Annotated in this window: 50 protein-coding genes (2 of these 50 running past the window's edge); 33 read left to right on the top strand and 17 right to left on the bottom strand. The window is 60.0% G+C overall.

Annotated elements, in window-relative coordinates:
- The 5 genes from ACR0DO_RS01155 to pyrH form a co-directional block, all read right to left on the bottom strand.
- On the bottom strand, positions 1 to 417 hold the 5' end (the start) of the coding sequence (locus ACR0DO_RS01155; protein WP_480556236.1) for a class I SAM-dependent methyltransferase. 792 nt of this gene lie to the left of the window's left edge; only the first 417 of its 1,209 coding nucleotides appear in the window; the start codon lies at positions 415 to 417; its stop codon lies beyond the left edge, outside the window.
- Positions 418 to 486: 69 nt separating this feature from the next.
- Positions 487 to 1,911, bottom strand: coding sequence for a cryptochrome/photolyase family protein (locus ACR0DO_RS01160; RefSeq protein WP_480556237.1), 1,425 nt, complete (start codon positions 1,909 to 1,911; stop codon positions 487 to 489).
- A 48-nt stretch (positions 1,912 to 1,959) separates the two neighbouring features.
- Entirely contained in the window at positions 1,960 to 3,186 is a 1,227-nt protein-coding gene (locus tag ACR0DO_RS01165) for an aminotransferase class V-fold PLP-dependent enzyme (protein WP_480556238.1), read from the bottom strand.
- Between the two features lie 253 nt (positions 3,187 to 3,439).
- Entirely contained in the window at positions 3,440 to 5,026 is a 1,587-nt protein-coding gene (locus ACR0DO_RS01170) for a BCCT family transporter (RefSeq protein WP_170442212.1), read from the bottom strand.
- A 209-nt stretch (positions 5,027 to 5,235) separates the two neighbouring features.
- A complete protein-coding gene (gene pyrH, locus ACR0DO_RS01175) occupies positions 5,236 to 5,988 on the bottom strand; it encodes a UMP kinase (RefSeq protein WP_170442208.1) in 753 nt (250 codons plus the stop codon).
- A gap of 97 nt (positions 5,989 to 6,085) precedes the next feature.
- Between pyrH and miaA the strand changes: the two genes are divergently transcribed.
- The 5 genes from miaA to ACR0DO_RS01200 all read left to right on the top strand — a co-directional run bounded on the left by miaA (position 6,086) and on the right by ACR0DO_RS01200 (position 13,813).
- Positions 6,086 to 6,979 (top strand): tRNA (adenosine(37)-N6)-dimethylallyltransferase MiaA, encoded by an 894-nt coding sequence (gene miaA / locus ACR0DO_RS01180; protein ID WP_480556239.1) that lies wholly within the window; start codon positions 6,086 to 6,088, stop codon positions 6,977 to 6,979.
- 330 nt (positions 6,980 to 7,309) lie between these two features.
- A complete protein-coding gene (locus tag ACR0DO_RS01185) occupies positions 7,310 to 8,980 on the top strand; it encodes an ABC transporter substrate-binding protein (protein WP_480556240.1) in 1,671 nt (556 codons plus the stop codon).
- Between the two features lie 128 nt (positions 8,981 to 9,108).
- Positions 9,109 to 10,155 (top strand): ABC transporter permease, encoded by a 1,047-nt coding sequence (locus ACR0DO_RS01190; RefSeq protein WP_480556241.1) that lies wholly within the window; start codon positions 9,109 to 9,111, stop codon positions 10,153 to 10,155.
- A 13-nt stretch (positions 10,156 to 10,168) separates the two neighbouring features.
- Positions 10,169 to 11,632 carry an ABC transporter permease gene (locus ACR0DO_RS01195; protein WP_480556242.1) on the top strand — a complete coding sequence of 488 codons (1,464 nt, stop codon included), beginning with the start codon at positions 10,169 to 10,171 and terminating at the stop codon, positions 11,630 to 11,632.
- A 93-nt stretch (positions 11,633 to 11,725) separates the two neighbouring features.
- On the top strand, positions 11,726 to 13,813 hold the full coding sequence (locus ACR0DO_RS01200; protein WP_480556243.1) for a dipeptide ABC transporter ATP-binding protein: 2,088 nt from the start codon (positions 11,726 to 11,728) through the stop codon (positions 13,811 to 13,813).
- 446 nt (positions 13,814 to 14,259) lie between these two features.
- Here the strand turns inward: ACR0DO_RS01200 and ACR0DO_RS01205 are convergent, their stop codons facing one another.
- Positions 14,260 to 14,844: a lytic transglycosylase domain-containing protein gene (locus tag ACR0DO_RS01205; RefSeq protein WP_170442190.1), complete on the bottom strand. Its 585-nt coding sequence runs from the start codon at positions 14,842 to 14,844 to the stop codon at positions 14,260 to 14,262.
- A gap of 207 nt (positions 14,845 to 15,051) precedes the next feature.
- Between ACR0DO_RS01205 and ssb the strand changes: the two genes are divergently transcribed.
- Together ssb and ACR0DO_RS01215 are read left to right on the top strand one after the other, a co-directional pair.
- Positions 15,052 to 15,552, top strand: a complete 501-nt coding sequence (gene ssb, locus ACR0DO_RS01210; RefSeq protein WP_480556244.1) for a single-stranded DNA-binding protein — start codon at positions 15,052 to 15,054, stop codon at positions 15,550 to 15,552.
- Between the two features lie 18 nt (positions 15,553 to 15,570).
- A complete protein-coding gene (locus tag ACR0DO_RS01215; protein WP_480556245.1) occupies positions 15,571 to 16,641 on the top strand; it encodes a site-2 protease family protein in 1,071 nt (356 codons plus the stop codon).
- Here ACR0DO_RS01215 and aroB read toward each other — a convergent pair whose 3' ends face one another.
- Both aroB and ACR0DO_RS01225 read right to left on the bottom strand, forming a co-directional pair.
- Positions 16,642 to 17,754 (bottom strand): 3-dehydroquinate synthase, encoded by a 1,113-nt coding sequence (gene aroB, locus ACR0DO_RS01220; protein WP_480556246.1) that lies wholly within the window; start codon positions 17,752 to 17,754, stop codon positions 16,642 to 16,644.
- A complete protein-coding gene (locus ACR0DO_RS01225; protein WP_480556247.1) occupies positions 17,754 to 18,341 on the bottom strand; it encodes a shikimate kinase in 588 nt (195 codons plus the stop codon). Before ACR0DO_RS01225 ends, aroB begins: the two co-directional genes overlap by 1 nt.
- A gap of 79 nt (positions 18,342 to 18,420) precedes the next feature.
- On the opposite strand from ACR0DO_RS01225, the gene ACR0DO_RS01230 reads away from it, so the two are divergent.
- From ACR0DO_RS01230 to ACR0DO_RS01270, 9 genes are all read left to right on the top strand, one after another.
- Positions 18,421 to 18,570: a hypothetical protein gene (locus tag ACR0DO_RS01230; protein WP_170348465.1), complete on the top strand. Its 150-nt coding sequence runs from the start codon at positions 18,421 to 18,423 to the stop codon at positions 18,568 to 18,570.
- Positions 18,560 to 20,083 (top strand): hypothetical protein, encoded by a 1,524-nt coding sequence (locus ACR0DO_RS01235; protein ID WP_480556248.1) that lies wholly within the window; start codon positions 18,560 to 18,562, stop codon positions 20,081 to 20,083. Before ACR0DO_RS01230 ends, ACR0DO_RS01235 begins: the two co-directional genes overlap by 11 nt.
- Before the next feature lie 2 nt (positions 20,084 to 20,085).
- Positions 20,086 to 21,039 carry a tyrosine recombinase gene (locus ACR0DO_RS01240; RefSeq protein ID WP_480556249.1) on the top strand — a complete coding sequence of 318 codons (954 nt, stop codon included), beginning with the start codon at positions 20,086 to 20,088 and terminating at the stop codon, positions 21,037 to 21,039.
- A gap of 63 nt (positions 21,040 to 21,102) precedes the next feature.
- A complete protein-coding gene (locus tag ACR0DO_RS01245; RefSeq protein ID WP_170442168.1) occupies positions 21,103 to 22,410 on the top strand; it encodes an HlyC/CorC family transporter in 1,308 nt (435 codons plus the stop codon).
- An 85-nt stretch (positions 22,411 to 22,495) separates the two neighbouring features.
- Entirely contained in the window at positions 22,496 to 24,913 is a 2,418-nt protein-coding gene (locus ACR0DO_RS01250) for a GcvT family protein (protein ID WP_480556250.1), read from the top strand.
- 31 nt (positions 24,914 to 24,944) lie between these two features.
- Positions 24,945 to 25,544, top strand: a complete 600-nt coding sequence (locus ACR0DO_RS01255) for a nucleotidyltransferase family protein (protein WP_480556251.1) — start codon at positions 24,945 to 24,947, stop codon at positions 25,542 to 25,544.
- Positions 25,545 to 26,297: 753 nt separating this feature from the next.
- On the top strand, positions 26,298 to 27,734 hold the full coding sequence (locus ACR0DO_RS01260; protein WP_480556252.1) for a Do family serine endopeptidase: 1,437 nt from the start codon (positions 26,298 to 26,300) through the stop codon (positions 27,732 to 27,734).
- Between the two features lie 181 nt (positions 27,735 to 27,915).
- Positions 27,916 to 28,596 (top strand): response regulator transcription factor, encoded by a 681-nt coding sequence (locus tag ACR0DO_RS01265; RefSeq protein ID WP_170442156.1) that lies wholly within the window; start codon positions 27,916 to 27,918, stop codon positions 28,594 to 28,596.
- On the top strand, positions 28,589 to 29,959 hold the full coding sequence (locus tag ACR0DO_RS01270; RefSeq protein WP_480556253.1) for an ATP-binding protein: 1,371 nt from the start codon (positions 28,589 to 28,591) through the stop codon (positions 29,957 to 29,959). The genes ACR0DO_RS01265 and ACR0DO_RS01270 overlap by 8 nt, the downstream gene beginning before the upstream one ends.
- Here the strand turns inward: ACR0DO_RS01270 and ACR0DO_RS01275 are convergent.
- Genes ACR0DO_RS01275 through ACR0DO_RS01290 form a run of 4 tightly spaced genes read right to left on the bottom strand, consistent with a single transcriptional unit; the run spans position 29,956 to position 32,875 of the window.
- Entirely contained in the window at positions 29,956 to 30,423 is a 468-nt protein-coding gene (locus tag ACR0DO_RS01275) for a CYTH domain-containing protein (RefSeq protein ID WP_480556254.1), read from the bottom strand. The two genes, ACR0DO_RS01270 and ACR0DO_RS01275, sit on opposite strands and share 4 nt — an antisense overlap.
- Entirely contained in the window at positions 30,420 to 31,175 is a 756-nt protein-coding gene (locus tag ACR0DO_RS01280) for a ParA family protein (protein ID WP_480556255.1), read from the bottom strand. Before ACR0DO_RS01280 ends, ACR0DO_RS01275 begins: the two co-directional genes overlap by 4 nt.
- A gap of 3 nt (positions 31,176 to 31,178) precedes the next feature.
- Entirely contained in the window at positions 31,179 to 32,690 is a 1,512-nt protein-coding gene (locus ACR0DO_RS01285) for a CHAD domain-containing protein (RefSeq protein WP_480556256.1), read from the bottom strand.
- Positions 32,690 to 32,875 carry a hypothetical protein gene (locus tag ACR0DO_RS01290; protein WP_480556257.1) on the bottom strand — a complete coding sequence of 62 codons (186 nt, stop codon included), beginning with the start codon at positions 32,873 to 32,875 and terminating at the stop codon, positions 32,690 to 32,692. The genes ACR0DO_RS01285 and ACR0DO_RS01290 overlap by 1 nt, the downstream gene beginning before the upstream one ends.
- 120 nt (positions 32,876 to 32,995) lie before the next feature.
- Between ACR0DO_RS01290 and ACR0DO_RS01295 the strand changes: the two genes are divergently transcribed.
- Positions 32,996 to 33,343: a TfoX/Sxy family protein gene (locus ACR0DO_RS01295; RefSeq protein ID WP_480556258.1), complete on the top strand. Its 348-nt coding sequence runs from the start codon at positions 32,996 to 32,998 to the stop codon at positions 33,341 to 33,343.
- 52 nt (positions 33,344 to 33,395) lie between these two features.
- On the opposite strand, the gene ndk is transcribed toward ACR0DO_RS01295, so the two are convergent.
- Both ndk and ACR0DO_RS01305 read right to left on the bottom strand, forming a co-directional pair.
- Positions 33,396 to 33,818, bottom strand: coding sequence for a nucleoside-diphosphate kinase (ndk, locus tag ACR0DO_RS01300; protein ID WP_170442135.1), 423 nt, complete (start codon positions 33,816 to 33,818; stop codon positions 33,396 to 33,398).
- Positions 33,819 to 33,920: 102 nt separating this feature from the next.
- Complete coding sequence (locus ACR0DO_RS01305) at positions 33,921 to 35,123, bottom strand: multidrug effflux MFS transporter (RefSeq protein WP_480556259.1); 1,203 nt, start codon at positions 35,121 to 35,123, stop codon at positions 33,921 to 33,923.
- Between the two features lie 105 nt (positions 35,124 to 35,228).
- Between ACR0DO_RS01305 and ACR0DO_RS01310 the strand changes: the two genes are divergently transcribed.
- From ACR0DO_RS01310 to ACR0DO_RS01340, 7 genes are all read left to right on the top strand, one after another.
- Complete coding sequence (locus ACR0DO_RS01310; RefSeq protein ID WP_480556260.1) at positions 35,229 to 37,082, top strand: ABC-F family ATP-binding cassette domain-containing protein; 1,854 nt, start codon at positions 35,229 to 35,231, stop codon at positions 37,080 to 37,082.
- Entirely contained in the window at positions 37,079 to 37,702 is a 624-nt protein-coding gene (locus tag ACR0DO_RS01315) for a MarC family protein (protein ID WP_480556261.1), read from the top strand. Before ACR0DO_RS01310 ends, ACR0DO_RS01315 begins: the two co-directional genes overlap by 4 nt.
- Before the next feature lie 41 nt (positions 37,703 to 37,743).
- Complete coding sequence (locus ACR0DO_RS01320; RefSeq protein WP_480556262.1) at positions 37,744 to 38,325, top strand: retropepsin-like aspartic protease family protein; 582 nt, start codon at positions 37,744 to 37,746, stop codon at positions 38,323 to 38,325.
- 59 nt (positions 38,326 to 38,384) lie between these two features.
- The gene (locus tag ACR0DO_RS01325) at positions 38,385 to 39,005 is read left to right on the top strand and encodes an ImuA family protein (protein ID WP_480556263.1); all 621 of its coding nucleotides are present in this window, start codon (positions 38,385 to 38,387) and stop codon (positions 39,003 to 39,005) included.
- Positions 39,006 to 39,069: 64 nt separating this feature from the next.
- A complete protein-coding gene (locus tag ACR0DO_RS01330; protein ID WP_170442117.1) occupies positions 39,070 to 40,284 on the top strand; it encodes an MFS transporter in 1,215 nt (404 codons plus the stop codon).
- Entirely contained in the window at positions 40,281 to 40,877 is a 597-nt protein-coding gene (locus ACR0DO_RS01335; RefSeq protein ID WP_480556264.1) for a YceI family protein, read from the top strand. Before ACR0DO_RS01330 ends, ACR0DO_RS01335 begins: the two co-directional genes overlap by 4 nt.
- A gap of 70 nt (positions 40,878 to 40,947) precedes the next feature.
- Positions 40,948 to 42,168 (top strand): MFS transporter, encoded by a 1,221-nt coding sequence (locus tag ACR0DO_RS01340; RefSeq protein ID WP_170442112.1) that lies wholly within the window; start codon positions 40,948 to 40,950, stop codon positions 42,166 to 42,168.
- A gap of 11 nt (positions 42,169 to 42,179) precedes the next feature.
- On the opposite strand, the gene ACR0DO_RS01345 is transcribed toward ACR0DO_RS01340, so the two are convergent.
- Complete coding sequence (locus ACR0DO_RS01345; protein ID WP_480556265.1) at positions 42,180 to 43,115, bottom strand: hypothetical protein; 936 nt, start codon at positions 43,113 to 43,115, stop codon at positions 42,180 to 42,182.
- Between the two features lie 177 nt (positions 43,116 to 43,292).
- Between ACR0DO_RS01345 and metG the strand changes: the two genes are divergently transcribed.
- The 3 genes from metG (at position 43,293) to ACR0DO_RS01360 (ending at position 49,582) form a co-directional block, all read left to right on the top strand.
- A complete protein-coding gene (gene metG / locus ACR0DO_RS01350; protein ID WP_480556266.1) occupies positions 43,293 to 45,011 on the top strand; it encodes a methionine--tRNA ligase in 1,719 nt (572 codons plus the stop codon).
- 269 nt (positions 45,012 to 45,280) lie between these two features.
- Entirely contained in the window at positions 45,281 to 46,441 is a 1,161-nt protein-coding gene (locus ACR0DO_RS01355; RefSeq protein WP_170442103.1) for an efflux RND transporter periplasmic adaptor subunit, read from the top strand.
- Between the two features lie 3 nt (positions 46,442 to 46,444).
- Positions 46,445 to 49,582 carry an efflux RND transporter permease subunit gene (locus ACR0DO_RS01360; RefSeq protein ID WP_170442100.1) on the top strand — a complete coding sequence of 1,046 codons (3,138 nt, stop codon included), beginning with the start codon at positions 46,445 to 46,447 and terminating at the stop codon, positions 49,580 to 49,582.
- Positions 49,583 to 49,621: 39 nt separating this feature from the next.
- On the opposite strand, the gene glpD is transcribed toward ACR0DO_RS01360, so the two are convergent.
- Positions 49,622 to 51,208 carry a glycerol-3-phosphate dehydrogenase gene (gene glpD / locus ACR0DO_RS01365; protein ID WP_480556267.1) on the bottom strand — a complete coding sequence of 529 codons (1,587 nt, stop codon included), beginning with the start codon at positions 51,206 to 51,208 and terminating at the stop codon, positions 49,622 to 49,624.
- Between the two features lie 189 nt (positions 51,209 to 51,397).
- On the opposite strand from glpD, the gene ACR0DO_RS01370 reads away from it, so the two are divergent.
- The 6 genes from ACR0DO_RS01370 to ACR0DO_RS01395 all read left to right on the top strand — a co-directional run bounded on the left by ACR0DO_RS01370 (position 51,398) and on the right by ACR0DO_RS01395 (position 56,141).
- Positions 51,398 to 52,159, top strand: a complete 762-nt coding sequence (locus tag ACR0DO_RS01370) for a DeoR/GlpR family DNA-binding transcription regulator (RefSeq protein ID WP_480556268.1) — start codon at positions 51,398 to 51,400, stop codon at positions 52,157 to 52,159.
- Between the two features lie 114 nt (positions 52,160 to 52,273).
- Positions 52,274 to 52,429: a DUF5993 family protein gene (locus ACR0DO_RS01375; protein WP_480556269.1), complete on the top strand. Its 156-nt coding sequence runs from the start codon at positions 52,274 to 52,276 to the stop codon at positions 52,427 to 52,429.
- 10 nt (positions 52,430 to 52,439) lie between these two features.
- On the top strand, positions 52,440 to 53,003 hold the full coding sequence (locus ACR0DO_RS01380; protein WP_480556270.1) for a disulfide bond formation protein B: 564 nt from the start codon (positions 52,440 to 52,442) through the stop codon (positions 53,001 to 53,003).
- Positions 53,004 to 53,037: 34 nt separating this feature from the next.
- Entirely contained in the window at positions 53,038 to 53,400 is a 363-nt protein-coding gene (locus ACR0DO_RS01385) for a DUF3302 domain-containing protein (RefSeq protein ID WP_170324649.1), read from the top strand.
- A 21-nt stretch (positions 53,401 to 53,421) separates the two neighbouring features.
- Positions 53,422 to 54,567 carry an HlyD family secretion protein gene (locus ACR0DO_RS01390; protein ID WP_421599683.1) on the top strand — a complete coding sequence of 382 codons (1,146 nt, stop codon included), beginning with the start codon at positions 53,422 to 53,424 and terminating at the stop codon, positions 54,565 to 54,567.
- Positions 54,568 to 54,578: 11 nt separating this feature from the next.
- Entirely contained in the window at positions 54,579 to 56,141 is a 1,563-nt protein-coding gene (locus tag ACR0DO_RS01395) for an efflux transporter outer membrane subunit (RefSeq protein ID WP_480556271.1), read from the top strand.
- 1 nt (position 56,142) lies between these two features.
- Here the strand turns inward: ACR0DO_RS01395 and mprF are convergent, their stop codons facing one another.
- Positions 56,143 to 57,671, bottom strand: the 3' portion of a protein-coding gene (gene mprF, locus ACR0DO_RS01400) for a bifunctional lysylphosphatidylglycerol flippase/synthetase MprF (protein WP_480556272.1). 1,081 nt of this gene lie beyond the right edge of the window; only the last 1,529 of its 2,610 coding nucleotides appear in the window; the start codon falls outside the window, past its right edge; the stop codon is at positions 56,143 to 56,145.

Here is a 57,671-nt window from a genome sequence, read left to right on the forward strand (position 1 = left end):
CAGGTCGTAGTGGTACGAGATGTTCTTCTTGGCCTGCCGCCGATGGTTCCGGTGCAACCAAAACCGCAAGCGTTCATAGGCCTGCACCAGGAACATGCCGGTGAAATCGTCATAAACAGTCTCGGTACCCAGATGCACCAGATCCATAAAGGACCGCAGGTCGGGCGTGCTCCAATCGCCCTCCAGATACGCATCAGAGAAGCCCAGCTCGCCCTCGCGGATCAGACGCGCAAAGACGTCCGGGTCATGGATATCAACCCGAGCGACCGGTCCGGGCTTGCCACCTTCGGACCGAAAAATCCGACCATCGGGCAAGGCGATGTCCATCCGACCGGACTCCATCCGGTTCAGCATCTTGAAGACTTGAACAAAATACCTGGGCAGTTCTTTCTGCCCTTCTGTTGTCGTTAAGATCATCCGCTCTCCCCTTTGCGGCCTTAGTTAAAAGCTAGGCCGAGTTTGTGTTTGTGGCAAGTTTTCAGTTCCTTACCCGGTTTTCCGGCCTTCATAAGCCACCAAGGCCCGCGCCCGGCCAGAGGCAAGATCGACCACCGATTCCGGATAGGCAGAAGCAGAATCCAACGCCCACGAGCGCGGCACCGCATCAAAGTACGACAACGCGCTGGCCGAAGGTGCGGCCTGCATTTCGGCGATCCACCGTTTCAGATAGGTCCCTTGCGGATCGAATTTTTCCTGCTGTGTCTGCGGGTTAAATATCCGGAAGAATGGCGAGGCGTCCGGTCCCGAGCCTGCAACCCATTGCCAACCCATCGCATTTGCCGCCGGGTCCCAGTCGATCAGGCACTCGGCAAACCAGTCCATGCCGATTTTCCAGTGTGTCATCAGATGCTTGGTCAGATAACTGGCCACGATCATGCGGGCCCGGTTGTGCATACGGCCGGTTACGTACATCTGACGCAAACCGGCATCCACCGCCGGAATACCGGTGCGGCCCTGCTGCCACGCGACAACGTCGGGATGGCTGGCATCGGTGTTCCACGGGAACGCTTCCCATTCCGGCTTCCAGTTTTCGGTCAGCAAGTGCGGCGTATGGAACATGAGATGATAGGCAAACTCGCGCCAGACCAGTTGGCGCAAATACGCCTCGATGCCCTGCGCGCCCGTCATTGCGGCGCGCTGAACCGCGTGCCATACGGTGCGCGGCCCGATCTCGCCCAACGATAGGTATTCGGCCAAATTCGATGTGCCATCCCGATCCAGACGATCCCGGTCCGTCGAATAGTCTGAGATTCCGTCCAAAAACCCGTGCAGAGCCTCGAATGCCGCGTTTTCACCGGGCCGCACATATGGCGCAACAATTGCCGCCCCGCGATTCATTGCCCGGCCCAGTTTCCACTCCGCCAAATCATCGGTGCCCGGCCAATTCCGGGGCGCTGGAAACACCAAAGGCGCGGCCTCGGGCGCAGGAACATCCCTCCCCTGAACGGCGCGCCACATCGGAGTGAAAACGCGGAACGGCTGACCGGCCTTTGTGGTCACGGTCCACGGCTCGAACAATAAGTGCCCTTCGAAAGAGATGGCCTCGACCCCCTGCCCGGTCAGCGCTGACTTGATACGGGTGTCTCTTGCAATTGCGTTCGGATCATAGGCGCGAGACCAATAGACCGCGGTGGCACCGGTTTCTGCGATCAGCTTCTGCAAAACAGTTAAGGCGTCCCCGCGCCGCAGGATCAAACGGCTACCGAGCTTTTCAAGGGACTGCGCAAAGACCTTCAGCCCAAGACCAAGTCGCCATTTTGGTGCCGCCCCCAACGCCTGGCCAAGGTCGTCCAGAATAAAGACCGGGATGATGGGCCGCCCGGACCGGGCCGCCGCGCTTAGCGCGGGATGGTCCGACAGGCGCAAGTCCCGCCGGAACCACAAGATGATCGGAGATTGAGAGTTTTCCATGTCCGCCCGGTTGTTTTCTTCGCATTACGAAGCCGAACGGAAAATGGATCACAAAACAGCGTCAAGTGCGTTCAATAACTGATCAATTTCCTGTTGCGAGGTATAGTGCGTGAAGCTGACCCGCAACACGCCCTGCGCCAGATCCACTCCCATCGCCTGCAGCGGACGCACGGCATAAAAATCACCGCCACCCGCCATGATCCCCTGATTTGCAAGATCGGCTGCGACGGCCTCTGCGTTCTGGTTCAGGGCCAGCGCAACGGTCGGCGCGCGGCGCGTCGCATCAGATGTGCCGATCAGGCGCACGGCATTGCGGTCCTTGACCGCATCCAGCACCGGCTGCAGCAAGGCCACTTCTTGCCTGCGCATAAGGTCATGCACGAAAGCTCCGCGGTGGGTCGCATCGCCTTCGGGGCCGTTGTGGTGATCGCACAGCAGGTCGACATAATCCGCCATGCCCGCACTGGCCGCGATCTGCGCATGATCGGGCCCGGCGGGCGTAAACCGCTGGTACAGCACGTCACCGTTGAAGAAATGCGCCTGATTGGGCAGCAACTCTCCCAATGCGCGCCGGACCACCATGCACCCTTGATGCGGGCCATAGGTTTTGTAGGCCGAGAACAGATAGATATCCGGCCCCAGATGGCCAACATTCGGAAACCCGTGCGGCGCGTATGAAACACCGTCAACACAGACGAACGCACCGGCCGCATGGGCGATCGAGGTGATTTCGGTCACCGGGTTGATCTCGCCGATCACGTTGGAGCAGTGGGGAAAGCACACCAGACGGACCTTTTCGTCCAGCAAGTTTTCCAGATCCTGCGGGTTCAGCGACCCGGTTTCCGGATCGATCTGCCATTCGCGGATTTCGATGCCATCCTCGGCCAGGCGCCGCCACGGGCCGGAATTGGCCTCGTGATCCTGATTGGTCACCACGATGGCCTCGCCCGATTTCATCCATCGGCGAAACGCCTGCGCAAGGACATAGGTGTTTTGCGTGGTCGAAGGCCCAAAGCTGAGTTCGTCGGTGTCCACGCCCAGCATCGCGGCCATGCGTGCGCGGGCTTCGTCCATCTCTTCGCCCGCCAGACGGCTGGCGTCATAGGGGCCATAGGGCTGCACCTTGCGTTGCGTGTAATAGCGCGTCAGCCGGTCCAGCACCGGCTTGCAAGTGTATGACCCGCCCGCGTTCTCAAAGAACGCCTGTCCTTGCAGGCTTGGCTCGGAAAAAGCCGGGAACTGAGCCCGAACGAAATTGATATCCAGAGTGCTCATGGCACGCCTCTCCTCATTCATGCAGCTTGTTCCGATACGATGCCCGCGCATGATTTCGGACAACTCGGAAATCACGGCAGGTCTTCCAGCCCAACCACAGCCCCTTTTAGACAGAGGCATGGGCAGTCTTTCTGGGCGGAACATGCCACCCGAAGGACGCGGATAGTTAGACAAGGGCAAGGACATCGGTCAACCCGGCCCAAAAGAAAAAAGCCCCGACGCATGGTCGGGGCTTTTCTTGATAAGGCCGAACTCAGCGGCGGCGTTTTTCGTTCGCCAGACCGATGAAGACCGATACGCACATCAGCACAAGCACGATCGCAAACGGAAAGCCGGTTGCAATCGCGGCGGCCTGCAAGGCGCCAAGCCCGCCACCCAGCAACAGCACGACAGCAATCGCACCTTCCAGAACGCACCAGAATACGCGCTGCGCCGTGGGGGCATCGGTTTTGCCGCCAGCCGTGATCGTATCGATCACCAGCGAGCCCGAGTCCGAGCTGGTCACGAAGAACACGACAACCAGGACGATGCCGACAAAGGACAGCAGGCCGGTCATCGGGAAGGCTTCGAACATCTTGAACATCTTCAGCTCAAGCGCTGCGTCCGACAGGGCCTGCCCCGAACCGGACATGACCTGATCCAGCGCCGCGCCACCGAAAACGCTCATCCACAGCGCGCCGACAACCGTCGGGATCAGGATCACGCAGGTCACGAATTCACGCACGGTGCGACCGCGCGAAATGCGGGCGATGAACATGCCGACGAAGGGTGACCAGGAAATCCACCAGGCCCAGTAAAAGGCAGTCCAACCCTGCATGAAGTTGGTGTCTTCACGACCAACCCAGTTCGACAGCGCGGGCAGCGCAATGAAGTACTCGATCATGCTGTCGAAAAAGCCGGTCAGAATAGCGGCGGTCGGACCAACGATCAGCACCAGCAACAGCAGAGCCGCAGCCAGGATCATGTTGGCCTCGGACAGACGCTTTACCCCTTTGTCGAGGCCGGCAACAACCGAGATCAACGCAAACACCGTGATCAAACCGATCAGCAGCACTTTCATGCCATCCGTGATCGGAACATCGAACAGGTAGTTCAGACCGGCCAGCGCCTGCGTCGCGCCCAGACCCAGCGATGTCGCCAGACCAAAGATGGTGGCAAACACGGCCAGAACGTCGATGATGTGTCCCAGAGGGCCCCATGTCGCCTCGCCAAACAGCGGATAGAATACCGACCGCATGGTCAGCGGCAGACCCCGGTTAAAGCTGAAAAAGGCCAGTGCCAGTGCCACGACCGCATAGACGGCCCAAGGGTGCATACCCCAATGGAAAATGGTCGCCGCCATCGCCAGTTTTCTCGAAGCTTCCGGGTCTTCCAGCCCTGCGCCCAGCGGCGCCCAGTCGGTGCGGATACCATCTTCTCCGACGGCAACGCCGCCCAGAGACGATCCATAGTGCGAAATCGGCTCGGCCACGCCCCAGAACACCAGACCGATGCCCATGCCTGCGGCAAACAGCATCGCGAACCAACCGGCATAGCTGTAATCCGGTTTGGCGTCATCACCACCCAACCGGATCGAACCATAGGGCGTGACGATCAGCAGCAGCGAAAACACCACAAAGATGTTGGCCGCGATCATGAACACCCAGTCGAACTGGCTGGTCAGTGCCGGACGAAGCCAACCAAAGAATTCGGCCGCCTGCTCGCGAAACACGAGCGAGAAAAACACGAATGCAATAATGGTAAGCCCCGAAACGGCAAAAACCGGATTGTGAACGTCCAGCCCCAAGATCTGAACGTTGTCCTGACCGACTTCATAGTCGGTATCCGTATTTTCGGACATAGATTCTCTTCCTTCCCTTATTCGGTGCCCAGAACTTTCAATATCCCGCACCGAAAAGGCTTGGCTGAGAAGACCACATATAACAAGAAAACGACATAACCTGCAAAAAACGACATGAGTAATGAGCAGGTTGCGCGCCGGTGGAAATCGTATCCCCGGGCAAAAAAGGCCGGGGTGTGACCCCGGCCCGTGGATTCGGTTTGTTCAAATTAGCCCTGAACTTTGGTATAGGTGCCCTCACCCGCCAAAATGCCGCGGAAGCCGCCGGGCTCGTCAAGGCCAAAGACAATCAGCGGCAAGTTGTTGTCCCGCGCCAGCGCAATGGCCGAGGCATCCATGACACGCAGCCGCTTGGCCAGAACGTCATCATAGGTGACCGTGTCATAGCGAACCGCGTCGGCGTGAACCTTCGGGTCCTTGTCATAGACACCATCAACGCCGTTCTTGCCCATGAAGATCGCCTCGCACGCCATTTCGTTGGCGCGCAGGGTCGCAGCGGTATCCGTGGTGAAATACGGGTTGCCCGTTCCGGCGGCAAAGATGCAGACCCGTTTCTTTTCCAGGTGCCGGACAGCGCGGCGGCGGATGTAGGGCTCGCAGACCTCATCCATCCGAATGGCCGAGATGACACGGGTGAAAACGCCGATCTCTTCCAGTGCCGACTGCATCCCCAGCGCGTTCATGACCGTTGCCAGCATACCCATGTAATCGGCCGTTGTACGCTCCATCCCCTGCGCCGAGCCGCTGAGACCGCGGAAAATGTTGCCGCCGCCAATCACCATGCAGATCTCGACACCCAGATCGTGCACCGACTTGACCTCTTGCGCGATGCGTTGAACGGTCGGCGGGTGCAGGCCGAACCCCTGATCCCCCATCAGCGCCTCGCCGGATATCTTCAGCATCACGCGGCTGTACTTTGTTTTGGCGTTCTCGGCGGTTTCGACTGATTGGGAAAGGCTCATGTTGCGCTCCGGGCTGGCACGGGGTTAATTTCCGGCGCAAAATGAAGCAAAAACTCCGCAGGTTCAATGCGGATGGTGAGGATTGGGGCACACCCGGATGGCCAACAACGTCAGATCGCAGATTTGGGACCGCCTGCCCCCGATTGACGACGGCAAGCCCGTGCTTATCGCGGGGCCGACGGCCTCGGGGAAATCTGCGCTGGCCTTGCAGATCGCCGAAACCTTTGGCGGCGTGATCGTGAATGCGGATGCCAGTCAGGTTTACGATTGCTGGCGGGTGATTTCGGCGCGTCCGTCAGCAGAAGAAGAGGCCCGCGCGCCGCATCTGCTGTATGGTCACATCGCCTATGATCAGGACTATTCCACCGGCCACTGGCTGCGCGAGGTGACGCCGCTTCTGTCCAGGGGCCAGCGCCCGATCATTGTTGGTGGCACCGGCCTGTATTTCTCGGCCCTGACCGAAGGTATGGCCGACATCCCCCCCACGCCGATCGAGGTACGGGCTGAGGCCGACCAGATGAATCTGCCCTCACTGATTGCCGGCGTCGATGCGGGCACGCTGAACCGGATCGACACCCGGAACCGCGCCCGCGTTCAGCGCGCCTGGGAGGTTCAGCAAGCCACCGGGCGCAGCCTGAGCGACTGGCAGGCCGATACGCCCCCTCCGGTTCTGGACCTGTCTGACACGGTGCCGATCGTCTTTGACGTGGACAAGGAATGGCTGCTGGAACGCATCACCCGGCGGTTCGATCAGATGCTGGATACGGGCGCGCTGCAAGAGGTCGAGACGATGCGCGACCTCTATGATCCGTCCCTGCCCGCCTTCAAGGCCATCGGCGTGCCCGAGTTGATCGCGTATCTGGACGGCAAGATGACCCTGGATGCCGCCCGCGAGCGTGCGACGATCGCTACCCGTCAGTTTGCCAAGCGTCAGCGCACCTGGTTCAGGGCGCGGATGGGTGTCTGGCACCGCATCGACGCAGCACTGTAGGACTGCCGCACCCGCATCCCCGAAATGAGCAAAACAACGACGGCCTGACGTACGAAGGTCGGCACCCAAACGCAGCACTTTTTGCGCCATATGCCTAGTTTCAAATTGAAACGTCCGACATCTGACTTTCTACAGATATGTCGCTTTTGAGCATTTCATGGCGATTTCGAACATTGACGTTGATCCAAAACTGGTGCGGAATGCGGACATGGGGATGTTTGGAACTCAGAAAATCAAGCCCACGGCCCTGCGGCCCGACATGGATCGGCCACGGCAGCGCCAAGCCTAATCAAAAAGAAATACGATATTCAGTGTCACAGGGAGACACCTATGGAAAACCAAGTAAGCACCGAAGCACTGACTCATTGGGCGGCAGAAATGTACGCGCAGGAATATCGGGACGGCAAGCTGAGCCGTCGCGAATTTCTGACACGCGCGACCGGCCTCGGCGTCGCGACGGCAACCGCCTATAGCATGATCGGGCTGTCAGCGCCTGCCCGGGCCGACGGCGAAGATGCCAAGAAAGAAGGCGGCACTCTCCGGGTTCAGATGAGCGTCCGCGCCCTCAAGGATCCGCGCACCTACGACTGGTCGGAAATGGGCAACGAAAGCCGCGGCACCCTCGAATATCTTGTCGAGTATAACTCGGACGGAAGTTTCCGTGGTATGCTGCTGGAAGGTTGGGAGGTCAACGACGACGCAACCGTCTACAAACTGAAAGTCCGTCAGGGAGTCAAGTGGAACAACGGAGATGACTTTACAGCCGAAGACGTCGTCCGCAACATCGCCCGCTGGTGCGACAAGTCCGCCGAGGCCAACTCGATGGCATCACGGTTCGCAACTTTGATCGATCAGGCTACCGGTCAAGCCATCGACGGCGCGATCGAGATCGTCGATCCGCAGACGGTCAGGCTGAACCTGCCTGCCCCGGATGTTACCCTAATCGCAGGCATGGCAGATTACCCCGCTGCAATCGTTCACAGCTCATTCGATGAAAACGATCAGACCGGCAATGTCGGAACCGGCCCCTATCTGATCGACGAACTGGAAGTTGGCGTGAAATGCGTTTTGGTCCGCAATGAAAACCATCAATGGTGGGGAGAGCCGATCTTTGGCCGACCAGCGCTCGACCGGATCGAATATACTGACTACGGCACGGACCCCTCGGCCTGGCTGGCAGCGCTGGAGTCCGACGAGGTCGATATGCTGCACGAGTCAGTGGGTGAATTCATCGACGTGCTGGACAGCCTCGGATACGAAAAGTCCGAGGTCGCCTCGACCGCCACGTTGGTTGTGCGGCCCCGCCAGTTAGCAGAGGTGGATGGCCAGCTTATCTTTGAAGATGTGCGCGTCCGCAAGGCGCTGCAGATGTGCGTCGACAACGCGATCTGCCTTGAGCTTGGCTATGGCAACCGCGGCGTTCCCGCAGAGAACCATCACGTATCACCCAAACACCCGGAATATGCCGAGATTGGAGGCACACCCGTGGACCCCGCAGGCGCAAAGGCGTTGATCGAAGAGGCCGGGTTCGGAGACTACGAATTTGAACTTCAGTCCGTAGACGACGATTGGTTGCGCAATACGGCCGACGCAGTCGCCGCCCAGATTCGAGACGCGGGTATCAACATCAAGCGAACCATTGTTCCGGGAACGACATATTGGAACAACTGGAGCAAGGTTCCGTTCGGCGTGACCAACTGGAATGGCCGCCCCCTGGGCGTGCAAATCTGGGCGGTGGCCTACAAATCCGGCGAGGCCTGGAACGAATTCGGCTGGGAGAACCCGGAATTCGACGCGCTGTTGACGCAAGCCCTGTCAATCGCCGATGCAGACAAACGGCGCGCCATCATGGCCGAAGGCGAAGCCATGATTCAAAATGAGGGCGTGACGGTTCAGCCCTATTGGCGTGCCTTGTACCGCCATATGAAGGAAGGGCTTGTCGGAACCGACATGCATATCACCTTTGAGCACCACCACTATAAGTGGGGCTGGGCAGCCTGACGCCGACCTTTTTCCGGGGCACCAAAGCAGGTGCCCCGTTCCAGCCGCAGACCAGCCGAATTATGGTCAGAAGTCCAAGGCCGCAGCGGTCCAGTGATCTGTGGAAGACCTGAACAACAGGGGCCGAAATGGGACTGTTTTTCCTCAAGCGGTTTGGTGTCATGCTGTTAACAGCGCTATGCCTGACCTTCGTAGTCTTTTACCTGACCAACCTTTATCCGAACCTTGAAAAGCTGGCAAAAACGCAGGGCAGCCAGCGGATGTCCGACGAACAGGTTGTGTCGTGGCTGGAAAATCGCGGCTATCTGCAACCGACGCTTCTGAAATACAGTCAATGGCTGGGCGTCATGCCGGGGTTTGTCCACGAGCAAGACGATGGTTCCGTTCTTGGAACCTGCGCACGTCCGGGTACGACGAAGGACACCCTTCCCCGATACTGCGGGGTTCTTCAAGGCGACTGGGGTTATTCGACGGTATTCAAGGACGAAGTCAGTGGAATTGTCGGCAAACGTCTGGGCAACACCGGATATCTCATGCTGTGGGTTCTGCTGCTGATGGTTCCGTCGGCGCTACTGATCGGTGTGTTGGCCGGAATGCGTGAAGGGTCCGCTCTTGACCGGTCGCTCTCGACGTTTTCAATCATCACGACGGCAACACCGGAATATGTGTCCGGTGTCATATTCATCGCGGTTTTTACCTCGTCCACTGTTGGCCTGAAATGGTTCAAGGGCACCGCGACCCAGGCGATGGAGAACCCAACCTTCGAGAACTTCTTCTTACCGGTGCTGACGATTGCACTTTACGGGATGGGCTATATCGCACGGATGACCCGCGCCTCGATGACCGAGGTGATGACGGCGCAGTACATTCGGACCGCGCGTCTGAAAGGCGTGTCCTTCTCGAACATCGTGATGAAACACGCGCTGCGCAACGCGCTGATCGCGCCCTTTACCGTGATCATGCTGCAATTCCCGTGGTTGCTGAACGGCGTCGTGATCGTCGAGACCCTGTTCAACTACAAGGGCTTTGGCTGGGCACTGGTTCAGGCGGCGGGCAACAACGACATTCAGCTGCTGCTGGCGATTTCGGTCGTGTCGGTCTTTGTGGTGCTGGTGACGCAGCTGATCTCGGATATCGGCTATGTCTACCTCAACCCGCGCATCCGTATTTCGTAAGGAGGGATAGATCATGGAACCACTTACCTGGACCGGCTCTATCGCCCTCCTGAACCCGTTGCTGATGATCGCGATAGCAGCCCTTCTGGTGTCGATCGTCGTCTGGATCCTTGGCAGTATCGTGCTGCCTGAAACCCCGGTCAGCGTGAATATCGATGGTACGATCAGTTCAGGCTCGGGCCTGAGAGGGTTGACGCAGAAAGCACTGCGATACAGCTTTGCGGCCTGTGTTGCGCTGGTACTGGCCTATATCGTGCTGGGCATCCTCATGGGCACCAGCGCGGGCATTGTCGGCGCAATCTCACGGCAGTTCCTGCCGGTTTGGCTGTCGCTGGTCATTCTGTTTGCCATGTCGATTGCATTCAAACGCAAGCTGGGCCTCTACGGCAAACTGTTCGACAGCCCTATCGGCATGATTGGATTTGGCCTTGTGATGTTCTGGGTGTTCACCGGCATCTTCGGCGCCATGGACCTGATCATAACCCACGATCCGCTGGATCAGGTGTCGGGCATGAAGAACAAGGTCCCCGGAACGCCGCTGCCCTCAACGGAAGAAGGCGCGTACGCCTGGTACCTGTTGGGCGGCGACAATCTGGCCCGCGATGTGTTTAGCCGCATGGTCAAGGGCGCATGGATCGTGGTGCAGATTGCTCCGCTTGCGACCATGTTTGCCTTTATGGTCGGGATCACTCTGGGCTTGCCTGCCGGGTTCTATGGCGGTCGTCTGGACACCTTCCTGTCGTTCCTCGCCAACCTGATCCTCGCCTTCCCGGTGATCTTGCTGTTCTATCTGCTGGTCACGCCGGAAATCGTGGCGACCGGAGTGCCGAACTACATGGCGGCGGTGTTGTTTGTGTTCCCGATCCTGTTCCTTGCGGTCCTGCTGAACTCGCGCTTTTACACAAGGCCGAGCTTCCGCACGCCGCTGTTGATCGGAGTATTGGGCATCGCGTTGTGGCTCTATCTGTCGCTGATCTCGACCGGTGGCTACATCATCAATACCGACACTTACGGAATCTGGGGTCTGCCGACCTATCTGGATCTGTTCGACATCCCCGGAGGCATCCTTGTGGTGTTCGTCTCGGTGGTATTCGTGAACTCGCCTACTGTGTTCCGTATCGTTCGTGGCCTGGCGTTGGACATCAAAACGCGCGACTACGTGGCTGCGGCGCAGACCCGTGGCGAGGGTCCTTGGTACATCATGCTGTGGGAGATTCTGCCCAACGCCCGCGGTCCGCTGATCGTCGATTTCTGTCTGCGGATTGGCTACACCACCATCCTTCTAGGAACCTTGGGCTTCTTTGGCCTTGGACTGCCGCCGGAAAGCCCGGATTGGGGTTCGACGATCAACGAGGGGCGCAAGCTGCTGTCGATCTACCTGCACCCGGCCCTGCCGCCCGCGCTGGCCCTATTGTCGCTGGTTCTTGGTCTGAACCTACTGGCGGACGGTCTGCGCGAAGAAAGTCTGAAGGACTGATGTGATCGAGGCCGGGGGCTCTGCCCCCGGACCCCCGAGATATTTTAAGCCAGATGACGGGGACGCCCCTGACTCTCGCGAGGAGAAACACAGATGAACAAACTGGCGGATTATGACGGGCCTATTCTAGAGATCGACAAGCTGTCGATTTCGTTTTTTACCCGTCTGAGGGAAATCCCTGCGGTGATGGATTTCTCGGTCAGTGTGCAACCCGGCGAAGCCGTCGGGTTGGTGGGCGAGTCCGGTTGCGGCAAGTCCACCGTGGCACTGGGCGTCATGCAGGACCTTGGCAAGAACGGGCGGATCGTTGGTGGCTCGATCAAGTTCAAGGGCCGCGACCTTTCTGAGATGACCACCGAAGAGTTGCGCGACATTCGTGGCAACGAAATCGCGATGATCTATCAGGAGCCGATGGCCTCGCTGAACCCAGCGATGAAGATAGGCAAGCAGCTGATGGAAGTGCCGATGATCCACGAGGGGGTCAGTAAGGACGAGGCCTATGCCCGTGCGCTGGAAGTGGTCACCGACGTCCGCCTGCCCGACCCCGAGCGGATGCTGAATTCGTTCCCGCACCAGTTGTCAGGTGGCCAGCAGCAGCGGATCGTCATCGCCATGGCGCTCATGTCGAAACCGGCGCTGTTGATCCTGGACGAACCAACCACCGCTCTGGATGTAACGGTCGAGGCCGCCGTGGTGGAACTGGTCAGGGATCTGGGCAAGAAATACGGCACCTCGATGCTGTTTATCTCGCACAACCTCGGGCTGGTTCTGGAAACCTGCGACCGCCTGTGCGTGATGTATTCAGGTGAGGCGGTCGAGCGCGGCTCGATCCACGATGTGTTCGACGAGATGCAGCACCCCTATACGCAGGCGCTGTTCCGCTCGATCCCGTTGCCGGGGGCCGACAAGAATGCGCGCCCGCTGGTCGCCATTCCGGGCAACTTCCCCCTGCCCCACGAACGCCCGCCGGGCTGTAACTTTGGCCCGCGCTGCGACTATTTCGTGGAAGGCCGCTGTGACGCGCAGAACATTCTGATGGAGCCGGTGCCGGGCAATGATCGCCACCACACGCGCTGCCTGAAGTTCAAAGAGATCGACTGGAACGCACCGATCACCGTGGGCGAACAGAAGGAAAAGGCCGAGATCGGCCGGACCGTCCTCAAGATGGACAACCTCAAGAAATACTATGAGGTGGCTGCGAATGCCCTGTTCGGAGGTGGCGAGACCAAGGTTGTGAAAGCCAACGAAACGCTCAGCTTCGAAGCACATGAATCCGAGACGCTGGCCATCGTCGGCGAATCCGGCTGCGGCAAATCGACCTTCGCCAAAGTCCTGATGGGGCTGGAGACGGCCACGGATGGCCAGATTCTGCTGGACAATCGCAATATCGAGGCCGTCCCGATCGAGGAACGTGACGCCAAGACCGTAGGCGAAGTGCAGATGGTGTTCCAGAACCCGTTCGATACTCTGAACCCATCGATGACCGTGGGCCGTCAGATCATCCGCGCGCTGGAAATCTTCGGCGTAGGCAACTCGGAAGCCGAGCGTAAGAAGCGGATGCTGGAGCTATTGGATCTGGTGAAACTGCCCCGCGCCTTTGCGGAACGGATGCCGCGGCAATTGTCGGGCGGGCAGAAACAGCGCGTCGGGATCGCCCGCGCCTTTGCCGGGGATGCCCGGATCGTGGTTGCAGACGAGCCGGTTTCGGCGTTGGACGTGTCGGTACAGGCGGCGGTAACTGACCTGCTGATGGAGATTCAGCGCGAACACAAAACGACTCTGCTGTTCATCAGCCACGATCTGTCCATCGTTCGCTATCTCAGTGACCGGGTGATGGTGATGTATCTGGGCCATGTGGTCGAGTTAGGCACCACGGATCAGGTCTTTGCCCCACCCTATCACCCCTACACCGAAGCGTTGCTGAGCGCTGTTCCAATTGCCGATACGTCAATCGAAAAGCAACATATCGTATTGGAGGGGGATATCCCGTCTGCGATGAACCCACCTCCGGGATGCCCGTTCCAGACCCGGTGCCGCTGGAAATCCGAAGTGCCGGGCGGGATGTGCGAACGCGACGTGCCACCGGTGAAAACTCTGGCCGAAGGCCATCAGGTCAAATGCCACCTGTCCGAAGAGATTCTGGCCCGCATGGAGCCGGTCATCAAGGTCGCGGCTGAATAAATCCGGCCACAAAAGATCAGGGGCGCGGGAGTCATACCGGTGCCCCTTGTCGACGATGTCCAGCTTGGGCAGCATCAGCGCCGGGGGTTACGGGTTCGACATACCCTCATTCAACGCAAGCCTGGGCGCGATGGCGTCATGGGTTGAATGATGGGTCCGGTGCTGGCGCTTTTTGTCGCCGGAAAATAGGGCGTGGATGGGAAATTCATGTTTGCGCTAGGTGTGACCGCGATCTGGGCGGCTTTGTATGAGCAAAAGATGCCGCGCATTGTCGCTGGCGGTGACCGCTTGCCTGTTCTTTTCGGCGGCGCATGTACCGTGCAGCAGCGCCTATGTTTTATGTGCGTGAGGCCAGCATGCTCATGTTCTGTGCGCGACGTTGCTGCCGATCACGACCGGACTCTGCAAGCGTGCCGAAGTCGGTGCCATATGACCGAAGCGACCGCTTAGCCGCCCCAGATCACTTTCACGTAGTTCTGGGTTTCATTGTAAGGTGGAACGCCGCCGTGTTTTTCAACAGCCTGCGGCCCGGCGTTATAGGCCGCAAGCGCCAGACGCCAGGATTTGAACTTGCGGTATTGCCAGGACAGATACCGCGCCCCGCCTTCCAAGTTCTGTTTCGGGTCATGCGGGTTAACGCCCAAAAGCCGCGCCGTACCGGGCATCAACTGCGCCAGCCCCAAAGCACCCTTGTGCGATTTCGCATGCGGGTTCCAGCCGCTTTCCTGCTGCACCAGACGCAAGAACAGCTCTTCCGGGACGTTGTGCTTGCGCGCGGCTTGCCGGGCCAGAGTCATATACTCCCCCCGGTACTTGCCCGTGTAGCGTTTGTTGAAACTGTCACTGGGCTTTGCCCTTTTCGGCTTAAGCCGCTCGGAATCGCGGTACTGGGTTGCCGCACGCGAGTCCAACACCTTGGATTGCTTGAGAAAAATATCCTTCCGGCTTTTTGTAGACAACGTCTGCGCGGTCACCGGGGCCGAGACCAGAGCAAAGCACGCAACCAAAAAACAACTAACCAGAAATCGCATTAACGCCAATCTCGCTCGTTCAGGAACTCTGAGGAGTATAAATATTTCAGTTAATAATGAAAGCTTGGTAAACCGAGCCCTGGTATTTTCTTGCGGAGTGTTACCTGCATCAACCGTGTTTCAACCACGACGCAGGCCGTATAGGGTCGCTTTGAAACTCTGCGCCAGATTCGGGCGCGCAAACGTCAATTCAGAACGGGGAAATACATGGCGGGTTCAGTCAACAAGGTCATTCTTATCGGCAATCTCGGTGCGGATCCTGAGGTACGGTCGTTTCAGAATGGTGGCAAGGTATGCAACCTGCGCATCGCGACATCCGAGACCTGGAAAGACCGCAATACCGGAGAGCGCAAGGATCGGACGCAATGGCACTCGGTCGCTATCTTCTCGGAGCCCCTTGTGCGGGTTGCCGAGCAATATCTGCGCAAAGGCAGCAAGGTCTATATCGAAGGGCAACTGGAAACCCGTAAGTGGCAGGACCAATCGGGTCAGGACAGATACACGACCGAAGTGGTCCTGCGGCCCTATCGCAGCGAACTGACAATGCTGGACGCCCGCGGTGAAGGCGGCGGCGGTGGCTATGGCGGCCAATCGGGCAGCTACGGCGGCGGACAGGCCGGTGGCGGCTATGGCGACCCCTATGGCGGCCCACCCAGCGCCCCTGCCCCGGCATCCGGCGGCATCGACGACGACGAGATCCCGTTCTAAGCGAAACGGAGATATATCATGACATGGTCCTTCTCACTCGGCCGGATATTGGGGTCGGAACTGAGGGTCCATGTCACCTTTTTCCTGCTGCTGGCCTGGGTCGGTTTTGCCGCCTACTCCAGCGGAGGGTTACCGGCCGCCGTCGAAAATCTGATCTTCGTGCTGGCGCTGTTTGCCTGCGTCGTCGCGCACGAATTCGGCCACGCGCTGATGGCACGGCGGTACGGGATCAAGACCCCCGACATTACTCTGCTGCCCATTGGCGGGCTGGCCCGGCTGGAACGGATGCCGGAAAAACCGATGCAAGAGGTCTGGGTCGCCCTTGCTGGCCCTGCCGTGAACATCGTGATCTGGGTCATACTCGTCGTGCTGGGCGCTGGAATGCCGCTTGAGACCATGGCGCAGATCGACTCGACCGGCCCCGGGCTGATGAACCGGCTGGCCTATGTGAATCTGTTACTGGCCGCGTTCAACATGATCCCGGCCTTTCCAATGGATGGCGGGCGCGTATTCCGCGCCCTGCTGTGCCTGAAAATGGACCGGGTCAAAGCCACCAGGGTCGCCGCCCTGGCCGGGCAGATCGTCGCCGTGGCTTTCGGTTTCTGGGGGCTGAGCGCGGGCAACCCGATCCTGGTTCTGATCGCGGTGTTCGTCTTTGTCGCCGCCAATTCCGAGAGCCACGATGTCGCCATGCGCTCAGTCGTGCGGCGGGTTCTGGCACGTGATGCGATGATCACCGAATTCCACGCCCTGTCCCCCACCGACACGCTGGCCACAGCGGCACAGGCCGTCATTCACACCACCCAGCATGAATTCCCGGTGCTGGATTCAGCGGGTGCCCTGCTGGGGTTCGTCACCCGAGATCGGCTGTTCACCGCCTTGACCGGAGACACCCCGCGTTCGGACCCGGCGACCTCGGTCATGGTGACGGATATCCCGCAGGTTCAGCTGACCAGCGGGCTCGAAACGGTTCTGGACGGGCTGCACAAAGGCGCCCCGGCCATAGCGGTTTGTACGCAGGCCGGGACCATGGTCGGCTACATCACCCGCGAAAATATCGGCGAGTTGATGGTGATCCAAGGGCGGTGATCAGACCGTCGCCAGAGCATCTTCCAGCACGGAAATCACCGCCTCAGGCGGGACGTCCGAGGTAACAAAGGCCTCGCCGATTCCGCGCGCCAGAATGAACCGAAGCTGACCGTCGATAACCTTCTTGTCCTGCGCCATCAGATCGACCAGCGCTTCGGCGCTTGGCAGATCGCCGGGGATGTCAGCCAGATCGGTTTTCATCCCCATCGCCCGCAAATGGGCGCGAACGCGACTTGGATCTTCTTGCGAGCACAGACCCAGACGCGAGGACAGTTCGAACGCCAGTGCGCAACCGATGGCCACGCCTTCGCCATGCAGCAGGCGGTCGGAATAGCCGGTTGCAGCTTCAAGCGCATGACAGAACGTGTGACCAAGGTTCAGCAGCGCGCGGTCGCCCTGCTCGGTCTCATCCCGCGCCACGATATCAGCCTTCATCTGGACCGAGCGTGTCACGGCCCGCACCCGCGCGGCCATGTCGCCGCCCGAAACATCCCTGCCGTTCCCCTCAAGCCATTCGAAAAAAGCCGCATCGCCCAACAGGCCGTATTTCACCACCTCGCCATAGCCCGACAGGAAATCGCGCGGGGTCATTGTGCCCAGAACCGAGGTATCAGCCAGCACCAGTGACGGCTGATGGAACGCCCCGATCAGGTTCTTGCCCTGCGGCGCGTTGATCCCGGTCTTGCCGCCCACCGAACTGTCGACCTGCGCCAGCAGCGACGTCGGTATCTGCACGAACCGCGCGCCACGCCGCAGGACCGCAGCAGCAAAGCCGACCAGATCGCCGATGACACCACCACCAAAGGCAACAACCACGTCCCGGCGCTCGACCTTTTCAGCAAGCAGCCATTCCACGGTACGTTCGAAATGCGGCCAGCTTTTGGTGGCCTCGCCTGCAGGCAAGGTCAGGGACGCCATCTCGATCCCGGCAGATGCCAACCCATCCCGCAGAGCGTCCAGATGCAGCGCGCCCACGTTCTCATCGGTGACAACGGCCACCTTGGGCCGGGGCAGCAATGGGGCGATCCGCGTGCCGGCCTGTGCCAGCAGGTCCGGACCAATTTCCACATCATACGAGCGTTCGCCCAGCTCTACATGTACGGTTTGGTGCATCACTTCCGTTCCAAAACATCGGGGCGTGTGGCCAGCGCATCCACCACCCGGTTCACCATATTCTCGATCGAGGTATGGCCATCCGATTCAGCTATCAGGTCGGCCTGCGCATAAACCGGCACTCGGTCCTCGTACAAGGCGCGCAAGGTCGCATACGGGTCGGCGGTGCGCAGCAAGGGGCGCGTGTCCTTGTGTTTGACCCGGTTCCATAGAACCTCAAGGTCCGCCCGCAACCAGACGGACACACCGCGCTCGGTGATCATGGTGCGGTTCTGTTCGGCCAGAAAGGCACCGCCGCCGGTGGACAAGATGCCTTTTTCCTCATCCAGAAGACGCCCGATGACCTGGCTTTCCTTGGCACGAAAAAACGGCTCTCCGTCGCGCGCAAAAATCTCGGGGATGGTCATGTTGGCTGCCGATTCGATCTCGGCATCACTGTCGAGGAAGGGAACGCCCAGCCGGGCAGCCAATGCACGGCCCACAGCCGTCTTTCCCGCCCCCATCATGCCGACAAGAACCACCGTTTTGTGCAGTTCAAAGCCCGTATCCGGGTTCACGCCCGAAGAGTTATGCTTAATTTCGCTCATTTCACCGTGAATGACGTGATCTTAGGAAAAATGCTAGCTATAACTATGACAAAAGAGAAAATTGGGGCAGCGTTGAGCAATGGGCCGTCTGATCAAGTTCCTGTTATATCTGATTTGCCTGGGTTTCATCGGGCTGGTGGCATATGCCTACCTGGGTCCGTTCTTCGGCGCCGACTTTTCGGCGCCGCAGGATGAGATACGAGAGCCGGTAATCCTGAATGTCGAATAAGGCCGCACTGTTTGCACTGATATTGGCCGGATCGGCCCAGGCGCAACAGGAACCTCTTTCCGTCATCGAATGGCTAAACGACCCGCCGGAAAACCTGCCGGGGACCGTGTTGCTGGAACCTTCTGTGACCAAGACCGGTGTTCAGCCGGATGTCGAGGTCACACCGCTTGAGGCGCTGTCACCGCCGCTTGGGCTGGTGTCATCCTCGGTGACCGGGCTGCCCGTGGATCTGTGGCAGAACAGCGATCCTGCCCGTCTGGCACAGCTGATCGCCCGCGTGCCGGTCAAGTACAACCCGGCGATGCAACGCCTGTTGTTCACGCTGCTGCTGACCGAGGCCCGCGCGCCTGCGGGGCCGAACACGCAGGAACCTCTGCTGCTGGCGCGGTTGGACCGTCTGATGCAATTGGGTGCGGCTGATCCGGTACAATCGCTGGTGCAACTGGCCGGCCCTACCGACAACCGCGAGCGGTTCCAACGCTGGTTCGATGCGACGCTGTTGACCGGGGATGAGGATCGCAGCTGCACCGCGCTGATCGCGCAGCCGCATCTGTCTCAGGACTATGCGGCGCAAATCTTCTGCAAGGCCCGCCGGGGCGACTGGGGGTCCGCCGCGCTGACGCTTGAGGCCGCCCATGCGCTGCAGGTTCTGCCGCCCGAGGATCTGGACGTACTGGACCGGTTCCTCAGCCCCGAGCTCTACGAAGATGCCGAGTATCTGCCGCAACCCGACGACCCCGACCCGCTGAGCTTTCGGCTGTTCGAAGCCATTGGCGAGCGTTTGCCCTCAACCCCGCTGCCGCGCGCATTCGCAAATGCCGACCTGCGAGATGTGGCCGGATGGAAGGCGCAGATCGAGGCCGCCGAGCGCCTGACACGGATCGGAGCACTGACCCCCAACCAATTGCTGGGCCTGTATACCGAGCGGTCCCCTGCCGCCTCTGGCGCGGTCTGGGACCGGGTCGCGGCGGTGCAAAAATTCGAAAGCGCGTTGGAAACAGGCAAGCCGGGCGCGGTTGCCAAGACACTGCCCAAAGTCTGGGAACAAATGCGCAGCGTCGGGCTGGAGGTTCCCTTTGCCGAGTTGTTCGCAGGCCGACTGTCGCAGATGGCCCTGCCCGATCCGGCCGCGGAAAACCTGCGGTGGCGGATTCTGCTCTTGTCCGAACTTTATGAAACCGCCGCCCTGTCGCCTCCGGACGAGTCGGTGGAAACGCAGTTTCTGGCCGCGCTGGCGCAGGGTGATCCGGGGCGGGCCAAATCGCCTTCCCCGTGGGCCGATGCTGTGGCTGAAGGGTTTGCCTGGGCCGCGCCTATCCCATCGGACATTGATGCCATGTTGGCCAACGGGCAGCTGGGTGAGGCCATTTTGGAAACGATGGAGGTTTTCGCCCATGGCGCACGCGGCAATCTTGTCGATCTGACCGCCGCCGTCGCAACCCTGCGCCGTGTGGGTCTTGAGGACACCGCACGCCGCGCCGCCCTGAACCTTCTGATCCTGCAGGACACCTGAGCATGGTGGCCCCGGCAACCTCGGATCTGTGGATCTCTACCTTCCTGCAGGCGCAAGCGGCTGAGCTTGGGGCGGCCAACAACACTCTGCTGGCCTATGGCCGTGACCTGAAGGATTTTGCCGCCTGGCTGCAGCGCCGGAAAATCGGGTTCGCCGAGGCCGAACGCGATCGGATCGAGGCCTATCTGATCGACTGTGACGCCCAGGGGCTGGCGCAATCCACCCGCGCGCGACGGCTGTCGGCGATCAAGCAAATCTATCGTTTCGCTTTCGAGGAGGGCTGGCGCGACACCAACCCCGCCATCCAGATCAAAGGCCCCGGACGGCAAAAACGCCTGCCCAAAACGCTGGACGTGCGCGAGGTTGATCGGCTGTTGCAGGCCGCCCGCCAGACCGGACGCACCAAGGGCGACCGGGTGCGCAACACCTGCCTGATGGAGGTGCTTTATGCCACCGGTATGCGCGTGACCGAGCTGGTTTCGCTGCCGGTCTCTTCCGCGCGGGGCGATCCGCGGATGCTGCTGGTTCTGGGCAAAGGCGGCAAGGAACGGATGGTGCCTCTCTCTCCCCCTGCCCGAGAGGCGCTGGCCGCGTGGCTCATGGTCCGGGACGAGGCCGAGGATCAACTGGTCGCCGATGGCGGCCAACGGTCTAGATTCCTGTTTCCGTCGCGCGGGAAATCGGGACACCTGACACGTCACATGTTCTTTCTGCTGGTCAAGGAACTGGCGGTTCAGGGTGGTGTTTCGCCGGAAAAGGTCACACCGCACACGCTGCGCCATGCTTTTGCCACCCATCTTCTGGCCAACGGGGCCGACCTGCGGTCGATCCAAACACTGCTGGGCCATGCCGATGTGGCAACCACCGAAATCTATACTCATGTTCTGGACGAACGTCTGGCCGAACTGGTGCTGGAGCATCACCCGCTGGCCAAAGACCCCGAAGACAAGGGCTAACCCCTTGATCCGCAGGGGTCGCGCCCCCATAACGGATGCAGCAACACCAATAACCAAGGACCGATGGAACCCTCTTCTTCTCTGATCGACGGCGCATTCTGGTTTACCACAGGCGCCATTCTGCTTTTGCTTGTCCTGTCGGGCTTTTTCTCGGGTTCTGAAACGGCATTGACCGCCTCGTCGCGTGGCAAGTTGCGGGCGCAGGCCGACAAGGGCTCGCGCGGGGCGCAAAAGGCGCTGGATATCACCGATGACAATGAACGGCTGATCGGCTCGGTCCTGCTCGGCAACAACCTTGTGAACATCCTTGCGGCCTCGCTGGCGACGGCGCTGTTCACGCGGCTGTTCGGCGAAAGCGGCGTGGCGCTGGCGACGCTGGTGATGACCTTGCTGGTTCTGATCTTTGCCGAGGTCCTACCCAAAACCTACGCCATCACCAACGCGGAAAAGGCAGCCGCCCTTGTGGCGCCGATCATCAGCGTGGTTGTCACCGTGTTCTCGCCCATGGTTGCGGCAGTGCGCTTGCTGGTACGCGGCGTGTTGCGCCTGTTCGGCGTGCAGATCGACCCCGACAGCAACATCCTTGCCGTACGCGAGGAAATCGCCGGTGCGCTGCATCTGGGTCACTCGGAAGGTGTGGTCGAAAAGGAAGACCGCGACCGTATTCTGGGTGCGCTTGATCTGGGCGACCGCACGGTCGAAGAGATCATGCTGCACCGCTCGAACATTGAGATGATCGATGCCGACGACGCACCCGAGGCCATTCTTCAGCAATGCCTGAAAAGCCCGCACACTCGCCTGCCCGTGTTCCGGGATGAGCCCGAGAACATCGTGGGTGTGGTGCACGCCAAGGACCTGTTCCGCGCCATGTATGCCCATGCAGGCGCCAGCGAGGATGACAGCGACCGGCTGAAATCCTTCGACATCTCGAAGGTGGCGAACGACCCCTACTTTGTACCCGAAACCACCACGCTGGACGATCAGATGCGAGAGTTCCTGCGGATGCACAGCCACTTTGCGCTGGTGGTGGACGAATATGGCTCTCTCCGCGGCCTGATCACGCTGGAGGATATCCTTGAGGAAATCGTCGGCGAAATCGCTGACGAGTTCGACATCGAGGAGGACGTCCCCGTGACCCGAACTGACGATGGCCAATTCCTTGTCGAGGGCGCGATGACCATCCGAGACGCAAACCGGGCGATGGACTGGTCTCTGCCTGATGACGAGGCCAACACAATCGCCGGGTTGGTCATACACGAGGCACAGATGATCCCTGTGACCGGTCAGGTATTCTCGTTCCACGGGTTCCGTTTCGAAGTCACTGCACGCGAAGGCAACCGGATTACCGAGCTGAAGATCCGTCCGCTCTGATCCGCGACAAGCGATGTCGTGAACGGAACAGCCTGCCCTGCCGCGCGCCTGCAGTCTTTGACCAAAACGCATGGGAGGCCACGACATGAAGACCACAACTCAGGTAGCCGTCATCGGGGGCGGCGTTGTCGGGTGTTCGGTACTCTATCACCTGACCAAGCTGGGTTGGTCCGATGTCATGCTGCTGGAACGGTCGGAACTGACCAGCGGGTCTACATGGCACGCAGCCGGAGGGTTCCACACCCTGAACGGCGACACCAACATGGCCGCACTGCAGGGCTATACCATCCGCCTGTATAAAGAGCTGGAAGAGATCACCGGCATGTCCTGCGGCCTGCATCATGTGGGCGGGGTGACTCTGGCCGACAATCAGGACCGGTTCGACATGCTGCTGGCCGAGCGCGCCAAGCACCGGTTCATGGGGTTAGAGACCGAGATCGTCGGCCCGGACGAGATCAAGACCATCGCCCCGATTACCAATACCGACGGCATCATCGGCGCGCTTTACGATCCGCTGGACGGTCACCTTGATCCCTCGGGCACCACCCATGCCTATGCCAAGGCGGCCCGGATGGGTGGTGCAACCATCGAAACCCATTGCATGGTGCGCGAAACCAACCAACGCCCCGATGGCACCTGGGACGTGGTCACCGACAAGGGCACCATTCACGCCGAGCATGTGGTCAACGCGGGGGGCCTCTGGGCGAGAGAGGTCGGGGCGATGGCAGGCGTCTATTTCCCACTGCATCCAATGGAGCATCAATATCTGGTCACGGACTCGATCCCGCAGATCGAGGCGATCATCGACGCCGGTGGCGAGCACCCGCATGTGATGGACCCTGCCGGGGAAAGCTATCTGCGGCAGGAAGGGCGCGGTCTGTGTATCGGGTTTTACGAACAGCCCTGCAAGCCTTGGGCGGTGGATGGGACCCCGTGGGAGTTCGGTCACGAGCTGCTGCCCGACGATTACGACAAGATCACCGACAGCATCGAATTCGCCTATAAGCGCTTTCCCGTTCTGGCTGAGGCCGGAGTGAAATCGGTGATCCACGGGCCATTCACCTTTGCGCCAGACGGGAACCCTCTGGTCGGACCGGTGCCGGGGATGCGTAACTATTGGTCGGCCTGCGGTGTGATGGCCGGGTTCAGCCAAGGTGGCGGGGTCGGCCTGACGCTGGCGCAATGGATGATCGAAGGCGAACCCGAGCGCGACGTCTTTGCTATGGACGTGGCCCGGTTCGGTAACTGGATCAGCCCCGGCTACACCCGCCCCAAGGTGATCGAGAACTATCAGAAACGGTTCAGCGTCGCCTACCCGAATGAGGAACTGCCCGCCGCACGACCCAATCGCACGACCCCGATGTACGATATTTTCAGCGATCTGGGTGCAGTCTGGGGCCAACAATACGGGCTGGAAGTACCGAACTATTTCGCGCAAGGCGGCGAGCCGGATTACGAAACACCATCGTTCCGCCGCTCGGACGCGTTCGACGCGACGGGCCGCGAGGTGCGCACGGTTCGCAGCGGTGTCGGCATTAACGAGGTCCACAACTTCGGCAAATACCGCATTACCGGCCCCACGGCCCGTGCATGGCTGGACCGAATCATGGCCGGACGCATCCCACAACCGGGGCGTCTGTCCCTGACACCGATGCTGTCGCCAAAGGGCAAGCTGATCGGAGACTTCACCGTCTCCTGCCTGAGTGAGACCGAATTCCAGCTGACAGCCTCATACGGCAGCCAGGCTTTCCACATGCGTTGGTTCCTGCAACATCAGCAAGACGGCGTGACCATCGAAAACGTCAGCGACCGGCTGAACGGGTTTCAGATCGCCGGGCCAAAGGCGGCTGACGTGCTGGCGGCTTGTGCCCGCGACGACCTCTCGGACCTGCGGTTCCTCAACGTGCGGCGCATGACGGTTGGCATGACCGACTGCATCGTGCAGCGCGTCAGCTATACCGGCGATCTGGGGTATGAGATTTACTGCGATCCGATGGCGCAGAGACAGCTCTGGTGGACGCTGTGGCAAGCCGGGCAGCCACACGGCATGGTGCCCTTTGGAATGCGCGCGATGATGAGCCTGCGTCTGGACAAGTTCTTTGGCTCGTGGATGCGGGAATTTTCACCCGATTACACCGCCGCCGAAACCGGGCTGGACCGGTTTATTGCATTTTCGAAACCCGCCGATTTCATTGGCCGGTCTGCCGCCGAACAGGAGCGCACCCAAGGACCGACACGCAAACTTGTGGCCTTCGAGGTCGAAGCGGAGGACGCCGATGTCAACGCGTATGAGCCGATCTGGCTGGGCGGCAGGGTCGTTGGCTTCTGCACATCGGGCGGGTATTCGCATTATGGCGGCAAGTCCGTAGCACTCGGGTTCCTGCCAACGGAACGGGCAACGGACGGCTTGGAGGTTGAGATCGAAATCCTGGGCCAACTGCGCAAAGCCAAGATGATCTCGAAGCCCCTGTTTGACGCGGACGGGGCGCGTATGCGGGGATGACACCGCAGGGATACGGCGGCATGGTGGCAGCATGACGGACATACCTATTCTATTGCTGGCCGCCGGGCAATCCAGCCGTATGGGCGGCAAGGATAAGCTGCTGCAGGTCGTGGACGGCGTGCCATTGCTGCGGCGCGCAGCAATGATTGCACGGCGCGCGGCCCCTGTGATCGTTGCGTTGCCCCCGGCCCCGCACGCGCGGCATGACGTGTTGGACGGGTTGGACCTGCAACGGATCGATGTCCGGGATGCGCACGAAGGCATGAATGCCAGCCTGCGCGGAGCCCTTGCGCATGTACCAGCCCTGGCACACGCTGCGATGGTCTTGCTGGCGGATTTGCCCGACATCACCTCCGAGGATCTGGCGGCTGTGCTTGGTTCGGTGCAATCCCACCCGGACAAATTGATCTGGCGTGGCGCGACCGCTGACGGCAAACCGGGCCACCCGGTCGTGTTTGATCGTAGATTGTTTGACCATCTCCGCCAACTGTCGGGCGATGAAGGCGCGCAGTCCGTCGTCTGCGCCAATGCAGACAAAGTGCATCTGCGCAGCCTACCCGGTCAAAACGCTCTGCTGGATCTGGATACGCCTCAGGATTGGGCGAAGTGGCACGCAAAACGCGGCTCCTGAAAGTAACGCGGCCCGGTCGATATCGACCGGGCCGGTACCCAAAACAGGACTACCACTTTTCATCAATCCCGGAAACGCGGCCAACAATGCCTAATGACATCCTGGCTATTCCGCCGCCGAACCTAAACAAGACCCCCTCGTTAACATGCCGCTCAGCGTTTCCAGTGACTGTGACAAGCCTGAGGCACCCCCTAGTGCCATCGGCTCCCCCTCGCTTGGGCTCTTTCATCGTCACCGATCCGATGCGATCAAACAACGTAAAATTGGAAAGAACGGTTAATTTTGCGTCTCTCAGAATGGTTTTTACGCAACATTTCCTTGGCGACAATCAACCTAGGGAAGAGTCACATATTTGATTAACGTCGCGTCATTCAGTATTAAGCGCAAACCTAATAAGGTATCTGATGATTTTGCCATCAATTGCTTCCGTTATCTTCAGCCAAGCTCGAACATGACCACAACTCAGAGAAGATTGCTGAAAATCGAGAAAATTTGTCGGCTGCTTTGTTAACAAATTTGATTCAATTCAACTCTTTTTGCAACTTGGCGTCCGAACCGGCAACAATCCACCGATTCGCCCCGGATGATTCGCACAAATCCTCCGATTCCATCCATCGGCATGCCGGCATAGAACCGTCCGTTTGTGGCAAAATTAAGATTTCTTAACATTTCGCTCAGGAAACACTCAGACTGGACGCGCATCTCCTGTTTCAACGCGCGGCCGCAACCGCGTGACATAAACAGGAGACAAAAATGAGCATCCGCAAATCCTCTCTTCTTTTGCCCGGGACAGCCAGTTGGATTGGCGCTGGCGCACTGAGCGCCGCCATGCTGACAACCACTGCCCTGCCCTCGATGGCCGACGAAGCTCTGGCCGATCTGGTGGAAAACGTTTCGCCTTCGGTCGTCACCATTATCGCGGAACAAGGCGCAGCGCCCGTCCCGGCGCAGGGTCAGAACTTCGACTTTGACCAGCACCCGTTTGGGGAGTTCTTTAAACGCTTCGGCACGCCAGATGGGTTCAACGCCCCTCAGCGCGGGCCGGCACAGGGGCTGGGCTCTGGGTTTGTTCTGGATGAGGCCGGATACATCGTCACCAATCATCATGTCGTCGACAATGCCGAGTCTGTCACGGTGCGCATGTCCGACGACCGTAGCTATGACGCCGAAATCATCGGCACTGACCCTCTGACCGATATCGCGGTTCTTAAGATCGAAGCGGACGAGGCGCTGCAGGCCGTCAACCTGGGCGACAGCGACGTGATCCGCGTGGGCGAAGACGTCGTGGCCATCGGCAACCCGTTCGGGCTGCATTCCACCGTGACCACCGGGATCGTCTCGGCCAAGGGCCGCAATATCTCGGCTGGGCCCTACGCTGAATTCATTCAGACCGATGCAGCCATCAACAAGGGTAACTCGGGCGGTCCGCTGTTCAACATGGCAGGCGAAGTGGTTGGCGTGAACTCGGCCATCTACTCCCCTACCGGCGGATCCGTGGGTCTGGGCTTTGCTGTGACCTCGAATATCGTGGAACATATTGCCGCCGATCTGCGCGATGACGGTCAGGTCAGCCGCGGCTGGCTGGGTGTATCGATCCAGAATGTCAGCCCCGAGATCGCCGCGGCCATGGGCATCGATGCCTCGCACGGCGCACTTGTTGCGGACGTCGTTGATGGCAGCCCTGCGGATGGTGTGCTGAAACAGGGTGACGTCATCCTGACCTTCAACGATGAGGTCGTCGACTCCAGCAGCGACCTGCCGATCCTTGTTGGTACAACCAAGGTGGGCACGGACAGCGTTCTGACCGTTCTGCGCGATGGCACGGAACAGCAGATCGAATTGACTATCGGCCAGCATCAAAGCGCCTCGGCCGAGATCGACAAGTCCATGGACGAAACCGTCTCGGGCACCGCATTGGGCGTGACCGTTGCCCCGCTGACCGATAGCAACCGCGCCGATATGGGTGTGGGTGAAAATGTCGACGGCGTGATCGTCACTGACCTGAAGCCCGACAGCCCGGCGGCCAAGGCCGGACTGCAGCGCGGTGATGTGATCGTGAAGCTGGGCGGTCAGGAAACTGCGACTCCAGACGCGTTGAAAGCCGCGCTGGACAGCGAAAAGACCGATCCCGCGCTTGTGCTGATCAATCGCGGCGGAAACCAGATCTTCGTGGCGGTGGAAATCGCCTGATCTGACACCAGCGCGCGCCACGTGATGGGGAATCTGGCGGGCGCCTCCCTGGCGGGTTTGAATTGTCCGCAAACCCCCGGGACTGCCGGGTGCGTATCTCCGCACCCGGCAGATTATTTAGCAAAACCATGTGCTTTGCCCGAAAACTGTGTTTAAATCCTGGTAGAAAGGAACTCGGATCATGAGCCGTCGCCTGCTGATCGTCGAAGATGACGAAGACACCCGGGACTTTATCGCCAAGGGATTTGGCGAGGAAGGGTATGTTGTCGAAGCAGCCGAAGACGGCCGCGAGGGCCTGTACCATGCCACCGACGGGGGGTTTGACGCCGTGGTTCTGGATCGGATGCTGCCGGGGCTGGACGGGCTGTCTCTGATCAAGTCGATGCGTGCAGCGGGCGTGAAAACCCCGGTTCTGATGCTGACCGCGATGAGCGCCGTGGACGAGCGTGTCAAAGGGCTGCGTGCCGGAGCGGATGACTATCTGGTCAAACCGTTTTCGTTCCAGGAACTGCACGCCCGGATCGAGGCCCTTCTGCGTCGCCCGCAAGAGGCCGAGGAAAGCCCGACCCTGGCCTGCCGTGACCTTGAGATGGACCTGCTGACCCGCAAGGTCACCCGCAACGGGCGTGAGATCACCCTGACCCCGCGCGAGTTCCAGATCCTTGAATTCTTCCTGCGCCGCAAGAACCGCGTGGTGTCGCGCACCATGCTGCTGGAAGGGGTTTGGGATTATCATTTCGACCCGAACACCAATGTGGTCGATGTCCATATTTCCAAGCTGCGGCGGCAATTGGACGAAGGTGGTGAACCGCCGATGATCGAAACCGTCCGGGGCGCGGGCTACATGATCTCTGATGGATAACCTGCGACTTTCCTTCAACAATTCGCGCACACGCCTTGTATTGGCCAGCATGGTTCTCAGCACCTTGCTGACGGCCACCGTGTTGGCTTTGGTCTATGTCACCGCCAACCGCAGCATCGAGGGCGAGACCCGCTCGGTCGTGTCGGCGGAACTGACCGGGCTGGCGGACGAATATGAACGCCGCGGCCTGATCGGGCTGCTGACTGCAATTGAACGGCGTATTCCCACCGCCTCGGAACGGGACGCGCTGTATCTGCTGACGGACCGGTTCGGCGCCAAACTGGCGGGCAACCTCAAACAATGGCCCGAAGGGATCACCGCAGGCAGCGGCTGGGTCGATCTTGAGCTGCGCCGCGCCGACAATGACCAATTGGTGCCCATCTCAGCCGCCTCGATCCGCCTGCCCGGTGGCGAACGGCTGCTGGTCGGCCGCGATGCGTTGGCACGGCAGCAGTTCGACCGGGTGCTGCTGCGGTCGGTCGGCATCGCGCTGGCGATTGCACTGGCGCTGAGCGTGCTGACTGGCTGGCTATTCACCCGTCTGGTCTTTTCCCGCCTGTCCGACATCGCCAGCACCGCCGAAAACATCGTCTCGGGTGATTTGTCCCGCCGAATGCCTCTGCGCGGCACGGGCGATGAGTTCGATCAGGTGGCCGGTACGCTTAACACGATGTTGGACAGGATCGAAGAGTTGGTCAGCAACCTGCGCACCACTTCGAATTCCATCGCGCATGACCTGCGCTCCCCCCTGTCGCGGCTGAAACAGCGGGTCGAGGCTCTGTCTGATCCCGGCAAAACGGATCAGGAACGAGAGATCGACGTTGCGCGGGCCAGCGCCGAGATCGACCACGTGCTGCGCGTGCTGGGGCAGTTGACCGAAATCTCACGCGCCGAGGCCGGTGTAGGCCGGGAACAGTTCGAACCGGTGGACCTGCAGCAACTGGTGGCGGATGTGGCCGAGCTATACGACCCCGTCGCCGACGATCAGGGCATCCGGCTTGAGGTCACCGGCAGCGCAGGCTCTATTCCCGGGCACCGGCCGTTGTTGTCGCAGGCGCTGTCCAACCTGCTGGAAAACGCAATGCGGTATGCCCCGCAAGATACAACGGTCACGATCAACCTGTCCGAGGATGGCCCCTTTACCAACCTCAGCGTCCGCGACCGAGGCCCCGGCGTGCCACAAGAGGACCTGCCGCGTCTGCAGATGCCGTTTGTCACGCTCGACCCAGCCCGGACCGAGCGCAACGCCGGGCTGGGGCTGGCCTTGGTTGCCGCAATATCCCGAATGCACGGCGGCGCGTTTGAGGCGCATAACTGCGATCCGGGGCTTGAGGTGGTGATCAAGCTGGCACACAAGCCCTAAGCCGGGATACCTTTGGTCGCCATCATCTTGTTTTTATAGCGTTTATCTGCTGTCACGTCGGCGCCGAACCATTCGGGCGGGGCATAGGCTTCGGCCTCGGCTTCGGTCTGAAACTCGACCTCAACCAGACGCAACGGTGCCAGATCGCCTTGAAACACGTCCAGTTCGAACACCCGACCGTCCGCCAACTGTCCAGTGTATCGTTCCTTTTCCACCCGGCGGCCATCTGTCTCGGGCCAGAAGATGTCGAATTGTTCGGCCGAGATTTCAGCCTCGCGCTCAACCCGCACCAAGACGCCGCTACCTTTCAGGGTCAGGAAGTACCTGTCGTTTTTCTGACGCAGACGCAGTTCGGTAGAGTCGTCAGGCGCAGTCAGATAGCCCTGACGCACAACGGCCTTTTCCGTGCCGCTCAGGTCCGGCAGGTCCGCGACCAGAAACTTGCGTTCAATCTCGGTACTCATTTGCTTGAAATCACTCCGTTTTCCAGTTCATCAAACAGCGCCTGATAGGCAGCATTTGCGGCGCTGCGTCCGGCATAGATGCTGACCGGAGCGCGGTTCTGGCCCATGCGCTCGATATCCGCAGCAAAGGGGATCTCGGACTGCAGGAACCGCTTTTTATACGCCTTGCGCATCTTCTCCATCGTTTCCAGATGCAGGATTTTGCGCCGCTGCACCATCGAAAAGAACGCCTTGAGCTTTTTCTTGGGTAAGTTGTGATCGTCAAAAAAACGCACCAATTGCTCAAGCGTCCGCTCCGACAAGGTCGTCGGGATAACAGGCACCAGAATCTGGTCGGCGGCTTTGAAGATATTCTCGGACAGAGTCGAAAAGTTCGGCGGGCAATCCAAAATGATCACGTCATAATCACTGCCTGCCGTGGCCAAGGCCTTTTTCAACCGCGACCGCTTGTTCCGCATCCGCGAGAGGAACACGTCGAAATCGCGAAAGGTCAGGTTAGCGGGCAGCACGTCCAGCCCGTCAAAATCACTGGCCCGGATCGACTTGGTAAACCGCGCAACGTCCTCGAAGAACCGCGCATCCGTCAGTTTTTTTGACGGTTTCACCCGGAAATAGAACCCCGACGCCCCCTGCGGATCGAGATCGCACAGCAACACCGTGTACCCCGCTTGTGCATAGGCATAGGCCAGGTTCACCGAGGTCGCGGTTTTCCCCACTCCGCCCTTGTTGCTGTAGCAGGCAATGATCTTCACTCCTCAATCCTCCTTGTGGTGAAACAGGGTTCGGAACAGGTTCTGGATGTCCGGGCTGTCGAAATGTTGGAAATTGGCGATCACGCGGTCTCGTTCGGCCTTTTGGCGCTGGTCAAGCACGGCGATCAGCCCGCCGACAGACATGGCAAGCTGGGCGTTTGCCCGGCCTTGCGCGTTGCTTTGGGTCGCCACAAAGTCCAGCAGCGCCTCTTGCTGGACCGAGTAGTCGTTGAACAAGCCCAGACTATCCTGAAGCTTTTTCAATGGCTTGATGAGCGTCTTGAAATCACCCTTGTCGAACAGAGGGCCGAAAAACTCCATCAGATAGCGCAGCTTCTTGCAGTCGATCCGCAGGTCATGCACGACCTCATCCGGCGTTTCCGAGGTGATGCCACGCGCCAGTTTGCAGACTTTGCGGTACCGCTTCCAGATCAGCGCGCAGGCATAGCTGTAGGCGCCGCGATCCCCATTTGGACCGGGTTCCAACCCTTTCGCATCAGCGAACAAAGCCGCCAATTCATCCATCTTCTTGCCGTAAGCCGCGCTGTGAAAACGCCGGGACAACGCGGTCAGCGCGCGGGTGCGTTCCTTGGCAAATTGGGCGAACATCACCTCAGCGCCTTGATGAAGGTTTGGCGGTACCAGATTGAAGTAAATGTCTTTTTCCAGAAGATAAACATCCAGGTCCCGCATCTGCCCCGTAGGGGCCATCAGGTCCGAGAATTCGCGTTTCAGCACCTTGGTCTGTTCCGGGGAAAACACGCCTTTGAACAGGCTCAGCACTGACCGGACCCTGCGCAGCGAGACGCGGTAGTCGTGCAGGAACTCGGTATCGATATCGGCGATCACGCCTGCCTCGTTCTGGCGCGCGACGGCCAGATACGTGCGGATGATATCCGCCGCCACTTGGATCGAAGGTTCTTGCTTGCCCAGAATGACCTCGGGCTTGGCGTCATAGGGGATGGCACCGGGAAACAGGTTGGAAAACACCGCCTCAAATCCGGAACCCGCCAGGCCGCCTAGCGCTGCGCAAACGGCGTGATAGGCGCGGTCATAGCCACGCATCGATTGAACGGTCAAAAGGGTCGCCTGCCCCTCATCGGTAGACAACGTCATAACGCCACCGCGAACCTGCGTCTTTTGCAGGTCATCCAGCACCGCAAAACTGCCGGTTTCGATCAGGCCCGAGCCGACGCTCATCAAAGCGCGCAGTTTGGGAAACCCCTTCACCGCCGCTTTCACAGGGCCGGCCGGCAGATCCTGAACAAATTTCCCTTTACCGGTGCAGGCCTGAGCCAAAGCTTCGCCATCGCCCTGAAGCAGCTGCAACCCACCATTGACCTCAATCAGCAGCCGTTCTTCTGCCCGCAGAGACTGATCATGACAGTCCAAAAGGTCGAAAGGCAGCGCTGCGGTCAGCGTCGCGAACTCGGGCGTCAGTCCGTTGAGCGCGCCAGAAAGTTCAACCCGATCCAACCTGCCCGGAATGATGAAATACCCGCTTGCCTGCCCCATCACAAACGCCCCTTTTTCGGCGCTTCATGGCAGTCCGTCACCAGCGGTATAAGGATATTCCGGACGCTGGCCCCTTTTACGATTGCCCGGATATAGAGGGCCTTCAACGTCTTGCCGTCCAGCCTTTCCGAGGTGTTCTTTTCGCTCGTGTCGGGCTTTCCCCCGGTTTCCTTGTGTTTGGACATGGGCAACCTCATGACGGGCATGACGTCATGAAATCGCAGGGCAACTCATCTGGCAAGCCCGATGTTGCACGAACCCCGCATCAGGTCGACATCACTACAGCCCAGGGCTAGAAGTTGAGCATGTCCGATCCCGTCTCATCGATCCGCAACCTGGGCCCCGCTTTCGAACAGGCCTGCGCCCGCGCCGGAATCCACTCGGCACAGCAGTTGCGTGAATTGGGTCCGGACGAGGCATATGCCCGCGTGGTGCGTGCCGGGACCCGGCCGCATTTCATCGGCTACTATGTGCTGGTGATGGGATTGCAGGGACGTCCGTGGAACGACTGCAAGGGCGATGAGAAAAAGGCCCTGCGTCAGCGGTTTGACGCGATCAAGGCCAGTGTCAGCGCCGCGCCTGAAACTCAGATGATCTCGGATCTGGACGCGGTCGGCGTGCGGGTGTCGGCGGACGACCTCAAGCCGGTATGAAAAGGCCGCACCCGTTTCCGGGAGCGGCCCTGAAATCCGATCTGGTGGCGGATTAGCCGACCAGTTCGATGCCCGAGAAGAAGTAGGCGATCTCAACAGCTGCGGTTTCCGGAGCGTCCGAACCGTGGACCGAGTTTTCACCAACCGATTCAGCGAACTCGGCGCGGATGGTGCCGGGGGCTGCGTCTGCGGGGTTGGTTGCGCCCATCACTTCGCGGTTCTTTGCAATGGCGCCTTCGCCTTCCAGAACCTGAACAACGACCGGAGCCGACGACATGAATTCGCACAGTTCGTCATAGAACGGACGCTCGGCGTGCACTTCGTAGAACTTGCCTGCCTGCGCTTTGGTCATGTGGATGCGCTTTTGCGCGACGATGCGCAGGCCGGCTTCTTCGAACTTGGCGTTGATCTTGCCAGTCAGGTTGCGGCGGGTTGCATCGGGTTTGATGATCGAGAATGTGCGTTCCAGTGCCATGTCGGCCTCTCCTTAACATAAGGCGCGGTGTCGCGCCGAAATCTATCGCGCGCCGCGTAGCACGGTCTGTCTCATATGAAAAGCACTATGATGCGCGCGGGCTCAGATCGTTTCCGGCAATGGGTCTTGCTGGTCAACCCAGCGCACATACAGCACCGCCAGCAGCCCGGCGAAGCTGCATGCCCACATCATTCCCAATACCAAATACGGGCCATTTTCGGGGCTGACCCAAAGCCCGGTCAGCGAGGTCAGAACCGCGCCCAAGGCCACGATCATCGCGCCGGACAGTCCGGCGGCACTGCCCGCCAGTTTGGGGCGGACGGACATCAACCCCGCGGTAGCATTGGCATTGGTCAAGCCGTTGCCAAAGCCGACAAAGATGGCCGACCCGAAAAACACCCAGACCGACCCCAGATCACCAAGAAACAAAAGCAAACCGCCCAGCGGCCCCGTCGATGCAATGATGCGCCCGATCAGAATCATGGTGGTCAGCCGCGTGCGCGCCGCGATCCGCCCGGTGATGAAGTTGCCGACCATAAAGCCGCCCGTGATGATGCCGATCCCAAGCCCCAACATCGCGGGACTCAGGTCGAACCACGCGGCCGCCACCAACGGGGCGCCGGTGATAAAGCTGAAGAACCCTCCGATCGAAAAGGCCGCGCACAGGGCATAACCCCAAAACCGCCGTGCGCGGAACAGGTGTGGGTACTCCCTCAACTGTGCGGCGAAGGTCGAAGACCGGTTGGTGTTTGTTTCCCCCATATCGGCCCAGAGCAACAACAACAGCCCTGCCCCCAATACGGAGTACAGAACAAACCCGGCGCGCCAGCCGAACAGGCTGTCGAGCGCACCGCCCAGCATCGGTCCCAACATCGGGGCAAGCGCCATCGCCATCGCCACGTAACCCAGCTTGCTCGCGGCCTCGTTTGATGAATACATGTCTCGGATGGCGGCGCTGGACAGAACCGGTCCGGCCACCACAGCGGCCTGCAGCAGGCGAAAGCCCAGAAAAACCCAGATCGACTCGGCCAGTACGCAGCCGACCGACGCGGCGACGAACACCGCCATACAGATCAGCAGAACAGGTCTACGGCCAAACCGGTCGGACAGCGGCCCCATGATCAGTTGCAGTACGGCAGACACTGCAAGGTATCCCGCCACAGACAGGTTCGCCAACGCGTAGTCGACCTGAAAATCGTCCGCCATCCGGGCAAGCGAAGGCAGGAACATGTTCAGCGTCAGCACGGACAAAGCCGTGGCGAACACAAGTGTGACCAGAGATGGGGGCGAAGAAGCCGCGCGCATGATGAAAGCCGTCGAAAACCAATCGAACCAGCGCTAACACACCGGCCGCAAATTGAACATGCCAACCCGCTGGCGGCGTCTGGGATGCTCTGTTATGAGCGGCCCATGCTACGGATCGAAGACATCACCTATGCGGTCGAGGGCCGCCCCCTGTTTGACGGCGCCAGCGCCACCGTTCCCGATGGCCACAAGGTTGGTCTTGTGGGGCGCAACGGCACCGGCAAGACCACTCTGTTCCGTTTGATCCGGGGTGAACTGGCACTGGAATCGGGCAATATCGTATTGCCGAAACGCGCGCGCATCGGGGGCGTGGCGCAAGAGGTGCCCTCCTCTGATGTCTCACTGATCAACACCGTTCTGGCCGCCGACACCGAGCGCAGCGCCCTGATGGCCGAGGCCGACAGCACCCAGGACCCTACCCGAATTGCCGAGATCCAGACCCGTCTTGCCGATATCGACGCATGGTCAGCTGAGGCGCGGGCAGCCTCGATCCTCAAGGGGCTTGGGTTTGATGACGAGGACCAGCTGCGCCCCTGTTCCGATTTCTCCGGCGGTTGGCGGATGCGCGTGGCGCTGGCGGCGGTGCTGTTTTCCCAGCCCGACCTGTTGCTGCTGGACGAACCGACCAACTACCTGGACCTCGAAGGCGCGCTGTGGCTGGAAAGCTATCTGGCCAAGTACCCGCATACAGTCATCATCATCAGCCACGACCGCGGGTTGCTGAACCGTGCGGTAGGGTCGATCCTGCATCTGGAAGACCGCAAGCTGACCTATTACGCGGTCCCCTACGACAAGTTTGCCGAACGCCGCGCGGAACGACTGGCACAGGCGGAATCGGAAAATGCCAAGGCCAAGGCCCGCATTGCCCACCTGCAGAGCTTTGTGGATCGGTTCCGCTACAAGGCCTCCAAGGCGGTGCAGGCCCAATCACGCCTGAAGATGATCGAACGCATCCAGTTGGTTTCGACCCCGCAAGAGGCCGCGCTCCGCGCCTTCTCTTTCCCCGAACCCGAAGAACTGCCCCCTCCGATCATCCAGATCGAAGGAGGCGTGACGGGTTATGGCGACACCGAAGTGCTGCGCCGCCTGAACCTGCGCATTGATCAGGACGACCGTATCGCTTTGCTGGGCAAGAACGGTCAGGGCAAATCGACCCTGTCAAAGCTGCTGTCCGACCGCCTACCCCTGATGGCTGGCAAGATGACCCGCAGCAACAAGCTGCGTATCGGCTATTTCGCGCAGCATCAGGTGGATGAACTGCATGTGGACGAGACGCCCCTGGACCACCTGCGCCGCCTGCGCCCGGATGAGGCGCCGGGCAAGTGGCGCTCGCGTCTGGCCGGGTTCGGGCTGAACGCGGATCAGGCGGAAACGCTGGTCGGGCGCCTGTCCGGTGGCCAGAAAGCACGCCTGTCGCTGCTGATCGCCACCATCGATGCACCGCATATGCTGATCCTTGATGAACCGACCAACCATCTGGATATCGAAAGCCGCGAGGCACTGGTCGAGGCACTGACCGCCTATTCCGGCGCGGTGGTTCTGGTCAGCCACGACATGCACCTGCTGTCATTGGTCGCGGACCGGCTGTGGCTGGTCTCGGACGGCACGGTCAAACCGTTTGACGGCGATCTCGAGGCCTATCGAGCCATGCTGCTGGCCCGTGAAAAACCGGTCAAAGAGAAACCGCAGGCGTCCAAACCAAAACGCCCCTCGCGCGAGGCGATGCTGGCCCTGCGCGCCGACCTGCGCAAATGCGAAGACCGGATCGAAAAGCTGACGGACATGCACGACAAGCTCTCGGCCAAACTGGCGGACCCGGCGCTTTACGAGGACGACAAGATCAGCGATCTGGAAACCTGGAACCGCAAATTCACCGAGGTCGTCGAGGCCATGCAAAAGGCCGAGGCCCTGTGGGTCGCCGCCGCCGAACGTCTTGAAAACGCAGAGAACGCAGCATGATGGATCTAGCCTTTTTCATTACCGCCTTCACCACCTTGTTCGTGGTGATCGATCCGTTCGGCACCGCCCCGATCTTCGTGGCGCTGACGCAGGACATGGATTCCCGCGCGCGCCGCAAGGTGGCATTGCGCACCTGCGCCGTGGCTTCGGGAATCCTGATCGCCTTTGCGGCCTTTGGCGAGGCCGTGCTGGGCTTTGTCGGTATCTCGATGGAGGCATTCAAAGTCGCCGGCGGGGCGCTGCTGTTTCTGACCGCGCTCGACATGCTGTTCGAACGCCGCACCAAACGCCGCGAAGACCGGGTCGAAGAGGAAGAAGAACACCCGGACCCGTCTGTGTTCCCTCTGGCTATTCCGCTGGTGGCCGGGCCGGGTTCGATTGCGACGATCATCCTGCTGGCCGGTCAACATCCTGGCCTTCTTGGCATTGCCGAGGCCATTTTTGTGATGTTGGCGGTGATGGCTGTGGTTCTGATCTTCTTCCTGTCCGGTGGCCTGATTGCGCGCATTCTGGGCAAGACCGGCTTGAACGTGCTGACGCGGCTATTGGGGATGCTTCTGGCCGCACTTTCCGTTCAGTTCATTTTGGATGGCCTCAAAGCCTTTGGCTTTGCTTCGTAAATCCCCATATACCTTAAAGTGAATTTGGTAAGGGTAATGGTATGGACGGCGACAACATTGGACGGGTGGTTTATCTGGTCGTGCTTGGCACGGCTGTTGTTGCATGGTTTATCTCGCAAAACCGCCAATCCCTGAACAAAACTCTGCAACAGGCCATGGCCTGGGTGTTCATCTTCATTGGTGCCATCGCGGCTGTCGGCCTGTGGGGAGACATCCGCTCGACCATGGGTCCCGTCCCGCAGATGACCGTCACCGGCGAGACCATCGAAGTTCCCCGCGCCTATGACGGCCACTACTACTTGTCCGTTCTGGTGAACGGAGAGCCGATCACCTTCCTCGTCGATACCGGTGCCAGCCAGATTGTGTTCAGCGAACAGGATGCCCGGCGTATTGGGGTCGACCCCGACCAGCTGAATTACCTCGGTCGCGCGTCGACAGCGAACGGAGAGGTCCGCACCGCACCTATCCGGCTGGACACTCTTGAGCTGGGTCCGATCACCGACCGCAGCGTTGCAGCCTGGGTCAATGAAGGCGATTTGCGTCAGTCTCTGCTGGGCATGGACTACCTGCACCGGTTCTCGAGTATCCAGTTCACAGACGGCCGCCTGATCCTGTCTCGATAAAGGGTTCGCAACGGCATTCCCGCATTGAGAACAAAGTGAGAACATGTTAGGCTGGCCGCATGTCTAAAACCCTTCTTGGCCGCAAACCCGCACGTGAGGTGCCGGGGCTGGCCCTGCATCCGCAGATCACCCTGCAACTAGGCCGCTTGCACGAGGCCTGCGGCCCTGCCCGGCGCAGCTTTGCCATGTGGCTGGCGGGTCAGGCACAAGGGCCGGTGCTGTGGATTTCGCCCGCGTGGGAGCCTGGCCAGTTGAACCCCGACGGGATGATGCCCTTTGCCGATCCGGCCCGCTTCCTGTTCGTCCGCCCCACCCGCGCCGAGGATCTGCTGTGGTGCATGGAAGAGGCGCTGCGCAGCGGCGCGATTCCACTGATCATCGGCGACCTGCCCGGCGCGCCCGGCCTGACACCGGTGCGGCGGATGCATTTGGCCGCAGAACACGGCGGAGCGCTGGGGCGGGCTCCGCTGGGATTGTTGCTGACGCCCGACGATGGCGGCGCGCAAGGGGTTGAGACCCGCTGGCACATGGCCGCGACCCATCAGGCAGAGGTCCGCCGCTGGACCCTGACCCGCCGCCGCGCCCGCGCCCTGCCCCCGATCAGTTGGCAGGCAACCCAGACCAAACCGCGCGCCGGGCTGAACCTGCAACGGACCGAGGTGGAAGATGTTTTGGTGTGACACCTCACGCCGATCACAAAACATGTGACTGGCCAAAGCCCGGCCCCGGCCCTAGCGTTTCCGAATGAGTCACCCGATCCATGACAGCCGCTATTCCTGGCTTCGCCTTCTGATCACGCTCGCCATCGCAACGGTGGCGAATGTGGGCATGTGGGCGGTGATCGTAGTAATGCCCGCCGTCGAGGCTCAGTTCGGGGCCGGACGGGCCGAGGCTTCTCTGCCCTATGTGCTGGCGATGATCGGCTTTGCGCTGGGGAACATGTGGCTAGGGCAGATGGTCGACCGGCTGGGCGTAACCAAAGCGCTGATCGGCGCCGCCATGCTGAGTGCGGTCAGCTACCTGCTGGCAACATGGGCGCCGAACATTCTGCTGCTGTCGGTGGCGCATCTGTTGCTGGGGCTGGGAACGTCCATCGGGTTCGGGCCGCTGATCGCTGATATCTCGCATTGGTTCATGCGGCGGCGCGGGATTGCCGTCGCACTTGTGGCCAGCGGGAATTACCTGTCCGGCGCGATCTGGCCCACACTACTGTCCGGCATCCTGGCCCGCGACGGCTGGCAGCAGGTCTATCTGACGCTGGCCGTTATAACCTTGGTGGTCGTCATTCCCCTGTCCCTTCTTCTGCGCCGTCAGGTCCCGGTCGAGGCGCACAGCACCGCCGCCGCCAGTGCTCAGATCAACGCCCGCAGCGTCGGCATATCACCGCGCGCCCTGCAATACATTCTAGGCCTGGCCGGGATCGGCTGCTGCGTGGCCATGTCGATGCCGCAGGTTCATATCGTGTCTTATTGCGTTGGTCTGGGATACGGCCCGGCGGTCGGCGCCGAGATGTTGTCGCTGATGCTGCTGGGCGGGGTGGTCAGCCGGGTGATTTCGGGCCTTGTGGCCGACAAGCTGGGCGGGGTGATGACCCTGCTGATCGGTTCGGTCCTGCAATGTATCGCCCTGTTCCTGTTCCTCCCCTATGACGGGATGGTCTCGCTTTATGTCATCAGCCTGCTGTTCGGACTGGCACAGGGTGGGATCGTGCCCAGCTATGCGCTGGTGGTCCGCGAATACATGCCCCCGCAAGAGGCCGGCGCCCGCGTGGGCTTTGTCATGATGATGACCATCATGGGTATGGCTTTGGGCGGTTGGATGTCCGGCTGGATTTACGACGTGACCGGCAATTACCAACTGGCCTTCATCAACGGCATCCTCTGGAACGGCCTGAACATTGCCATCCTGCTGGTGCTGCTGAACCGTTCGCGCCCCCGTAGGCAGGAGGCCGCAGCATGACACACCTGACCCGGCGCACGCTTCTGGCCGGGTTGACCGCCCTGCCCCTGACCCACCCGGCCCATGCGGACCTCAGCCCCTATGTTCTGGTTCCCAAGGGCACATCCGTTGACTTTACCTTCGACCTTTCTGGCCTTGCCCAATCCGGCGCCATGCCGATCCAGTCAGCGGAAATCCGGATCGATCTGAGCAATCTGACCAACAGCCGCGTCAGCGTCACCCTGAATGCCGCCGAAGCCCGCACCGGATTACCGTTTGCCCGAAACGCGATGCTGAGCGCTGGTGTTCTGGATGTCGCGCGATTTCCAACCATTCATTTCGTATCAACCGGGGTGCAGCTGGGTGAAGGCGGGCGGATCTCACGCGGGGCGAAAATCACCGGCGATCTGACCCTGCGCGACGTCACGAAACCGATTGCTCTGCAAGCCGACCTCTTCCGCCCCTCCGGCAGCGCCTCGGACAATTTGGACATGCTGTCCATCCGCCTGACCGGCGCGCTGAACCGTCACGATTTCGGCGCCTCGGGATATGCCGATCTGGTGCAGGATACCGTCGGGCTGGACATCCGAGCGGAAATCAAACGGGCCGGATAGCCAAAAAACGACGCCTCAGCGTCGATAAGGCGCGCGCATTGCCGGCATATTGGGTAAAGCTAAGCCCATCATGCGCACGATCATTTCCTTTGCCGCCCTTTTTCTTTCCGTCATTCTACTGCAGCTTTCCACCGGCGGCGTTGGACCGCTGGATGCCATTTCAGGCTTTACACTGGAATTCACGACCGAGCAGATCGGTCTGTTGGGATCATCGCACTTCCTTGGCTTTTTCATTGGCTGCTGGTGGGCCCCGCGGTTGATGGGGAATGTTGGCCACTCGCGGGCCTTTGCCGTCTGTACAGCCCTGGGGGCGATGGGGCTGATCGGACACACGCTGACCGACAACCCCTATTTGTGGGCCCTGTTGCGGATCGCCTCGGGCACTTGCGTCGCCGGCAGCTATACCGTGATCGAGGCCTGGCTGAACGCCAAAGTCACCAACGAAAACCGCGGGCGCGCCATGGGGACATATCGGTTCGTCGATATGGGGGCATCGCTGGGGGCGCAGTTGATCATCGCCGTGCTGCCGCCCGCCTCGTACGTGTCCTACAACCTGTTGGCAATCCTGTGTTGCGCTTCGTTATTGCCGCTGACACTGACCCGTGCCAGCCAACCCAAAACCCCAAACGCGCCGAGGCTGCGCCCCCGGCTGGCATGGCAGTGTTCACCCCTGGCCGTGGCCGGGGTGATCGTCGCGGCGCTCAGTTCCGCGTCTTTCCGAATGGTCGGTCCGGTCTACGGGCAAGAGGTCGGTCTGGGCGTGGATCAGATCGCGTTCTTCCTGGCATCATTTGTTCTGGGTGGTGCCTTGGCGCAATACCCGCTGGGATGGCTGGCCGACAAATATGACCGGCGCTGGGTGCTGATCTGGCTTTCTGCAGCCGCAGTGCTGAGCTGTGGTGTGACCATGGCCGCCAGCGGTGCGGGTACGTTGGGCGTGATGCTGGCTGCCGGGCTCTTTGGACTGACGACCTTTCCGATCTTTTCCCTGTCGTCGGCGCACGCAAATGACTTTGCCACCACCGAACAGCGCGTCGAACTGTCGGCAGCACTGATGTTCTGGTACGCGCTGGGGGCAATCGCCTCGCCCTATGTGTCCTCTACGTTGATCCAGCAATTTGGTCCGGGCGCCCTGTTTGCCTTTGTGGCCGTCGGGCATCTGGGGCTGATCGTATTCGGTGTGGCCCGAATGCGCTCGCGCCCAACGCCGGACGAGCGGACCAATTACGTCTATGCGCCGCGCACCTCGTTCACCATTGGGCGACTACTGAAACGATCGCGCGAGGAATAGAGCCCCAAAGACTATTCTGGCGGCGGAGAGGACGGGATCATTTCATCAAGGAGTGCGCCCGCTTCATAACCCAGAAGGTCAACTTCCATGCGCCCCGCATCCCCGAACGCCCAAGCGCCAACAAGACGTTGCATCCTCTCATAACCGACGAAATCGGCCATCGCCTTGTTGCCATGCGCATTTTCTGCAAACATAACCTGACCTGCCGCGACTTTCTGCGGCATCACGCGCTCCAGATACAGTTCGACGACATTGACCCCGGTCACATTGGACCCGCCGTGGTGAACGACATACATTTCGTCCCACACCTCTTCGCTGACTGCTGCACGCGCGCCAGATACGGCCTTGTGTAACGCGGCAAGCTCGGCCCGCGCCGCGTGGCGCATGTTGGCCGCCCAGACCGGGCGCATGTCATTGATCGCGTTTGAGACATCCTGCCGCGTAAGGGTCCCGCGCTGCACCGCCGTACTGGTAAAGCTTCGCGCGGCCTCAAGCATCTGTCGTTGCCGGGCAATCTGCTCTTTAGGCAGGTCAAGCTGCTCTAACCACGGCAAAAGCGTATCGATTTCCTGTGCGATGGACGCAAAATCCTTTTTCCATCTTGCACCATCAGCATCTTCTTGAGGCCACGGTGTAACGGCGCCAATGATCCCCAGAAGAACATGGGATGTGGATTTGAAAATCAGATAATTCGGCGCGTCCCTTGGAAACGACACCTGACCATCCTCGGACAGGACCGTCACATCCCGAGCGATCACCATGACCGGGCGTGTTTGCAACGTCAGTGCGTCCTGCCCCCGGTGAAAAATCGAAAGCATCGCTTTGTCAAAGCTGCCAATCGCATCCATGGCGTCGCCCTGATCTGCCTGAAGGCGCGGCGTCAGGACCATGGTCAGACAGAAAATTGCGGACACCTGCATCAGGCGATGAACCAAGAATAGCTTCATTTTACCCCCCCCCTGAAAAATATGCACTCCCATCATACACGGTCAGGGACCATCACGCGAAGATCACGTCGGCCCTACACTTATCCGTCGTTTCGGACGTTTACCGGCGAAAGCGGGCTTTTGCTGGCCGGTGACATAAGGTAGACGGGCGCGCAGATAGATACGTGGAAACGCAAAATGGCTCGGATTCTCATCACCTCGGCGATCCCTTACATCAACGGGATCAAGCACCTCGGCAACCTGATCGGCTCGCAATTGCCTGCCGACCTGTATGCGCGCTACCAGCGTGGCCGGGGGAACGAGGTCATGTTCCTGTGTGCCACCGACGAACACGGCACCCCTGCGGAGCTGGCTGCCGCCAAGGCTGACAAACCGGTGGCCGAGTATTGTGCCGAGATGCACGGCGTGCAGTCCGACATCGCCAACCGGTTCGGGCTGAGCTTTGATCACTTTGGTCGGTCGTCCAGCGAACAGAACAAGAAACTGACCCAGCATTTTGCGGGCAAGCTGGACGATGCCGGATTGATCCGCGAGGTCAGCGAGAAACAGGTCTATTCCAACGCCGATGGCCGCTTTCTACCCGACCGTTATATCGAGGGCACCTGCCCCAACTGCGGTTACGAACGTGCGCGTGGCGACCAGTGCGAGAATTGCACCAAGCAGTTGGACCCGACCGATCTGATCGAACCCCGCAGCGCGATCAGCGGATCGACGGATCTTGAGGTGCGCGAGACCAAGCACCTGTATCTGCGCCAATCCGCAATGAAGGATCAGCTGGACGCGTGGATCGACAGCAAGACCGACTGGCCGATCCTGACCACATCGATTGCCAAGAAATGGCTGCATGACGGCGACGGCTTGCAGGACCGTGGCATTACCCGCGATCTGGATTGGGGTGTGCCGGTCAAGAAAGGCGATAAGGACTGGCCCGGCATGGAAGGCAAGGTCTTCTACGTCTGGTTTGACGCGCCCATCGAATACATTGCCTGCGCCAAGGAGTGGGCCGACGCAAACGGCAAGACCGACGCAGATTGGGAACGCTGGTGGCGCACCGACAAGGGCGCCGACGATGTGCGCTATGTCCAGTTCATGGGCAAGGATAACGTGCCGTTCCACACCCTGTCCTTCCCGGCCACCATTCTGGGCTCGGGCGAGCCGTGGAAGATGGTCGATCACCTGAAATCGTTCAACTACCTGAACTATGACGGCGGTCAGTTTTCGACCTCTCAGGGCCGTGGCGTGTTCATGGATCAGGCGCTGGACATCCTGCCCGCCGACTTCTGGCGCTGGTGGCTGCTGAGCCATGCGCCCGAAAGCAGCGACAGCGAGTTCACTTGGGAGAACTTCCAACAATCGGTGAACAAGGACCTCGCCGACGTGCTGGGCAACTTTGTCAGCCGGATCACCAAATTCTGCCGCTCGAAATTCGGTGAAACCGTGCCCGAAGGCGGTAGCTATGGCGAGCGAGAACAGGCGCTGATCGAAGAACTCACCAAACGCGTCCGCGCCTATGAAGGACATATGGAGGCGATGGAGGTCCGCAAATCCGCGCAGGAATTGCGGGCGATCTGGGTGGCTGGCAACGAATACCTGCAGGCCGCGGCCCCGTGGTCGACCTTCAAGACCGACCCGGAACAAGCTGCGGCACAGGTGCGTCTGGGCCTGAACCTGATCCGTCTCTATGCCGTTCTCAGCGCCCCGTTCATCCCCGAAACCTCGGCCAAAATGCTGAGCGCGATGAACACGATGGATACAAGCTGGCCCGAGGATGTTGCGGCCGCACTCAATGCCCTGCCCGCCGGTCATGAATTCTCGGTGCCGGATGTCCTGTTCGCGAAAATCACTGACGAGCAGCGCGAAGACTGGCAGACCCGATTTGCCGGAACACGCGACTGATCGAACGCTGAAAATGGAACAAGGAAACGGGGGCCAGCATGGCCCCCGTTTTCGTTGCCGCGGCCAAAACCTGGTGAAGCGAACTTAAGAAAATCGGCCTAAGTTCGCCTTATGGCGCGAAAAATTCTCCAGAGCAGAACTGTTAATTCGCATTCAAGAAGCTTGAGATATACGCGCAAAACCGCCATCCTGACCAAGAATTCAGTCGACTCGTCGGGGCGGTCAGTCTGCCTTGGCGCAAAATCCGCAATTTTAACGAGGCGCCTGCCATGTCCCTTGCATTGAAGAATTCTACATCCCGCCTCTTCGGGCCAGCCGTTGCGGCCTTGGTCTATATGGGCATGGCACATGCGGCCCTCGCACAGGATCAAGGCGACGCGCCACCACCCAAAGTGTCGATCGCTGCGGCCTATACGCAGGAAATCACCGATGAGGCCGTGTTCATCGGGCGGGCAGAAGCGCTGGACAAAGCCGACATCGTGGCGCGCGTCAGCGGCTTTCTGGAAAGCCAGGACGTTGAAGACGGTGCGCTGGTCCAGCAAGGCGACATCCTGTTCACCATTGAGCCGGACCTTTATGAGGCAACGCTGGAAGCCCGCAATGCCGATCTGGACCGGGCCGAAGCCAGTCTGGAACTCGCCAAGGTCGAACTGGCCCGAAAGGAAGAGCTATACCAACGCGACGCCACGCCGGAGTCCGAACGCGACATCGCCCGCGCCAACGAACTGGTTGCCGAGGCCGAGGTCAAAGCCGCAAAGGCTGCCATCCAGCAGGCACAGCTGGACCTGAGCTACACCAAGATCCACGCGCCTTTTTCGGGCCGCATCGGCCGGGTTGCAATCAGTGTCGGCGACGTGGTCGGGCCAACCAATCCTCCGCTGGTCAATATCGTCAGCGAGGCCCCGATCTATGTCAACTTTTCCCTGAACGAAAAGCAGTTTACGACGGTTCTTCAAACTGTTGGAGAAAACGCCTCATCCCTGGCTGAAAGCGAAAAAAGCCCGAATGTCCGCGTGACCCTGCCGAACGGAACGGAACTGGGTGAGACGGGCAAGATCGTCTTTGTCGACAACCGGATCGACCCTCTGACCGGCGCCATCACGATGCGGGCCGAATTCGACAACGCCAACAGGCTGATCGTCGACGGAGCCTTTCTGAACGTGCGTATCGAAGCGCTGGAACCCACGCTGGAGGTCCTGATCCCTCAGGCAGCTTTGCAACGTGACCAGAGAGGCGAATTCGTGCTGGTTGTGAATGACAAGCAGATGGTCGAACAGCGCTATATCACCACCGGTGACACAGTCGACTCGGCGATCATCGTCAAGGAAGGATTGCGCGAGGGCGAAAGCGTCATCGTAGAAGGCCTGCAAAGGGTTCGTCCGGGCGTGGCCGTGGATGCGGTCGTGGCCTCTGAGCAGCCGGGAGAGTAACAGATGTTCTCTGCCCTGTTCATCAGCCGGCCCAAGCTGGCGCTTGTTATTTCGCTTGTCCTGACAATCATGGGCGGGATCGGGTATCTGGTCTTGCCGGTCGCCCAGTTCCCGGACATCACGCCACCAGTGGTCAGTGTAACCACCACCTATACCGGCGCCAACGCCGAGACCGTGGAAAACACCGTCGCCGCCCCGATCGAGGCGCAGGTGAACGGCGTGGACGACATGATCTATATGACGTCCACCTCATCGGATAACGGTTCCTACTCGCTGAACATCACGTTCGAGGTTGGCACCGATCCCGATATCGCCTCGGTCAACGTGCAGAACCGCGTGGCGCAGGCGATGTCCTCGCTGCCGACCGAGGTGACATCCTCGGGCGTGGTCACGCAGAAGGCGTCGACCAACATGCTGTTGCTGGTCACGCTGACCTCACCAAACGGCACCTATGATAGTGTGTTTCTGTCGAACTATGCCTCGATCAACCTGAAAGACGCGCTGGCGCGGATTCAGGGCGTCGGTCGCGCGGACGTTCTGACCAATCTGGAATACGCCATGCGGATCTGGATGGACCCGGATCAGATGGCTGCCCTGTCCATCACCCCCGGCGACGTGATCAACGCCATTCGCGAGCAGAACGTCGAAGTATCAGCCGGCTCGATCGGTGCGCCCCCGGTACCCGAGGGGCAGACGTTTCAGTACACTATCAAAACCAAGGGTCGCCTGACCTCGGCCGATGAATTCGGCGAGATCGTCATTCGGACCGGTGAGGCCGGTTCAATTGTACGGGTCAAGGATATCGCTCGGGTGGAACTGGGTGCGGAGTATTATGCGGCCTCCGGTTTCTTTGACAGTGTTCCGGCTACTGTCATCGGCATCTATCAGGCCCCCGGCGCCAACGCGCTGGCGGTGTCCGAACGGGTCCAGGCCGAACTTGACCGCCTGTCGCGCAGCTTCCCCACGGATGTGGAATTTGCCGTCCCCTTCAACACCACCGACTTTGTGGAACAATCCCTGAATGACGTGGTCACGACCCTGATCATGACCTTCACCCTGGTGATAACGGTTGTATTCATCTTCCTTGGCAGTTGGCGTGCAACGATCATTCCGGCAGTTGCAATCCCGGTTTCTCTGATCGGGACGTTCGCATTCCTGCTTCTCTTCGGTATGTCGCTGAACACGATCTCATTGTTTGCGCTGGTTCTGGCCATCGGGATCGTGGTGGATGACGCCATTGTCGTGGTTGAAAACGTCGAACGGATCATTGCCGACGAGGGGCTGCCCCCTGCCGAGGCCACCCGCAAGGCCATGGGTCAGATCACCGGCCCCGTCATTGCGACCACGCTGGTTCTGCTGGCCGTGTTCGTGCCGGTTACCTTCATGCCGGGCATCTCGGGGCGTCTGTATTCGCAATTCGCGGTGACAATCTCGACCGCTGTTGTGATCTCGTCGATCAACGCTCTGACCCTGTCACCGGCCTTGTGCGGGCTGGTTCTGCGCGCCCGCTCGGGTCCGCCAAAGGGATTGTTGGCGGTGTTTGAGAATTTCATCGGCACCATCCGCGGCGGGTATGTGGCCATCGTACGCAAACTGCTGATCCTGCCGGTCATTGGCCTTGGGGTCATCGCCGCGCTGGCGATGGGCACCGGGACCATCATGTCCAACACCTCCAGCGGGTTCCTGCCACTGGAGGATAACGGCTATCTGTTTGTCGATATTCAGCTGCCCGACGCGGCGACACTCGAACGTACCGAGGTCGTCTCGGCCCGGGTCGACGAGCAGATTCAGCAAATTCCCGGCGTGGCCAGTACCGTTCTGGTCAATGGCTTCTCGATCCTGAACGGCACCACGACCAACGGCGCTGCGATCTTTGTGAACCTCGACAACTGGGATGAGCGTCAGGAAGACGACCTGAGCGCCGACGCGATCCTGCAAAAGGTCCTGGCCATCGCTTATGGCGAGTCCGCAGCCTCGATCGTGGCCTTCAACCCGCCGCCCATTCAGGGCTTGGGCATGTCTGCCGGTGTCGAGATGGAGGTCCAGCAGACCGGGGGCGGATCACCTCAGGATCTGGCGTCGGCCGTCGGATCGTTCGTCTATGCGGCGAACCAGCGGCCCGAGATCGGGCAGGCCTATACCACCTTCCGCGCAAACGTGCCGCAACTGTTCGTCGATCTGGACCGCGAAAAAGCCAAGACGCTGCAAGTGTCCGTGGCCGAGGTGTTCCAGACCATGCAGGCGCAGTTGGGATCGTACTACGTGAATGACTTCAACCTGTTCGGCCGGGTCTATCGCGTGATGATCCAGGCGGACGGCAGCTATCGCGATAACGTCGAAGATATCTCGAACCTATACGTGCGTTCGACAAAGGGGGAAATGGTTCCACTGGGCACGCTGGTCGATGTTGAAAACGTGCTGGGTCCGGTCCTGCTGAAACGCCACAACCTGTTCCGCTCGGCAACCGTCACGGCGGTTCCTGCACCGGGGCTGTCCACCGGCGATGCGATCAACGTCATGACCGAGGAATCGGCCACCGCCCTGCCCCCGGGCTATGCGTTCGAATGGACCGGGACGGCGCAGCAGCAGCTGGCCTCTGGCAGCCTCGTGATCGTCATTCTGGGGCTGGCGATCCTGTTCGGTTATCTGTTCCTTGTCGGTCAATATGAAAGCTGGACGATGCCGGTTTCGATCCTGCTATCGGTGATCGTCGCCCTGTTCGGGGCGGTGGCCGCCGTAGCCATCGTGGGCAGCGACATCAACCTCTATACGCAGATTGGGATGATCATGCTTGTGGGGCTGGCTTCGAAAAACGGCATTCTGATCGTTGAGTTTGCGATGGAGCAGCGGGCCAATGGCCTGTCGATCAAGGACGCCGCAGCAGAGGCTGCTTACCAGCGTTTCCGCGCGGTGATGATGACCGCGCTGTCCTTCCTGCTTGGTGTTGTGCCGCTGCTGGCGGCCAGCGGTGCGGGTGCGGCCAGCCAGAAAGCCATCGGCGTCGCCGTGTTCGGAGGCATGCTGGCGGCCACGCTGGTCGGCGTCATTCTGGTACCGGTTCTCTATGCTCTGATGCAAAGCCTCAGGGAGTGGATCAAGGGTACCAAAAACGATCCCGGCCCTTCCGAGGAAGCGGCATAAATCAAAGAAAAGCCCCGCCAGACCGGCGGGGCTTTTATCTTAGGCAGCAGCTTGCGCGCTGCGCTGCGACATCCAGTCTTCGATCCGGGCAATCTGACCGGCAGTCAGCCGCAGGCCCAGCTTGTTGCGGCGCCAGATCACGTCCTCGACCTTGCGCGCGTATTCCTTGTCCATCAACCATTCCAGCTCCCGCGCGGTCAGCGTGGCGCCAAAATCCTCGCCCAATTCGTCCGCGGATTTCGCATCCCCCAGAATAGCACGGGCTTCGGTACCATAGGCGCGCACAAGACGTTCAGCCCAGGCGCGGTCCAGAAAATTGAAATCAGCTTCAAGTCCGGCCACAAGATCCTGCACCCCATCGACAGGGAAATCCCCACCGGGCAAAGCAACACCCGCAGTCCAGGGGCCGGGCAAGTCGGCGAAATGCTCGGCCACTTTTTCCAGCGCACTCTCGGCCAGCCGCCTGTAGGTCGTGATCTTGCCGCCAAAGACATTCAGAACGGGCGCTCCGCCCTGTGCGTCGACCTTCAGCGTGTAGTCCCGCGTAGCAGCGGTCGCGCTGCTGGCCCCGTCATCGTACAGAGGCCGCACGCCGGAGTAGGTCCAGACGATATCCTCACGAGTTACCGGTTTCTTGAAGTATTTCGTCGCAAAGGTACACAGATAATCCTGCTCGGCCTCGGTACAGACCGGAGGTTCGGACGGGTTCGAATGATCCTGATCCGTGGTGCCGATCAGGGTGAAGTCGCGCTCATACGGGATGGCAAAAATGATGCGGCCATCCTCACCCTGAAAGAAATAGCATTTGTCGTGGTCGAACAGCCTGCGGGTCACGATATGGCTGCCGCGCACAAGCCGAACGCCTTCGCGCGAGTTCACGTGGATTTTGGTCTGGATGATGTCGCCGACCCACGGGCCGCCGGCGTTGATCAGCATTCTGGCACGAACCACACGTGTCTCGTCGCTTTCACGATCCCGGAGCGTCACTTGCCATAGATCATCCACACGTTCCGCGGAAAGAACCTCGGTGCGCACCAAGATCTTTGCCCCGCGCGCCTCGGCATCGCGGGCGTTTAGGACAACCAGCCGGGAATCCTCAATCCAGCAATCCGAGTATTCATAGGCCGTCTCGAACTTATCCTGCAGCGGCCGTCCCTCGGGTGCGGTTTTCAGGTCCAGCGCGTCGGTGCCCGGCAGGATTTTGCGCCCGCCCAGATGGTCATACATGAACAGGCCCAGACGGATCAGCCAGGCCGGACGACGCCCTTTCATCCACGGCATCACCGTGCTGAGCAGGCGCGAGGTCGGGGTTTCCGAGTCGAACCGCATATCCTCGTGATACGGCAGTACAAACCGCATCGGCCAACTGATATGCGGCATGGCCCGCAGCAAGGTTTCGCGTTCGATCAGCGCTTCACGCACAAGGCGGAATTCAAAGTACTCCAGATACCGCAACCCACCATGAAACAGCTTTGTCGACGCCGAAGACGTCGCCGAAGCCAGATCGTTCATCTCGGCCAATGTCACCGACAGCCCGCGCCCCGCCGCGTCACGCGCAATGCCGCACCCGTTGATGCCGCCGCCGATGATGAAAAGATCGGTGACCTGATCTTGTGCCTGTTTCATATCCGGATGATTCCCCTTTGGTGGAAAACGCGCGCTCATTAACATTGGGAGCACTCGTTTCGTCAATGTTTGTTTTCGTTTATGTTCGTTTTGTCACAGAATACACCAATTATTGCGTCTTCAGATGTCACGCTGTTGAATGTTCTGGCAAACAGAACAAAAACGAACACACCCAACTTGGAGCCAACCGTGTCCCTATCCTTTCGCCAGTCAGACATCCTGGATATCGCCAGACAGGACGGCCGCGTGATGGTCGAAGACCTGGCCGCGCGGTTCGAGGTCACGGTTCAGACCATCCGCCGCGATCTGTCCGAACTGGCCGACATGGGCAAACTCGACCGCGTCCACGGAGGCGCTGTTCTGCGCTCGGGCGTGTCCAATATCGGGTATGAGGACCGCCGCGCCCTGAACGCGGACACAAAGGCGCGCATCGCGCAACACTGCGCGCAGGATATACCGGACGGAGCGTCCGTGTTTCTGAACATCGGCACCTCGACCGAGGCCGTTGCCCGGCAGTTGCTGGGCCACAAGGACCTGATGGTGGTGACCAACAACATGAATGTCGCGAACATCCTGGTCGACAACCCCAATTGCCAGATCGTCGTGGCCGGAGGCGTGCTGCGCCGCTCAGATGGGGGGCTGATCGGCAACCTGACAATCTCGACCATTGAACAGTTCAAGTTTGACTATGCGATCATCGGCTGTTCCGCGCTGGACATAAACGGAGACCTGCTGGATTTTGATTTCCAGGAAGTGCGCGTCAGTCAAACCATCATCGCACAGGCACGCCGTACTTGCTTGGTGGCCGATCAATCCAAGTTCCTGCGTACCGCCCCGGCGCGGATTGCCTCGCTGTCCGAAGTGGACGTGTTCTACTCCGACCACGCCCTACCCAAGGAACTGGCCAGAAAATGTACCGAGTGGCAGACCCGGCTGAAACTCTGCGACTGACGTTAAGCAATTCGTATTAAAGGTGAATCCGGGACACTGGTCCTTGCCAGATCGGCTTTCACCTGACACACTCCGCCATACAGAAATCATCGAACGGGAGGGGAGGACCGGGCCATGATAGCGCTTTTATTTGCGTTACTTACAGCCACGATGGGCCTGAACTATTTCAATCGCACAATGGCCGCCAACGTGCTGTTCTTTTTCACGCTGGCGTTGAGTGTGTATTGGCTGAAATTTCACGCCACCAGCCAATTGACGATCCAGTTGTAGGAGAGCCCGGATGACGCCTGAACTCTCACGCACCCTGAACGCGCTTGGCATGTTGGCGGTCAGTCTGGTGCTGTTGCTGGCCTTTTTCTATCAGTTGAAACTCTACGAACTGCCTTGCCCTTTGTGCCTGTTGCAGCGGGTTGGTTTTGTCGCCGTGGGCGTGGGTCTGGGGCTGAACCTGCTATACGGGGCCCGCCCCCGGCACTATGGCATCATGCTGCTTGGCGCGTTGTTTGGCGGCAGCGTCGCCGTACGGCAGATCTTGTTGCACATCGTTCCGGGCACCGGACATTACGGCTCGCCCGTGCTGGGGCTGCACTATTACACTTGGGCGGCGATCTGCTTTTTCCTGATCCTGCTGGGCACAGCACTGATGCTGATGTTTGACCGTCAGTATGGCAGCGAGCCTCAGCCCCGCTTTGGCGGCAGCGCACTGGCGAAAACCGCGTTTTTCATCATGTTTGGTCTGGCCGCCCTGAATGCGGTCTCGACCTTGGTGGAATGCGGACCGGGCATTTGCGCGGACCCTCCCACCAGCTACAAATTGATTGACGAAGTGGGTGACAACGGCTGAGGATGGGACAACCTTCCCAAAAGGAGGCACGAGCATGGGACTACTGGGACAGCCGCTTGGCTTTTACGACTATCTGACATTCGTGGCACTGATATTGCTGCTGGCGGCGGTGATGGCGCTGTTTCTGTTCATCATGGGGCTGCCGGGGCGCATCGCGATCAAACGCAACCATCCCCATGCCGAAGCCGTCAAGATCATGGGCTGGATGGGGTTTCTGGCCGTTGTCCCTTGGGTTCACGCCTTCATGTGGGCGTTCCACGATGGCGTCACGGTCGATATTCGCCGTACGCCTGATGACGAAAAAGACGCCATTCGTAAGGAAATCAAGCGGTTGGGCGGTTCGGTAAAGGAAGAATACCGCGACCCGCTGGACCCTGACGACACCCAGAAGAGCTAAGGCCAAAGGAATTTTCAGACTATGTTCGTCGCCCTCGGCATTACGCTGTTCTACATCATTTTCGTCTGGTTCATTTTTTTCAAAGTCCAATGGCTGAAATTCAACATCACCTGGGGGATTGTCACCTTCTGGATTGGCGCGCACCTGTTGCTGGTGTTTCTGGTGGCGCTGCGGTTCTTTCAGCCCTTTTCAATCGACAGCCACGTTGTCCGCTCGACTATTCAGATCGTGCCCCGTCTGACCGAACCGACCATCCTGACCGAGGTGCTGGTCGAGCCGAACACCGAGGTCAAGAAGGGCGACCCGCTCTACCGCTTTGACGACACCGTGTTCTCGCTTGAGGTCGAGGAGGCCACCGCGCAGCTGGTCGCGGCCGAACAGAATGCCAAGATTTTGGAACAGGATGTCATTGTTGCAGGTGAAAATGTCGAACGTGCGAATGCGCAACTGGCCTATGCGCTGACACAACAGGCGCGCTATGAAAATCTGGTGCCTGCGGGTGGCGCACGTCAGGATGAGCTGGACCGCTGGAACGAACAGGTCACCGAGGATCAGGCGCAGATCAAAGAGGCCGAAGCCAATCTGGAAAAGGCCCAACTGGCGCTTGATTCACAGATTGACGGGGTGAACACGGGCATCCTGCAGGCACAGGCGCAGCTGGAGAAGGCCCAGTATTTCCTTGATAACACGACGATTTACGCGCCCGAAGACGGCATGATCGTATCGCAACAGGCCCGCCCGGGTCTGGTTGTAGGGGATATCCGTCTGGGAGCAATCGCCAGTTTTGTCACCAAGGATAACCCCTACATTCTGGCCACCTATCGCCAGCAGAACCTGAAGTTTGTCGAAGTCGGACAGCCAGTTGAGGTCGCGCTTGATCTCTATCCCGGTGAAATTCTTAACGGCAAGGTCGAGGCGATCTGGTGGGCGACACGTCAGGGCCAGTACCTGCCCTCGGGCCGCCTGCCCGGGTTCGAGCTGCCAAAACTGCCCGGGCGTATCGCTGTGCAAATCTCGGTCGACATTCCCGACGGTCACACCTTCCCTGCCGGTGGCCACGCGGCGGTGGCGATCTACACCGGTCAGGGCAAAAGTTTCGAGTTCCTGCGGCGCATCAATATCCGCCTTTACTCCTTCGCCAACTTCATCCGACCACTGGATATCTGAGGACGCATGACATGACCCGGTCCAAGCTTCATCGCAGACTGATCGGCACCGCCCTATGCGCGGCCCTGCTGGTCGGCTGTACGCCAGTCGGTCCCGATTTCGTGCGCCCGAACTCTCCGGTCGTGAAGGAATGGATCGAGGTCAACAGCCCCAGCGCCGGACCCAGCGGTCTGACCTCGCGCAGCGCGCCGGTGGTGAAATGGTGGGAGACGTTCAATGACCCCACCCTGAACAAGCTGATCGCCGAAGCCTATGCCCAGAACCTTGATCTGCAGGTTGCCGGTGCCCGCGTTCTGCAAGCCCGCGCGCAGTTGGGCATCGCGTTCGGAGAGCTTTACCCGCAATCGCAGGCCATCGGCGGGTCGATCGAGCGGCGGCAGATCAGCGATAATCTTCGGCCAGTTTCCGATATCCAACGGATCATCCCTCTGGATACCGAGTTTTCGACCTCGCAGGTCGGGTTCGATGCGCAATGGGAGTTGGATGTTTGGGGTCAGCAGCGCCGCGGCGTTCAGGCGGCGCGGTCCAATCTGGCGCTTCAGGTGGCTAATTACGACGACGCACTTGTAACACTGACCGGGGATGTTGCGGCGCTGTATGTGAATATCCGCGCGCTGCAGGAGTCTTTGAGAGTCGCGCGCGAGAACATTCAGCTGCAACAGGCTTCTGCGGACCTAACAGAATTGCGTTTCAACAACGGCGTGACGACCGAATTGGACGTGCAGGAATCCACTGCCCTGTTGAACAACACCAAAGCTCTGGTGCCCGAGATCGAAAGCGACATTCAGCAAGCCAAGAATGCGCTGGCCGTGTTGTTGGGCACCACCCCATCGCGGATGACCAGTCTGCTGGGCAATTCCGGTCGCATCCCCTCGGCCCGTTCCAACGTGGCCGTTGGTGTTCCGGCAGAACTACTGCGCCGTCGTCCGGATGTCCGCGCGGCTGAACTGGCGGCAGCAACACAGTCGGCGCAGGTGGGGATCGCAATGGCCGATCTCTATCCGCAGTTCATTCTGTCGGGGTCCATCGGCTTGCAAGCCTCAGGCGGGCGGGATCTGTTTTCTTCGGCCAGCACAACCAGTCTGGCCAATGCCGGAGTGGTCTGGAATGTGCTGAACTATGGCCGGATCAAGAACAACGTTCGCGCTCAGGACGCGGCCTATCAGGCGCTGATCGCCAACTACCAGAACACCGTTCTTACCGCCTATTCCGAGGTTGAAAGCGCGATGGTTGCCTATACCCAGTCCCGCAAACAGGTTGGGTTTTATGAGAACAGCGTCGCTGCGTCCCGCAAGGCGGCCGAGATTGCAGTTGACCAATACCGCGACGGCATTGCCGACTATTCCCGTATTCTGAACACGCAGACCGCGTTGCTGCGGTCACAGGCCAACCTGATCGAGGCGCGGCAGCAGGTGTCCAGCAATCTGGTGGCGGTCTACAAAGGTCTGGGCGGCGGATGGCAGATCCGTCAGAATCAGGAATTCCTGCCCGAAACCGTGCTGGCCGAAATGGCCTATCGCACCGATTGGGGCGATCTGCTGCAGGAAACACCGACGCGGGCGAGCCTGAACTAAGCTACTTTGTCAGGCCGCGCAGCCCACCGGATATCAGGATGTTCACTTCATACAGGATGCGCGGCGCAGCCAGACCGCCGGGGCTGGCCAGATAGTTCGGGCTCCATTCCGGATCGAATTTCTGTTTGAACGACCGCAGCCCCTCGAAGTGGTAGAACTGTTCACCATGCTCATAAACGAACCCGCCGACGCGGTTCCAGAATGAGGCCAACTGCCGGTTCTCGATCCCTGAAAACGGCGCGGCCCCCAGCGAGAACCAGTGGAACCCCTGCTCGGCGCCCCAGGACATCATCTCGGCAAACAAAGCGTCCATGATGAAATTCGAGCCGTCCGGCTCGTACCGCATCAGGTCTAGAGACAATTCGGATTTGTTTCCGCCCTGGAACAGGTTGGCGAAGGCGACGATCTCGCCCGTATCGCCTGCCCGCAATACCGCGTGATCAAAGTACGACAGGTATTTTTCATCAAAACCGCCAAGGGCAAAGCCCTTCTCTTCGCCCGCCTTTTGCGCCAGCCAGTCATCGGATATTTTGCGCAGTTCGGGCAAGACCGGGGCCAGTTTCTCTTTGGGGATGATCTCAAACACATAGCCTTCACGCTCGGCCCGGTTCTTGGCCTGCCGAAACCGCTTGCGGGACTTGCCATCCAGCGAGAAGTCTTTCAGCGGCACCCGAGCGACCTCACCGATTTTCAGGATCGACAGGCCGAGGTCCAGAAAGGTCGGCAGATACTTGGTGGATACGCTGTAAAACGCGCACAGCTTACCCTCGCGATCCGCCATTTCGCGTAGTTGCCAGATCAGTTGCCGACCGGCCTGTTCATCGCCAACCGGCTCGCCCTTGGTGATCAGCGCGTTGCCGGTATCGGCATAGGCCAGAAACGCGCTTTCATCCGGTGCGATCAGGAACTGCTTGTCCCCGGTCAGTGAAATCTGCGCCTCGGTATCTTCGCTTTCCAGCGCCAGACGTTCCACGGCCGCAGGGATTTCAGTGCGCTGCAACTGGGGAATCTCCCGCCCGAACAACGAATTCACGGCCACAACACCAAGGATGACCGCCACCACCAGGCTGGACCGCAAAAAACGCGAGGCGTCGCCGTTCCACGCGAACTCCCACCACAGCGCATTCTGGTATTCGACATGGGAATAGGCGAACAGCCCAATCCAGAAGATGACCGCCAGCAAGGCGAAGACACTGACCAGCCACGGGATGTTCAGGCGAAAGATCGAGGCGCCGCTGACGCGGTAGAACGCCCCGCGGAACGTGGCCAGAACGGCGATCGAGGCCAACATGCCGATGGCCTCATGCGTGTCCAGCCCCTTGGTCAGCGACGCGATAAATCCGGCCACCATGAGCAACATCGCCACGATCCACGCGCGATAGAGTTTTCGAAACAGCCCGCGCGACACAAGAATCAGCAGCACGCCAACCGCGCTGCCCGCCAAATGCGAGGCCTCGACAAACGACAACGGCAGGAAGTCCCGCAACACGCCGAGGTTCTGGCTGCTGGACGGCAACGCACCTGAGACCA

This window comes from Ruegeria sp. AM9 (genome assembly GCF_056540565.1).

Coding starts and splice junctions, on each gene's coding strand:
- ACR0DO_RS01160 (WP_480556237.1), bottom strand. CDS start 1,911: ATGGAAAACTCTCAATCTCCGATCATCTTGTGGTTCCGGCGGGACTTG.
- ACR0DO_RS01165 (WP_480556238.1), bottom strand. CDS start 3,186: ATGAGCACTCTGGATATCAATTTCGTTCGGGCTCAGTTCCCGGCTTTT.
- ACR0DO_RS01170 (WP_170442212.1), bottom strand. CDS start 5,026: ATGTCCGAAAATACGGATACCGACTATGAAGTCGGTCAGGACAACGTT.
- pyrH (WP_170442208.1), bottom strand. CDS start 5,988: ATGAGCCTTTCCCAATCAGTCGAAACCGCCGAGAACGCCAAAACAAAG.
- miaA (WP_480556239.1), top strand. CDS start 6,086: ATGGCCAACAACGTCAGATCGCAGATTTGGGACCGCCTGCCCCCGATT.
- ACR0DO_RS01185 (WP_480556240.1), top strand. CDS start 7,310: ATGGAAAACCAAGTAAGCACCGAAGCACTGACTCATTGGGCGGCAGAA.
- ACR0DO_RS01190 (WP_480556241.1), top strand. CDS start 9,109: ATGGGACTGTTTTTCCTCAAGCGGTTTGGTGTCATGCTGTTAACAGCG.
- ACR0DO_RS01195 (WP_480556242.1), top strand. CDS start 10,169: ATGGAACCACTTACCTGGACCGGCTCTATCGCCCTCCTGAACCCGTTG.
- ACR0DO_RS01200 (WP_480556243.1), top strand. CDS start 11,726: ATGAACAAACTGGCGGATTATGACGGGCCTATTCTAGAGATCGACAAG.
- ACR0DO_RS01205 (WP_170442190.1), bottom strand. CDS start 14,844: ATGCGATTTCTGGTTAGTTGTTTTTTGGTTGCGTGCTTTGCTCTGGTC.
- ssb (WP_480556244.1), top strand. CDS start 15,052: ATGGCGGGTTCAGTCAACAAGGTCATTCTTATCGGCAATCTCGGTGCG.
- ACR0DO_RS01215 (WP_480556245.1), top strand. CDS start 15,571: ATGACATGGTCCTTCTCACTCGGCCGGATATTGGGGTCGGAACTGAGG.
- aroB (WP_480556246.1), bottom strand. CDS start 17,754: ATGCACCAAACCGTACATGTAGAGCTGGGCGAACGCTCGTATGATGTG.
- ACR0DO_RS01225 (WP_480556247.1), bottom strand. CDS start 18,341: ATGAGCGAAATTAAGCATAACTCTTCGGGCGTGAACCCGGATACGGGC.
- ACR0DO_RS01230 (WP_170348465.1), top strand. CDS start 18,421: ATGGGCCGTCTGATCAAGTTCCTGTTATATCTGATTTGCCTGGGTTTC.
- ACR0DO_RS01235 (WP_480556248.1), top strand. CDS start 18,560: ATGTCGAATAAGGCCGCACTGTTTGCACTGATATTGGCCGGATCGGCC.
- ACR0DO_RS01240 (WP_480556249.1), top strand. CDS start 20,086: ATGGTGGCCCCGGCAACCTCGGATCTGTGGATCTCTACCTTCCTGCAG.
- ACR0DO_RS01245 (WP_170442168.1), top strand. CDS start 21,103: ATGGAACCCTCTTCTTCTCTGATCGACGGCGCATTCTGGTTTACCACA.
- ACR0DO_RS01250 (WP_480556250.1), top strand. CDS start 22,496: ATGAAGACCACAACTCAGGTAGCCGTCATCGGGGGCGGCGTTGTCGGG.
- ACR0DO_RS01255 (WP_480556251.1), top strand. CDS start 24,945: ATGACGGACATACCTATTCTATTGCTGGCCGCCGGGCAATCCAGCCGT.
- ACR0DO_RS01260 (WP_480556252.1), top strand. CDS start 26,298: ATGAGCATCCGCAAATCCTCTCTTCTTTTGCCCGGGACAGCCAGTTGG.
- ACR0DO_RS01265 (WP_170442156.1), top strand. CDS start 27,916: ATGAGCCGTCGCCTGCTGATCGTCGAAGATGACGAAGACACCCGGGAC.
- ACR0DO_RS01270 (WP_480556253.1), top strand. CDS start 28,589: ATGGATAACCTGCGACTTTCCTTCAACAATTCGCGCACACGCCTTGTA.
- ACR0DO_RS01275 (WP_480556254.1), bottom strand. CDS start 30,423: ATGAGTACCGAGATTGAACGCAAGTTTCTGGTCGCGGACCTGCCGGAC.
- ACR0DO_RS01285 (WP_480556256.1), bottom strand. CDS start 32,690: ATGGGGCAGGCAAGCGGGTATTTCATCATTCCGGGCAGGTTGGATCGG.
- ACR0DO_RS01290 (WP_480556257.1), bottom strand. CDS start 32,875: ATGTCCAAACACAAGGAAACCGGGGGAAAGCCCGACACGAGCGAAAAG.
- ACR0DO_RS01295 (WP_480556258.1), top strand. CDS start 32,996: ATGTCCGATCCCGTCTCATCGATCCGCAACCTGGGCCCCGCTTTCGAA.
- ndk (WP_170442135.1), bottom strand. CDS start 33,818: ATGGCACTGGAACGCACATTCTCGATCATCAAACCCGATGCAACCCGC.
- ACR0DO_RS01305 (WP_480556259.1), bottom strand. CDS start 35,123: ATGCGCGCGGCTTCTTCGCCCCCATCTCTGGTCACACTTGTGTTCGCC.
- ACR0DO_RS01310 (WP_480556260.1), top strand. CDS start 35,229: ATGCTACGGATCGAAGACATCACCTATGCGGTCGAGGGCCGCCCCCTG.
- ACR0DO_RS01315 (WP_480556261.1), top strand. CDS start 37,079: ATGATGGATCTAGCCTTTTTCATTACCGCCTTCACCACCTTGTTCGTG.
- ACR0DO_RS01320 (WP_480556262.1), top strand. CDS start 37,744: ATGGACGGCGACAACATTGGACGGGTGGTTTATCTGGTCGTGCTTGGC.
- ACR0DO_RS01325 (WP_480556263.1), top strand. CDS start 38,385: ATGTCTAAAACCCTTCTTGGCCGCAAACCCGCACGTGAGGTGCCGGGG.
- ACR0DO_RS01330 (WP_170442117.1), top strand. CDS start 39,070: ATGAGTCACCCGATCCATGACAGCCGCTATTCCTGGCTTCGCCTTCTG.
- ACR0DO_RS01335 (WP_480556264.1), top strand. CDS start 40,281: ATGACACACCTGACCCGGCGCACGCTTCTGGCCGGGTTGACCGCCCTG.
- ACR0DO_RS01340 (WP_170442112.1), top strand. CDS start 40,948: ATGCGCACGATCATTTCCTTTGCCGCCCTTTTTCTTTCCGTCATTCTA.
- ACR0DO_RS01345 (WP_480556265.1), bottom strand. CDS start 43,115: ATGAAGCTATTCTTGGTTCATCGCCTGATGCAGGTGTCCGCAATTTTC.
- metG (WP_480556266.1), top strand. CDS start 43,293: ATGGCTCGGATTCTCATCACCTCGGCGATCCCTTACATCAACGGGATC.
- ACR0DO_RS01355 (WP_170442103.1), top strand. CDS start 45,281: ATGTCCCTTGCATTGAAGAATTCTACATCCCGCCTCTTCGGGCCAGCC.
- ACR0DO_RS01360 (WP_170442100.1), top strand. CDS start 46,445: ATGTTCTCTGCCCTGTTCATCAGCCGGCCCAAGCTGGCGCTTGTTATT.
- glpD (WP_480556267.1), bottom strand. CDS start 51,208: ATGAAACAGGCACAAGATCAGGTCACCGATCTTTTCATCATCGGCGGC.
- ACR0DO_RS01375 (WP_480556269.1), top strand. CDS start 52,274: ATGATAGCGCTTTTATTTGCGTTACTTACAGCCACGATGGGCCTGAAC.
- ACR0DO_RS01380 (WP_480556270.1), top strand. CDS start 52,440: ATGACGCCTGAACTCTCACGCACCCTGAACGCGCTTGGCATGTTGGCG.
- ACR0DO_RS01385 (WP_170324649.1), top strand. CDS start 53,038: ATGGGACTACTGGGACAGCCGCTTGGCTTTTACGACTATCTGACATTC.
- ACR0DO_RS01390 (WP_421599683.1), top strand. CDS start 53,422: ATGTTCGTCGCCCTCGGCATTACGCTGTTCTACATCATTTTCGTCTGG.
- ACR0DO_RS01395 (WP_480556271.1), top strand. CDS start 54,579: ATGACCCGGTCCAAGCTTCATCGCAGACTGATCGGCACCGCCCTATGC.